41 protein-coding genes and 1 other annotated feature are annotated in these 44528 nt (G+C 64.1%); of the genes, 26 read left to right on the plus strand and 15 right to left on the minus strand.

Annotated features, from left to right (window positions below; all coding sequences use genetic code 11):
• Positions 1-51: 51 nt before the first annotated feature.
• Positions 52-831, minus strand: coding sequence for a LytR/AlgR family response regulator transcription factor (locus H582_RS0120875; RefSeq protein ID WP_028600093.1), 780 nt, complete (start codon positions 829-831; stop codon positions 52-54).
• A complete protein-coding gene (locus tag H582_RS0120880; RefSeq protein WP_028600094.1) occupies positions 803-2602 on the minus strand; it encodes a sensor histidine kinase in 1800 nt (599 codons plus the stop codon). Before H582_RS0120880 ends, H582_RS0120875 begins: the two co-directional genes overlap by 29 nt.
• A 236-nt stretch (positions 2603-2838) precedes the next feature.
• On the opposite strand from H582_RS0120880, the gene H582_RS28785 reads away from it, so the two are divergent.
• Positions 2839-3105 (plus strand): hypothetical protein, encoded by a 267-nt coding sequence (locus H582_RS28785; RefSeq protein WP_043111681.1) that lies wholly within the window; start codon positions 2839-2841, stop codon positions 3103-3105.
• An 84-nt stretch (positions 3106-3189) separates the two neighbouring features.
• Positions 3190-3468 (plus strand): hypothetical protein, encoded by a 279-nt coding sequence (locus tag H582_RS0120890; RefSeq protein ID WP_127464496.1) that lies wholly within the window; start codon positions 3190-3192, stop codon positions 3466-3468.
• Positions 3469-3613: 145 nt separating this feature from the next.
• Here H582_RS0120890 and H582_RS0120895 read toward each other — a convergent pair whose 3' ends face one another.
• A complete protein-coding gene (locus tag H582_RS0120895) occupies positions 3614-4054 on the minus strand; it encodes a VOC family protein (RefSeq protein WP_028600096.1) in 441 nt (146 codons plus the stop codon).
• 139 nt (positions 4055-4193) lie between these two features.
• Between H582_RS0120895 and H582_RS28790 the strand changes: the two genes are divergently transcribed.
• Together H582_RS28790 and H582_RS32980 are read left to right on the plus strand one after the other, a co-directional pair.
• Positions 4194-4937 carry a copper homeostasis protein CutC gene (locus H582_RS28790; protein WP_052333498.1) on the plus strand — a complete coding sequence of 248 codons (744 nt, stop codon included), beginning with the start codon at positions 4194-4196 and terminating at the stop codon, positions 4935-4937.
• Positions 4938-5194: 257 nt separating this feature from the next.
• The gene (locus H582_RS32980) at positions 5195-8665 is read left to right on the plus strand and encodes an OmpL47-type beta-barrel domain-containing protein (RefSeq protein ID WP_373864123.1); all 3471 of its coding nucleotides are present in this window, start codon (positions 5195-5197) and stop codon (positions 8663-8665) included.
• 698 nt (positions 8666-9363) lie between these two features.
• On the opposite strand, the gene H582_RS28795 is transcribed toward H582_RS32980, so the two are convergent.
• Positions 9364-10320, minus strand: coding sequence for a hypothetical protein (locus H582_RS28795; protein ID WP_052333499.1), 957 nt, complete (start codon positions 10318-10320; stop codon positions 9364-9366).
• A 164-nt stretch (positions 10321-10484) separates the two neighbouring features.
• Here H582_RS28795 and H582_RS28800 point away from each other — a divergent pair, with 164 nt between their 5' ends.
• Both H582_RS28800 and H582_RS0120920 read left to right on the plus strand, forming a co-directional pair.
• Positions 10485-10874, plus strand: coding sequence for an MmcQ/YjbR family DNA-binding protein (locus tag H582_RS28800; protein ID WP_043111682.1), 390 nt, complete (start codon positions 10485-10487; stop codon positions 10872-10874).
• A gap of 103 nt (positions 10875-10977) precedes the next feature.
• Positions 10978-11538, plus strand: coding sequence for a hypothetical protein (locus H582_RS0120920; RefSeq protein WP_028600098.1), 561 nt, complete (start codon positions 10978-10980; stop codon positions 11536-11538).
• 96 nt (positions 11539-11634) lie between these two features.
• Here H582_RS0120920 and H582_RS0120925 read toward each other — a convergent pair whose 3' ends face one another.
• Positions 11635-12036 (minus strand): VOC family protein, encoded by a 402-nt coding sequence (locus H582_RS0120925; RefSeq protein WP_028600099.1) that lies wholly within the window; start codon positions 12034-12036, stop codon positions 11635-11637.
• A gap of 250 nt (positions 12037-12286) precedes the next feature.
• On the opposite strand from H582_RS0120925, the gene H582_RS0120930 reads away from it, so the two are divergent.
• The 9 genes from H582_RS0120930 (at position 12287) to H582_RS0120975 (ending at position 22051) form a co-directional block, all read left to right on the plus strand.
• A complete protein-coding gene (locus tag H582_RS0120930; RefSeq protein ID WP_028600100.1) occupies positions 12287-14212 on the plus strand; it encodes a LytS/YhcK type 5TM receptor domain-containing protein in 1926 nt (641 codons plus the stop codon).
• Positions 14209-15192, plus strand: coding sequence for a LytR/AlgR family response regulator transcription factor (locus tag H582_RS0120935; protein WP_084137490.1), 984 nt, complete (start codon positions 14209-14211; stop codon positions 15190-15192). The genes H582_RS0120930 and H582_RS0120935 overlap by 4 nt, the downstream gene beginning before the upstream one ends.
• A gap of 493 nt (positions 15193-15685) precedes the next feature.
• Positions 15686-16024, plus strand: coding sequence for a DUF485 domain-containing protein (locus H582_RS0120945; protein WP_028600102.1), 339 nt, complete (start codon positions 15686-15688; stop codon positions 16022-16024).
• A complete protein-coding gene (locus H582_RS0120950) occupies positions 16021-17565 on the plus strand; it encodes a solute symporter family protein (protein WP_028600103.1) in 1545 nt (514 codons plus the stop codon). Before H582_RS0120945 ends, H582_RS0120950 begins: the two co-directional genes overlap by 4 nt.
• 89 nt (positions 17566-17654) lie before the next feature.
• On the plus strand, positions 17655-18638 hold the full coding sequence (locus H582_RS30435; protein ID WP_052333500.1) for a C40 family peptidase: 984 nt from the start codon (positions 17655-17657) through the stop codon (positions 18636-18638).
• 180 nt (positions 18639-18818) lie between these two features.
• Entirely contained in the window at positions 18819-19352 is a 534-nt protein-coding gene (locus H582_RS28810; protein ID WP_276203381.1) for a MarR family winged helix-turn-helix transcriptional regulator, read from the plus strand.
• Positions 19353-19466: 114 nt separating this feature from the next.
• A complete protein-coding gene (locus H582_RS0120965; RefSeq protein ID WP_028600104.1) occupies positions 19467-20417 on the plus strand; it encodes a VOC family protein in 951 nt (316 codons plus the stop codon).
• A gap of 8 nt (positions 20418-20425) precedes the next feature.
• A complete protein-coding gene (locus H582_RS0120970; RefSeq protein ID WP_028600105.1) occupies positions 20426-21049 on the plus strand; it encodes an alpha/beta hydrolase in 624 nt (207 codons plus the stop codon).
• A gap of 18 nt (positions 21050-21067) precedes the next feature.
• Positions 21068-22051, plus strand: coding sequence for a ring-cleaving dioxygenase (locus tag H582_RS0120975; protein ID WP_028600106.1), 984 nt, complete (start codon positions 21068-21070; stop codon positions 22049-22051).
• A gap of 76 nt (positions 22052-22127) precedes the next feature.
• On the opposite strand, the gene H582_RS31340 is transcribed toward H582_RS0120975, so the two are convergent.
• The 7 genes from H582_RS31340 to H582_RS0121005 all read right to left on the minus strand — a co-directional run bounded on the left by H582_RS31340 (position 22128) and on the right by H582_RS0121005 (position 28213).
• The gene (locus tag H582_RS31340) at positions 22128-22619 is read right to left on the minus strand and encodes a toxin-antitoxin system TumE family protein (RefSeq protein ID WP_084137491.1); all 492 of its coding nucleotides are present in this window, start codon (positions 22617-22619) and stop codon (positions 22128-22130) included.
• The gene (locus H582_RS0120985; protein ID WP_043111710.1) at positions 22616-23362 is read right to left on the minus strand and encodes a MerR family transcriptional regulator; all 747 of its coding nucleotides are present in this window, start codon (positions 23360-23362) and stop codon (positions 22616-22618) included. The genes H582_RS31340 and H582_RS0120985 overlap by 4 nt, the downstream gene beginning before the upstream one ends.
• A 52-nt stretch (positions 23363-23414) precedes the next feature.
• Positions 23415-23741, minus strand: coding sequence for a hypothetical protein (locus H582_RS32160; protein ID WP_127464497.1), 327 nt, complete (start codon positions 23739-23741; stop codon positions 23415-23417).
• A 154-nt stretch (positions 23742-23895) separates the two neighbouring features.
• Positions 23896-25131 (minus strand): acyltransferase family protein, encoded by a 1236-nt coding sequence (locus H582_RS28815; RefSeq protein WP_052333501.1) that lies wholly within the window; start codon positions 25129-25131, stop codon positions 23896-23898.
• 101 nt (positions 25132-25232) lie between these two features.
• A complete protein-coding gene (locus tag H582_RS32165) occupies positions 25233-25403 on the minus strand; it encodes a hypothetical protein (protein WP_156876716.1) in 171 nt (56 codons plus the stop codon).
• A 44-nt stretch (positions 25404-25447) separates the two neighbouring features.
• Entirely contained in the window at positions 25448-27157 is a 1710-nt protein-coding gene (locus H582_RS28820; protein WP_084137492.1) for a 2-isopropylmalate synthase, read from the minus strand.
• A 207-nt stretch (positions 27158-27364) separates the two neighbouring features.
• Positions 27365-27598: a binding site (T-box leader), on the minus strand.
• A gap of 246 nt (positions 27599-27844) precedes the next feature.
• Positions 27845-28213: a winged helix-turn-helix transcriptional regulator gene (locus H582_RS0121005; protein ID WP_052333502.1), complete on the minus strand. Its 369-nt coding sequence runs from the start codon at positions 28211-28213 to the stop codon at positions 27845-27847.
• Between the two features lie 165 nt (positions 28214-28378).
• Here H582_RS0121005 and H582_RS28825 point away from each other — a divergent pair, with 165 nt between their 5' ends.
• The 3 genes from H582_RS28825 to H582_RS32175 all read left to right on the plus strand — a co-directional run bounded on the left by H582_RS28825 (position 28379) and on the right by H582_RS32175 (position 31318).
• Complete coding sequence (locus H582_RS28825; RefSeq protein WP_228551803.1) at positions 28379-29497, plus strand: zinc-dependent alcohol dehydrogenase family protein; 1119 nt, start codon at positions 28379-28381, stop codon at positions 29495-29497.
• Between the two features lie 240 nt (positions 29498-29737).
• Positions 29738-30733 carry a hypothetical protein gene (locus tag H582_RS32170; RefSeq protein ID WP_127464498.1) on the plus strand — a complete coding sequence of 332 codons (996 nt, stop codon included), beginning with the start codon at positions 29738-29740 and terminating at the stop codon, positions 30731-30733.
• Between the two features lie 60 nt (positions 30734-30793).
• On the plus strand, positions 30794-31318 hold the full coding sequence (locus H582_RS32175) for a hypothetical protein (protein ID WP_127464499.1): 525 nt from the start codon (positions 30794-30796) through the stop codon (positions 31316-31318).
• Between the two features lie 42 nt (positions 31319-31360).
• On the opposite strand, the gene H582_RS28830 is transcribed toward H582_RS32175, so the two are convergent.
• A complete protein-coding gene (locus H582_RS28830; protein WP_052333503.1) occupies positions 31361-32113 on the minus strand; it encodes a FadR/GntR family transcriptional regulator in 753 nt (250 codons plus the stop codon).
• Between the two features lie 136 nt (positions 32114-32249).
• Here H582_RS28830 and H582_RS0121020 point away from each other — a divergent pair, with 136 nt between their 5' ends.
• From H582_RS0121020 to H582_RS0121040, 3 genes are all read left to right on the plus strand, one after another.
• Positions 32250-33665, plus strand: a complete 1416-nt coding sequence (locus H582_RS0121020) for an FAD-linked oxidase C-terminal domain-containing protein (protein ID WP_028600110.1) — start codon at positions 32250-32252, stop codon at positions 33663-33665.
• The gene (locus H582_RS0121025) at positions 33658-35409 is read left to right on the plus strand and encodes a (Fe-S)-binding protein (protein ID WP_228551256.1); all 1752 of its coding nucleotides are present in this window, start codon (positions 33658-33660) and stop codon (positions 35407-35409) included. The genes H582_RS0121020 and H582_RS0121025 overlap by 8 nt, the downstream gene beginning before the upstream one ends.
• A gap of 1136 nt (positions 35410-36545) precedes the next feature.
• Entirely contained in the window at positions 36546-38396 is a 1851-nt protein-coding gene (locus H582_RS0121040) for a proline--tRNA ligase (protein ID WP_028600113.1), read from the plus strand.
• Positions 38397-38480: 84 nt separating this feature from the next.
• Here the strand turns inward: H582_RS0121040 and H582_RS0121045 are convergent, their stop codons facing one another.
• Positions 38481-39449 carry a quinone oxidoreductase family protein gene (locus H582_RS0121045; RefSeq protein WP_028600114.1) on the minus strand — a complete coding sequence of 323 codons (969 nt, stop codon included), beginning with the start codon at positions 39447-39449 and terminating at the stop codon, positions 38481-38483.
• Between the two features lie 103 nt (positions 39450-39552).
• Between H582_RS0121045 and H582_RS0121050 the strand changes: the two genes are divergently transcribed.
• The 3 genes from H582_RS0121050 (at position 39553) to msrA (ending at position 42578) form a co-directional block, all read left to right on the plus strand.
• On the plus strand, positions 39553-39759 hold the full coding sequence (locus tag H582_RS0121050; protein WP_028600115.1) for a hypothetical protein: 207 nt from the start codon (positions 39553-39555) through the stop codon (positions 39757-39759).
• A 149-nt stretch (positions 39760-39908) separates the two neighbouring features.
• Entirely contained in the window at positions 39909-41528 is a 1620-nt protein-coding gene (locus H582_RS0121055) for a gamma-glutamyltransferase family protein (RefSeq protein ID WP_028600116.1), read from the plus strand.
• Between the two features lie 3 nt (positions 41529-41531).
• Positions 41532-42578, plus strand: coding sequence for a peptide-methionine (S)-S-oxide reductase MsrA (msrA, locus tag H582_RS28835; protein ID WP_084137493.1), 1047 nt, complete (start codon positions 41532-41534; stop codon positions 42576-42578).
• 737 nt (positions 42579-43315) lie between these two features.
• Here the strand turns inward: msrA and H582_RS32180 are convergent.
• Entirely contained in the window at positions 43316-43558 is a 243-nt protein-coding gene (locus H582_RS32180; RefSeq protein ID WP_127464601.1) for a hypothetical protein, read from the minus strand.
• 228 nt (positions 43559-43786) lie between these two features.
• Here H582_RS32180 and H582_RS0121070 point away from each other — a divergent pair, with 228 nt between their 5' ends.
• Both H582_RS0121070 and H582_RS0121075 read left to right on the plus strand, forming a co-directional pair.
• On the plus strand, positions 43787-44134 hold the full coding sequence (locus H582_RS0121070; protein WP_228551258.1) for an ArsR/SmtB family transcription factor: 348 nt from the start codon (positions 43787-43789) through the stop codon (positions 44132-44134).
• Between the two features lie 80 nt (positions 44135-44214).
• Positions 44215-44528 (plus strand): oxidoreductase (locus tag H582_RS0121075; protein ID WP_028600118.1); only part of this gene is annotated, 314 nt, incomplete at its 3' end.

The following is a 44528-nucleotide window of genomic DNA, read 5'->3' on the forward strand; positions in this document are numbered from 1 at the left end:
CCCTGCGCCTGCCGCTCCGCCTGCCGCTCCGCCTGCCGCTCCGCGCCCCGCCTACCACCCGAGCCGCTGCTTCAGCTCCTTGAGATGGGTGCGGCTGACCGGGACTTTGTCGCCGGAGCGCAGGATGAGCGTGCAGGTGGAGTGGAACCACGGCTGGATTTCCGCGATCGCGTCCACATGGACGAGGAACGCCCGATGCACGCGCGCGATCGGCGTGCCCTGCAGCTTCTGCTCGAACGCGACGAGCGGCTCGGCGCTGACGTAGGCTTTGCCGTCCGCGAGCGCGATGCGCGTCTTGCCCTCCTCGGAGGCGAGGTAAAGGATGTCGCCGACCGGCAGCAGCATGATGCGCTCGTCGACGGCGACGGCGAGCTTGCCGGTGCGGCTCGGCGCCGAAGCTCCCGGAGCTGCCGAGGCATGCGCCGCTCCGCCGCCGGCTGCGCTGCCGCCGCCCGGCTGCGAAGCCGCTTCGAGCCGCCGCGACAGCTTGTCGATCGTCTGGCGGATGCGCTCCTCGTCGTACGGCTTGAGGATGTAGTCGGCCGCGTCCAGGTCGAACGCCTGGAGCGCATGCTCGTCATAAGCGGTCGCGAACACGATCGCGGGCGGCCGCTCCAGCCGCTGCAGCCGGCGGGCGACGTCGAGTCCGCTCGCCTCCGACAGCTGGATGTCGAGGAAGACGACGTCGGGCGCGGAGTCGGCGATGCCGCGCAGCGCCTCCTCCGCCGTCTCGGCCTCGCCGACGATGTCGACCTTCCGCGTCCGCCGGAGCAGATAGGCCAGCTCGTCGCGCGCGAGCGGCTCATCCTCGACGAGATAGACTTTCAACATAGGGCTCTCCTCCTGTCTGCGCCTGGGAGCGGACCGGCACGGCCAGCACGACGGTCGTGCCCTCGCCGGGGCGGCTGATGATCTCGAACGACGCCTCTCCCTGATAGATTTCCTCGATGCGGGTGCGGATATTATGAAGCGCCGTGCCGGTGCCCGCTGCCGATTCGACCGGCTCGCTGCCGATCGACGAGAGCCGCTCCGGCGCGATGCCGACGCCGTTGTCCTGCGTCTCCAGCCGCATCCGCTCGCCGTCTCGGACGGCGCGGACGGACACGCGGAACGGGCGCTTCCCCTTCAGCGCCGGGCCGAAGGCATGGCGGACGGCGTTCTCCACGAGCGGCTGCAGCGTGAACGGCGGCACGAGCACGGTTTCGAGCTCCGGATCGATGTCCAGCCGCACGTCGTAGCGGCCGGGGAAGCGGGCCTTTTCCAGCGTCAGATACGCCTCGACATGCTCCAGCTCGCTGCGCAGCGGGATGAGCATCTGCCGCGCGCCCTGCAGGTTGCTGCGGAAAAAGACGCCGAGCTGCAGCAGCAGCTTGCGCGCCGTCTCGGGCTCGGTGCGGACGAGCGCGGAGATCGTATTGATCGCGTTGAACAGGAAATGCGGATGCACCTGCGCCTGCAGCGCCTTGACCTCCGCGTCCTTGAGCAGGCGGCTGAGCCGCTCGGCCTCCGCGAGCTCCAGCTGGGTCGAGAACAGGCGGCTGAGCCCTTCGGCCAGCTCCTGCTCGACGAGGTCCATCTGCAGCGGATCGGTGAAATACAGCTTGAGCGTGCCGGCCGTCTGGCCGTGCACGCGCAGCGGCAGCACGATCGCGGCCCGCAGCGGGCAGCCCTCATGCTCGCAGGCGATCGCCTCGCGCGTCTTGGCCTTGAGCAGCGTCCCGTGCTCCAGCACGTTGCGGGTGAGCTGCGTCGACAGGCTCTGCAGCGGGATGTGATGGTCGGAGGCGGCGCCGGCGTGGGCGAGCACCGTCTCGCGGTCGGTGATGGAGATCGCGTCGGCCGTCGTCTCGCGCAGCATGATGGCGGCGACCTCGCGCGAGGAGCGGACGTTCAGCCCCTGGCGGAAATACGGCAGCGTCAGGTCGGCGATATGCAGCGCCTTGTACGTCTGCAGCGCGCTCGTGCGCTCGCCCTCCTGCAGGATCGACTGGATGAACAGCATGAACAGCAGCGTGCCGAAGCCGTTGATGACGATCATCGGCAGCGCGATCACCTCGACGAGCTGCAGCGCCGTATCGAGAGGCCGCGCGAACAGCAGGATCAGTCCCATCTGAATGCACTCCATGACGATGCCGATGACGACGGCCCAGCCGGTCATGCGCTTGCCGGCGCGCCGCAGCCGCGGCCCGAGCAGGCCGGTGACGATGCCGGCGAAGATCGTGGAGAAGCCGCAGGCATAAGCGGTGAAGCCGCCGAGCGACATCCGGTGCAGGCCGGCGACGAGGCCGGCGCCGAGGCCGACGAGCGGCCCCCCGAGCAGGCCGCCGAGCGCGACGCCGAGCACGCGCGTATTGGCGATCGCGCTGTCCGCGTCGACGGCGGTCTGCCACGGCTCGGTGGCGACGAGGCCGCCGCTGATCTTGATGCCGGTATAGTTGCTGACGATGCCGAACACGCCGAAGATGGCGATGAGCAGCAGCTTGTCCTTGAGCCGATGCTCGTGGCGGATGATCTGGCGGAACGACTTCATGCGCGAGAGCAGGAAGACGATGATGAGCAGCAGGCCGACGCGCTCCAGCATGAGCGGCAGCAGATGGACCACGGGCATTCCCTCGCTTTTATGGATCGGGTTCTGCGACTGATTATACCCTAAAAAGCCCAGCCTGCGGCGGGACCCCTCGGGCGAGAAAGCTGGAGTTTCAAGTCATCTTCCATTAAAATGGAATCAGACCAGAAATTGCATGACATCCGCGCCGGCTTGCCGCAGCTTTTGCGGCGGCCGGCCGCCGACTTCCGCCTGGCCGATACGCCGTCCGACTTTGCAAAGGAGGCATTTCCATGGCTTACAATCCGTTTGAGGACAAGTCGCTCCATCTTACCGTGCCGCCGTCCATGCCCGAGGAGCTGAAGGACCGCGAGCCGTTCAATGACGTCATCCGCCACGGCCATATTGTCACCGGCTTCCGCATAAGCCGCTCGCTGCGGCATCTTCCGGCTTGGCTGAATCGGCCGCTGCGCCTGCTGATCGCGGCCCATGTGCTGGTTTTCCTCGGGTCGGTCCTTCACGAATCCGTCGCGCTGGCGTTGGAATTGCTGCCGTTCTGAGCGTTATTTTCTCCGATGCTGCTAATTTCTTGCCCATATGGGTAAAAGAAGGGAATAGGAAATCCGAAGCGGAGGTCGGTGAAGATGAACGAATACCGATTGTTGGACGGAAGCCTGCTCATGACCGACGGCAAGCTGCTGCTGCTCAAGCGCCCCGGCAGGGAGCCGGAGCCGGCAACGGCGGAGGAGGCGCTGCCCGAGCTGCTGGAGCTGCTGGAAGCCCAGCGCGTCAGCAAGGTGGCGCGGCTGCAGATGGAGATCGCCCAGGCGCTGGACGAGTCGATGAAGCTTGGCGCCGAATCGGCGGCCAAGATCGTCATCGACGCCTACCGTCCGGTGCTGGACGAGCGGACGACGCAATAAGCCAAAAAGGACGAAGGCCGGGCTCCTGCTCGGCTTCGTCCTTTTTTTGATATGGAATCAAGTCTATCTGCGCTGGCTGCCGAAAAATCGCTAAAATAGGGGATGAAGACGAGCCCGGGAGGGGAGCGAGCACGGCAAGCCTTGGTTAGGCTTGCTGTTCTTGGCCTTCCGCATAGGCGGCTGCGGCCGCGGCAGGATCGTAGAACATGATCTCGATCAGATGGCCGTCGAGGTCCTCGATGCTGCGGGAGTACATGAATCCCATGTCCTGCGGATCGGCCGCCTCGGCCGCGCCGGCAGAGAGCGCCTTGCCGATCAGCTCGTCTACCTGCTCGCGGCTGTCGGCGGAGAGGGCGAGGATGAGCTCGCTCGTGCGCGCGTCGGCGATGTCCTTGCGGATGAACTTTTTGTAGAACGGGTGGATCAGCAGCATGAGGAACGTGTTCTCGTTGAGGATGACGCAGGCGCCCTCGTCGTTCGTCATCTGCTCGTTGAACTCCAGTCCAAGCGAGCGGTAGAATGCTGTGGAGCGCTCCATGTCCTGCACGGGCAGGTTGATGAAGGTCATTTTCGGCGCGTAAGCCATGTTCGATCTCTCCTTTAATCAGGCGGATTCGGGGATGAGCCTATTGTAGCCCTTCCGCCGAGGGGCCGTTTCTTCTGGATCGCCATGATGGGCAAAAAAAGACGAAAAGCGACGAGTCGCGAAAAGGGAGATGCGCAAAATGAAGCTGGAAATCATCGCGACGAGGCCGGAGGACGCGCTGGCCGCCGAGCGCGGCGGAGCGGACCGGATCGAGCTCGTCAGCGGCATGCTCGAAGGCGGGCTGACGCCGAGCATCGGGCTGGCCGAGGCGGTGGCGGAGCGGGCGTCGATCCCGGTGAACGTCATGATCCGGCCGCATAGCCTGAGCTTCCGCTACGACCGGGAAGAGCTTGCGGTGATGCGCGCGGACATCCGCGCCATCCGGCGCACGCGCGCGGCGGGCATCGTGCTCGGCGCGCTGACGGCCGAGCGGACCGTCGACGCGGCGGCGCTGGAGCTGCTGCTCGGGGAAGCCGAGCATCTGAGCGTGACGTTCCATCGCGCGTTCGACGAGGCGCGCGACCTGGAGGAAGCGCTGGCGGCGCTCGCCCGCTACCCGCAGATCGACCGCATCCTGACGTCGGGCGGCCGCCGGACCGCGCCGGAGGCGGCGCCGGAGCTGCGCCGGCTCGTGCAGGCCGCGGCGGGCACGGGCATCGAGATTCTCGCCGGCAGCGGCATCCGGGCCGTCGGATTGGCGGAGCTCGTCCGCGAGACGGGCATCCGGGAGGTGCATGCGGGATCGTCCGTCCGCGTCGACGGGCATCCGCTGCGGCAGGTTTTGCCGGAGCGGGTGCGCGAGCTGCGGGACATTCTCGGCCGGCTGGAGGCGGAGAGGGCAGCCGCAGGCGGGAGCGGCGGCCAGCCGCCGCTCCGAAGCTGACGCGGCCGCGGCAGAGATCGTGCGCGCGCGGAAAAGGAAGGGCGAAAAGCCCTTCCCCGCCGCTGTCGAAGCGTGACTGGAAGATCAGGACGAATTTCCTGATCTTCTTTTTTTTACAAATTTTCAACCCTCGAGAACCGATGTGCATGCTACGATAGGGCCACAGTCCGCCGGGAAGGCGGCTGATTCGCAGCAGATCTCGGAGGAGGATCCGGATGAAGGACAAGCACCCGTCCCGCAGCTGGGGCAAAAGATGGATGAGCGCGCTGCTCGCGGCAGCCGTCGCGCTGCCTGCGGCGCCGCTCGCCTGGGGAGGCAGCGTCGCCCATGCCGAAGGACCCGCCGACCCGGCGCCGTTCATCAAGGCCAAGGTCGTCAACCACAATGCCGGCAAGAAGATCCTGTTCGACAACGCGCACGGCAATACGGCCGGAGCGGCCGATTGGGTCATCGACGGCGGCTTCTCGGACTTCGGCAACGCGCTCGCGCAGAACGGCTACGATGTGCAGGAGCTGCGCAAGTCCGGCCCGATCGCGCTGGCGGACCTGCAGCCGTACGACGTGTTCGTGACGGCGGAGGCGCAAGTGCCGCTGAAGGCGAGCGAGCAGGCGGCGCTGGCCGCGTACGTGGACGGGGGCGGCAGCGTCTTTTTCATCGGGGACCACTACAACGCCGACCGCAACAAGAACCGCTGGGACGGCAGCGAGGTGTACAACGGCTACCGCCGCGGGGCGTGGAGCAATCCGGCCAAAGGGATGAGCGCCGAGGAAGCCGCGTCCGCCGCGATGCAGGGCGTCGTCAGCTCCGACTGGCTGGCCGAGCAGTTCGGCATCCGCTTCCGCTACAATGCGCTCGGCGACCTGAACGCGAACGTCATCGTGCCTCCGGCGCAGTCCTTCGGCATCACGCAGGGCGTGGGAGCGGTCGCGATGCATGCCGGCTCCACGCTCGCGATCGTCGACCCGGCCAAGGCCAAGGGCATCGTCTACGTGCCGAAGACGAACCAGAAATGGGGCAGCGCCGTCGACCAGGGCGTCTACAACGGCGGCGGCGTCGAGGAAGGCCCGTACGTCGCCGTTTCCAAGAAGGGCGCGGGCAAGGCGGCGTTCATCGGCGACTCCTCGCCGGTCGAGGACGCGACGCCGAAGTACCTGCGGGAGGAGACGGGCGCGCGCAAGACGACGTATGACGGCTTCAAGGAGCAGGACGACGGCCGGCTGCTCGTCAACCTGATCGACTGGCTGTCCGTGGACGAAAGCTACACGAGCTTCGCCCAGGTGGACGGGCTGCAGCTCGACTCGCCGACGCTGCTGCTCGCGATGGAGAATCCGGCCGCGTCGACCGAGCCGCAGGCCGAGCCTTGGGCCGCGCCGAGCGCCGGCTACAAATGGTACGACCCGGCGACGTTCAAGGCCGGCTCCTACGGCTATGTCGGCGGCTCGACGCCAAGCCCGAGCGCTTCGCCGACGGCGTCGCCGAGCGGCACCCCGACGCCGACAAGCTCGCCGACGCCGGCTCCGGGCACGGTCGGCTACGGCTTCGAGGCGCAGGCCGTGCTGCCGAACTCCGGCGCCGAGTTCCCGCTGCGCATCACGGCGAGCGGCCTGACGCCGGGACAGACGGTGTCCGGGTACAGCTTCGGCGTGTACACGACAGCGAACGGCACGCAGATCGCCCAGGTGCAGAATGCCGACGGCAGCTGGCCGAGCGCTTATGCGTACAGCGCGGCGTTCAGCCTGCAGGCGGACAGCGCGGGCTATGCGTCCAAGGAGCTGACCGTGCGGCTGAAGCCCGGCTCCAGCGGCGCGGCCAACATGCGGCTGCGGCTGAACGGCACGAACCTCAAGACCTCCCCGGCGACGCTGGGCGACGTGCCGGCGGAGCCGCTGCCGACGCCGACGCCGACAGCAACGCCGCCGGCCAGCCCGAGCGCGACGCCAACGGCGACGCCGACGCCGAGCGCGACGCCGGAGCCGACGGCAACGCCGACGGCCAGCCCGGGCGCGACGCCGAGCGTCAGCCCAAGCCCGACGCCGGCGCTGTCGATTGCCGCGGCGCGGGCGCTGCCTGCCGGCACGACCGTGACGCTGACCGGGACGGCGCTGCATGAGCCGGGCATCTACGGCGGCGGCGAGTCGTTCTACCTGCAGGACGAGAGCGGCGGCATCTACGTCTTCCAAAGCGCGCCCGGCGTCAAGGCCGGCGACCGCGTGACGCTGACCGGCCGGCTCGCCGTCTACAACACCGAGCTGGAGCTGACCGACCTGAGCGCGCTCAGCGTCGTCGGCGGCGGAGCGCCGCCGGCGGCCGCCGATGCCGCCGGCGTCTCGGACGCCAATCAAGGCATGCTCGTCTCGATCGGCGAGGCGGTCATCTCGAATCTCGCCGATGCGGCTCCGAGCGGATCGTTCGAGTTCGATGCGACGACCGATGCCGGCACCAAGACCCGTATCCGCGTCGACGTCCGCACTGGCCTGAGCCGGAGCGAGTTCGGCTACGGCAACGGCGACCGCGTCGTGCTGCAGGGCATCGCCTCGATCTTCAAGGGAACCTATCAGCTCAAGCCGCGCGGACTGGAGGATATCGCCGCCCCGGCAGACCGCATCGCGCCTACGACCGTGCTGACGCTCTCCAGCGAGCCCAATGCGGCAGGCTGGCATCGCGAGCCGGTCGAATTCTCCCTGGCTGCGACGGATGACCGGGCCGGCGAGCTGGCGACCTTCTACACGCTGAACGGCGGGGAGCCGATCCGCTATGCGGGACCGGCGTCCGTCGAAAGCGAGGGCGAGACGACGATCCGTTACTACTCCGTCGATGCGGCTGGCAACCGCGAGGCGGTCAAAACCGCCGTCGTGCGCCTCGACCGCACCGTGCCGACCGTCCAGCTGACGCAGTCCGGCGCTCCGGTGACGGACGCTGGCTTTACGGACGAGCTGCGCTTCGAGCTCGCCGCCTCCGACGCGATCTCCGGCATCGCGGCGAGCGAGCTGCTGCTGGACGGACTGCCGATCGAGAGCGGCAGCTCGCGGCTCGCGGCCGATCTTGGACTCGGCAGCCACACGATCCGTTATGTCGTGACCGATCTTGCGGGCAACGTCGCGGAGCAGACGACGGCATTCCAGGTGCGGGCGCAAGCGGGCGGCGCGTCCGGAGCTCCGGGCGTGCCGGTGCTGAGCGACGACAGCGGCCACAAGAACGGGCTGCGGGACGGCCAGTATGCCGTGACGATGAATTTGTGGTGGGGCGAGAACGGCTCCATTTTCCGACTCTATGAAAACGGGATGCTCGTCCGCGCCGAGGTGCTGGCGGACCGCACGCCGGCCGCCCAATCGGTCCGCACCGAGTTCAGCGGCAAGAAAAACGGCGTCTACGTCTACACGGCCGAGCTGATCAATCCGCATGGCGTCACGAAAAGCGCGCAGCTCCGCGTCGCCGTGACCGACGCCAATCCGGGCAAGCCGTCCGTGTCGCACAACAACTGGGACGGAGACGGCAGCTACCGCATCTCGGCCAACCTGTGGTGGGGCACGAACGCGACGGAGTACCGGCTGTACGAAAACGGCACGCTCATCGACGTCCAGGCGCTGAGCGCGTCGACGCCGAGCGCGCAAGCCGCGTTCACGGACCTTGCTGGCCGTGCGCCCGGCGTCTACAGCTATCGCGTCGAGCTCGTCAACGCCGCCGGCGTCACGTCGAGCGACACGATCCAGGTCGTCGTCAGCCGCTGACGCTGAAGCTGAAGCGTGGAGACGCGCAGCGCTTGTGGGTCTTCTCCGCGGGGAGCGAAGCCTGAGAGGAGCGAGCTCTGAGCGAAGCAGATCCTAGAGGGCGGATCCTGATAGGCGGATTCCGAGAGAAGCGGATCTTAATGAGCGGAAGGGGCGAACCCTGTGAGGCGCGGCCTTGCGGGAAGCATGACCTCGGGTTGAAATGCGCATCGGTATCCCAGCAGAGCGCCACAGCGAAGGAAGCGGGCTCCTTAACGGCAAAAATGGCGTTAGGAAGCGCCACAGCGAAGGAAGCGAGCTCCTTAACGGCAAAAATGGCGTTAGGACGCGCCGCAACGAAGAAAGCGAGCTCCTAAACGGCAAAAATGGCGTTAGGACGCGCCAGCAGCCGGCGCCGGGGCAGCCCTAAGAGTTCTTGCTCCTTAAAAAAAGCAAAAACCGGCTGTCGCAGCCGGTTTTTGCTTTTTTTAGTTTCTTGAATCTGGAAGGAGGCACAAGTGGGCGGCGCCGCGCAACCCGAATTGATCGGGCTGCAGCCGCTGAACGAGGCCGCGCGAGCTATGCAACCCGATTTAATCGGGCTGCAGCCGCTGAACGAGGCCGCGCGAGCTATGCAACCCGATTTAATCGGGCTGCAGCCGCCAAACGAGGCCGCCCGCGCCGCGCCGCCCGATTCAGTTCGGGCTGTCCTCGCTCCATCAAGCGCCGGTCGGCGCCTGGACGCTCAGCCATTTCTTCACGTCGTCGGTGTAGTTTCCGTCATTGCGCTCGACGACCGTCAGGAAGTTTTTGACCTTCATCAGCATCGGAGTGAAGCTGCTGGAGCTGGCGGCGTCGGCGACGGCCTTCTTGTAGGCGGCCAGCGCCTCGGCGTCGATCTTCTTGGTATCGTAGTCGAACAGCGGCGTATTGTTGCTGCCGTAGAACAGATGCGTCTTGAGCTGCTCGTAGCGCTCGCTCACCGCCTTGTAGCGGTTCGAGCTCCTGTACTGCAGCAGGAACCTCTCCGCGTCGAGATCGCGCTGCAGCAGCTCGCCCCAGCCGATGACGAGACCGGCGTCGCGCAGCGTCGGCTTGCGCACCTCGTCGGCCATCAGCTTGACGTACAGCTGGATGTCGGCGGTGACGCGGCTTTTCCAGTTCTCGTACAGCGGGTAGTTGATCACCGGGAAAAACATGCCCTCCGCCGTCGCGACGGCATAGCCCTGATCGCGAGAATCGGCCAGCAGCTTGCGGACGCTCTCGCCCTTCGCATGCTTCAGCAGCGATGTATACGTGCCGCTGCCGCCCGCCCTCCAGGCGTCGTCGATCGCCTTTTGCACGCCGCTCTGCTCATAGCGATGCTGCAGCTTGCCGAGCGCGGCGTTTTGGGCGTTCTCCAGGCGCAGCGCCATCATCGAGGCGGTCCAGCTGTCGACCTTGGACAGATGGTTGTTCAGGTAGTTGACGGCTCGGGCGAGATTGCCGGAGGCGAGGATCGAGATGTACTCCCGGTAGTGCTGCTGGGACGAGGACGCTTCAGTCACGGCCGTAATGGCCGCATGGCCCGGCGCCGGGGCCGGCTGGCCCTGCAGCGCGAAGGCGGAGCCGGCTCCGCCAGCCGTCAGCGACAGGACGAGCAGCGATGCGGCTGTCGTTTTCAACCTCTTTTTCATGATGATCTCCTCCTGTGTTGGATGGGATGCTGCGGTTGCTCTCTCAGACGGTTCTTACACGAGAAGGTTGCAGGGCAATCACGGACACGGGCCGCGCATCCCTTGACCGGCAAGCGATTAAGTGCGATAACCAGTAGCAGGATCAACCATTCGGGAGGTAAACGATGAACCACGAAAAGCTTCTGCGGATCGGCCTCGGCTACCCCGGCGCGAGCGTGAAAACCCCGTTCGACCCGCATATGCCGGTGCTGTTCGTGAAGGACAAGATGTTCGCCCTGCTCGGCTCCACCGGAGGGGTCGAGAGCGTCAATCTCAAGGTCAGTCCGGACGAGGCGTGGCTGCAGCGGGAGACGTACCCGGACGCGGTGCTGCCGGGCTATCACATGAACAAGCGGCACTGGAACACCGTCGTGCTCGGCGGCGCCGTGCCGGACGACGTCGTGGAGGGCATGCTCCAGGAGAGCTATCTGCTCGTCGTGGCGGGCTTGCCCAAGGCGGTTCGAGCCGAGCTGGCGGCCAGCTTGAAGCGGGCGTTTCCGGATCGCGGCGATTAGGTGGAAGCGGAACGGGTAAGGGAAGGGAAAGGGAAGGGAAAGGAGCTTGCTGCTCAGGCAGGCTTTTTTGCTATTTCACCGACAACGAGGGAGGAGCAATCCCATGACCATGAAAACGAGAAAAGCGGCCGTGCTGCTGCTCGGAGCCTCGATCGCGCTCGCTGCCTGCTCCAATGCGAAGAACGAGCCGAGCCCGTCCCCGACGGCCGCGGCTCCATCGCCGCAAGCGTCGGCGAGCGTGCAGCCGTCGGGGGCGGCGCCGCCCGCCGAGACCGGCGGCGCGGACAATGCCGGCAGCGGGGCCGAGGCCGGAGCCGTCCGCTATTTCGGCGAGTGGAAGGTGACCGGCGACGTGGCCAGCACGCCCGTATCCGCCGGACCGGATGAATCCCTGATCGGCCAGGAGGCGTCCTTCTCCAAGGAATCGGCCCGCTTCGGCGACGCCGAGACGGCGAATCCCGTGTACGAGGAGAAGTCCTTGACCGCCGAGCAGTTCGCTCAGGATTACCGGATGCAGCTGAGCGACCTCGGCATCGAAGGAGAGTCGGCGCAGACAGTCGAGATCAAAGATTTCGCGGGACCGAGCGGCATGTTCTTCATCAAGGACGACTCGACGCTGCTGATGATTCTGGACGGCGTATTCTACGAGCTGAGCCGGGCTTGACCGGCTGAACGGCCCAAAAAGGCTGTCCTCGAAGGTCAACGAGGTTGACCGGGGACAGCCCTTTTTTGATTTTCCGACGAAACGGCGAAGCTCCGGCTACCGGGTCTGCTGCTCCGTCGTAATCATCCAGTTTACGCCGAAGCGGTCCGTCAGCTGGCCGAACAGCGTGCCCCAGAACGCCTGCTCGAGCGGATGGTAGATTTGGCCGTCCTGCGACAAGCGGTCAAAGGCGCTGCGCGCATCCGCGTCGTCCGTGAACTCCAGCGACAGGAACGTATGGCTGCCCGGCTGCGGCGTCAGGATGCCGTCACATAGGAAAAACGTCACGCCGCCGGCGACGATCGTCATGTGGAGCACCTTGTCCGAGGCGTCCGGTCCGGCGCCGGGCATCTGGTCATGCGTCATGACGTTCAGAATTTCGCCGCCGAGCGCTTCGATATAAAATTCCGCCTGCTGACGGGCGTTGACGGACATGAGGTACGGAGTAAGCTTGGCCATGGAGGATTCCAACCTTTCGAAGGGGAGTGTGCTTTCACGTCTAAGCATAACCGAACCAGGGGAGGCGGATTTCTTCCGGATCGCCATCCTGACGGAAGGCGTCCGTTCGGCCGCTCGTCCGGCTCGAGACTCTTTGTGCGCGGAGCCTCATTCCGGCGGAGCGCCGGATCGGGTACAATACAGGCAAGCGATTGTCCATTTTCAACCATGTATGCGCTACCATATGAAAAGAACCGAAAGGACGGACGCGATGGAAGCCTACACGCGCGCGCTCATCGAACGGATGGGCATGCTGCTCATCCTGATGTTCATCATGACCCGGCTGCCGCTGTTCCGCATGCTGCTCGACCGCGCCGTCACACTGCGGACGGGGCTGCTGCACGCCGTCATGTTCGGCCTCATCGGCATCGCCGGCACGCATGCGGGCGTGCTGGCGGGACCGGGCGGCATGGACGCCGCCTTCTGGATCCGCGAGGCGCGGCCGGATCAGCTGCTGGCGCACTCGGCGCTGATCGGCGTCGTGCTTGGGGGGCTGCTCGGCGGAGCGAGCGTCGGGGCCGGAGCGGGCCTCATCGCCGGCGCGTACGCCGCCTCGCTCGACGGCATGGCCGCAGACGCCTACCTCATCTCGACGCCGATCATCGGGCTGCTCGCCGGACTGGTCGCCCGCTTCTTCTATGAAGAGCGGATCATCGCGCCGATCAAGGCGTTTTTTATCGGCGTGTTCGCCCCGATCCTGCAAATGGGCGTCATCCTCATCGCCACGACCGCGTCGCCGGAGTCGATCCGCCTCGTCAACGAGATCGGCATGCCGATGGTCATCTCCAGCAGCCTCGGCATCGCCTTGTTCGTCGCGATGATCCAGGTCGCGCTTGGCGAGCAGGAGCGCGCCGGGGCGGCGGAGACGCAGCGGGCGCTCGCGGTCGCCGGCACGGTGCTGCCGCATCTGGAAGGCCAGCTCACGCCCGACCGGGCGGCCGCCGCGGCCCGCGAGCTCGCGGGCGCGCTCGGAGTCGACGCGGTCGCCGTGGCGGACACGGCCGCCGTGCTGGCGCATTGCGGTCCCGGCGCGGAGCGGTTCCGGCCCGAGCATCCGCTCGCCTCGGCGCCGTGCCGACGCGCGCTGCAAGAGGACCGGGTGCTCGTCGCCGAGCCGACGCGGACGGCGGACGAGCCGCCGCATCCGGCAGGGGGAAGGCTGCGGCAGCGGGCCGCGGCGCTCGCCAGGCGCGGCGTGCTGGAGAGCAAGCAGGGGCCGGGCGCCGTCGTGCTCATCCCGTTCCGGCAGGCCGGCCAGCCGGTCGGCGCGCTGCAGCTGTTCTACCGCAGCCGCCGGCAGGTGCGGCGCATCGAGGAGGAGTTCGCGGCGGGCCTCGCCCGCCTGCTCTCGACGCAGCTGACGCTGTCGCGGGCGGCGGAGCTGGAGGTGCTGACCAAGGACGCCGAGCTGAGGGCGCTGCAGGCGCAGATCCATCCTCATTTTCTGTTCAACACGCTTAATTCCATCGTCACGCTCATCCGCACCGCGCCGGACGACGCGCGGCAGCTGACGCGGCAGCTCGCGCAGTTCATGCGGGCGAGCCTGCGCACGGCGCACTCGCCGCTCATCCCGCTGAGCCAGGAGCTGGAGCATCTCGGCGCGTATCTGGACATCCTGCGCGTGCGCTTCGGCGACCAGATGGAGCTGCGGGGCCTCTCGGGCGACGGGCTGCCCGATGCGTTCATCCCGCCGTCGACGCTGCAGCCGCTCGTGGAGAACTGCATCCGCCACGGGCTGGCGAGCCGGCCGGCCGGCGGAGCGGCTGCCGTCGAAGCGGAGGCGGATGCGGAAGGGATCCTCATTTCCGTGCGGGACAACGGCACCGGCATCCGGGCGGAGCTGCTGCCGCTGCTAGGGGCCGCGCCGCTGGCGACGCTGGAGGCGGTGCCGCAGGCGCCGCTCGGCGCAGCGTCGCAGGCGCCGCTGCAAGCCGGGCCCCGCGCCGCGCTGGACGCGAAGCCTCCGGCCGCAGAGCCGGACGCGGCGGGGGCGAGCAACGGTCTCGGCGTGTACAACGTCAATCAGCGGCTCATCCGGCTCGTTGGAGCGGAGGCCGCGCTCGTATATGAGAATCTGCCCGAGGGCGGGAGCCGCGTGACGTTCCGGCTGCCGCGGGCGAGGAGGGATGCGGATTGAGAGACTTGGAGAAAGGCACGGGGCGATCGCTGACCGTGCTCATTGCCGACGACGAGCGGCTCGCGCGGGAGGAGCTCGTCTACCTGCTGTCGCGGGAGGCCGGCGTCGAGCTGGTCGGCCAGGCGTGCAGCGGGCGCGAGGCGCTGGAGCAGGCCCGCCGCCTGCGGCCGGACGCGCTGTTCCTCGACGTGGAGATGCCGGAGGGCAGCGGCCTGCAGGCGGCTCGGCGGCTGCGGGAGGAGGGCTCCGCGCCGATGATCGTGTTCACGACCGCCTACGACCGCTATGCGGTGGAGGCGTTCGGCGTCGAGGCGGTCGACTACCTGCTCAAGCCGTACGAGGAGGAGCGGCTGCGCGAAGCGCTGGCCCGGCTGCGGCAGCGCAAGGAAGCGGGGACGGAGCCGGCGAGCCGGGAGGGCGGTCCGGCAGGTGGCATGTTGCCGGAGACGGAGGGCGGCGCGGATCGCCCGCTCGCCGAGGCGGCGGCCGTAGCGGACTTGTCCGCCGCCCCGTCTTTGGAGGGCTCGGTCCGGCCGTCCGATCAGCAAGAGGGCGAGGTGGCCTCGGCCGCCGCTTCTCCCGCCGCCGGAGCCGTCCCGAGAATCGATCACGCTGGCATAGATCCAGCCGCCTCCGTCCCGCGCAAGGCACGGCTGCTCGTCGAGGACGGCGGCCGCATGATCGTGCTCGACGCGGCGCTGCTGCTGTACGCCGCCAAGGAGGACAAGTCCACGCGCCTGCGCATGGCCGACGGCTCGGACCATTTCACCCGGCAGACGCTGCAGGAGCTGGAGGAACGGCTCGGCCGCGGATTTTTTCGCCCGCATCGCAGCTATCTCGTCCATCTCGACTATATCAAGGAGATCGAGCCCTGGTTCAACGGTGCGTACAATCTGGTGCTGAAGCATGCCGAGGGAGAGCGGATTCCGGTCTCGCGCGCAGCCGCGAAGGACATGCTGCGGCTGCTGGAAGGAAGCTGAGCGGATGCGTCTGGCGGCGCAGCGCCCCCTGCCTGACCCTAACGATACCAGCAAGCGCTATTTGGCGGTTTGGATGGCTTTTTCGGAGCTATCGATACGGAGGAGCGCTATTTTGTCGAAAAAGCGGCTTTGGGAGCGACTTGGGCAGCAATAAGGCCTGTCCGTATCGTTAGCATTCCATTCGGCGCGAATCGGAAGGAATAAGGGCTGTGAGTATCATTAGCTGGCGGAGCAGGCGAATGGGAACGCCCGACTCGCTCGTCGCGATGGGCGGCGGGGCTGGCGGAGCGCGCCTGGCGCACAGCGTGGCCCTCCCTGCAGGATCATTCTTGACCCTAATGCGGCCAGGACGCTGTGTTCGCTCGCTGGCGAGTCAAGTTTGAATTTCCAACCGTTCGCGCCCCGATTCCGACGTTTCGCGCCGACCCCGTTCCTTCTTCGCCCGACGCTCGCTATAGTTATAGGGAAGCGTTTTCATAAAGGAGGAAGTCCGGTGTCCAAACTGACGTACACGGATGTAGCCCATTCGGATTCGTTCCGCAGGCTGCTTCGCAAGAAGAAACAGTTTCTGCTTCCCATGAGCGTTTTCTTCCTGGCCTTCTACTTCACGCTCCCGCTCCTGACCGCCTTCTCGACCGTGCTCAACGAGCCGGCCGTCGGTCCCGTCTCCTGGGCGTGGCTGCTCGCCAGCGCGCAGTTCATCATGACGTGGGCGCTCTGCATCATCTACACCCGCAGGGCCGCCCGCTTCGATGAGATGGTCGAAGCCATCAAGGCCGAGGTCGCCGAGCGCGGCCAAGCCCCGGACAAGAAAGGACGGAAGACGTCATGAACACCGCGTTCCTGCTGTTCCTGCTGATCGTGCTCGGCACGCTCGTCATCACCTACTACGCCTCCAAAAAAACGAAGACCGCCAATGAATTCTACACCGCCGGAGGCGGACTGACCGGCTGGCAGAACGGGCTCGCGATCGCGGGCGACTACATGTCCGCGGCCTCGTTCCTCGGCATCGCCGGCATGATCGCGCTGTTCGGCTTCGACGGCTTCTTCTACAGCATCGGCTTCCTCGTCGCCTATCTCGTCGTGCTGTACCTGGTCGCCGAGCCGCTGCGCAACCTCGGCCGCTACACAATGGCCGACATGATCGCCGCGCGCTTCAACCAGGCGAAGATCCGCGGCGTCGCCGCGCTCAACTCGATCGTCATCTCGATCTTCTACATGATCGCGCAGCTCGTCGGCGCGGGCGGCCTGATCGCCCTGCTCATCCCGAGCCTCGACTATACGACGAGCGTGCTCATTGTGGGCGTGCTCATGACCGTCTACGTCGTCTTCGGCGGCATGACGGCGACGAGCTGGGTGCAGATCATCAAGTGCGTGCTGCTCATGGCCGGCACGCTCATCATCTCGCTCATCGTATTCGCCAAGTTCGACTTCAACGTCGGCCATATGTTCACCGAGATGAAGACGGCCACCGGCCTCGGTGAGGCGTTCCTCAATCCGGGCAACAAGTTCACGAACGGGCTCGACACGATCTCGCTCAACCTGGCGCTTGTGCTCGGCACCGCCGGCCTGCCGCATATCCTGATCCGCTTCTTCACGGTCAAGGACGCGCCGACCGCGCGCAAGTCCGTCGTCGTCGCGACCTGGATCATCGGCGTCTTCTACGTCATGACGCTGTTCCTCGGCTTCGGCGCAGCCGCCTTCGTCGGCGAGGCCGCGATCGTCGAGGCCAACGCCGCCGGCAACATGGCCGCGCCGCTGCTCGCCAAGGTGCTCGGAGGCGAGTTCCTGTTCGCCTTTGTCTCCGCTGTCGCCTTCGCCACGATCCTCGCGGTCGTCGCGGGACTCGTCCTGTCAGCCGCCTCGGCCTTCTCGCATGACTTCTACAACCATATCCTGCGCAAAGGCAAGGCCAAGGAGAAGGAGCAGGTGCGCATGGCCAAGTACGCCTCCGTCGGCGTCGCCATCGTCTCGATCCTCCTGGCGCTGTTCGCGCAGAAGCTGAACGTCGCCTTCCTCGTCTCGCTGGCGTTCGCCGTCGCGGCAAGCGCGAACCTGCCGGTCATCCTGTTCACCGTGTTCTGGAAGCGGTTCAACACCGCCGGCGCGGTCACCGGCATGCTGACCGGCCTTATCTCGGCCCTGTTCCTCGTCATGATCAGCCCGAACGTCTGGAATCCGGTCGCGGGCAAGGCGATCCTCGTCGGCACGCCGCTCATCGACCTGACCAACCCGGGCATCATCTCGATCCCGCTCGGCTTCCTCGGCGCCTTCCTCGGCACGTACTTCTCGTCCCGGACGGACGAGGCCAAGTTCGACGAGGTGCTCGTCAAGGCCAACACCGGCATCGCGGAGCTGCCGACGTCGAACTGACTGCCGCAGCCGCAGGGAGCGCGCGCATAATTTTCCGCATCCGATCCACCCTAGGAGAGAGCTTACATTGACTCCGGGGAGTGTTGGACATGGCAAAGGAAAAGCGGCCGCAAGCCGCGCGAAGGGCGGCGCTGAAGGCGCTGCTGGCGGCGTCGGCTGCGCTGGCGGCGAGCTGCGGCACGCAGGCGGAGCGGCCGTACGACGAGGCGCGCATGAAGATGCAGCAGGTCTCGCAGCAGCTGGAAGCGGGCACGATCGTCGTCGGAAAGACGCGCGTCACCGGCGTGCCGATGGCGACGGGCGCGGATGGCCAAGTATGGCTGCCGATCGAGCATGCCGCGCGGGCGCTCAACATGCAGGTGCGCGAGCTGCGCGACGGCTACGCGATCGGCGATACCGACGCGGCCTATCGGCTGCGGCTTGGCGACCGCAACGCGATGAGCGGCGGCCGCGTCGTGCAGCTGCCGTCCGCGCCGCAGTCGATCGGCGGCAAGTCGAGCGTGTCGGCGGAATCGCTGACGGCGCTGCTCGAGACGCCGGTGCGCTGGAACGCGCAGTCGCGCGAGCTCCGGTTCACGCCGATCCAGGACAGCGCCAAGAGCAGCACGCAGCGCGGCATCTCGATGCAGATGAGCGAAACGTCGCGGCCGCAGACGATCGGCGGCAGATATGGCACGCTGTCGGCCGCCGATGCGGACAAGCTGCTGTCGCTCGCGCGCCGCTTCCTCGGCACGCCGTACGATTTCGGCAGCGGCACGTACGAGAGCACGAAGCGCTTCGACTGCTCGTCGTTCACCCAGTATGTGTTCGAGAAGGTCGGCGTATCCTTGCCGCGCACGTCGAGGGAGCAGGGACAGCTGGGAAGGAGCGTATCCGAAAGCGATCTTCAGCCGGGCGATCTGCTCTTCTTCTACACGCCGGGCCGCTTCGACAGCAACAAGGTCGTCGGCCATGTCAGCATCTTCGCGGGCAACGGCAAGATGATCCACACCTACGGCGATCCGGGCGTCGTCATCGACGAGTTCAACGACTATTGGAAAGGCCGCTTCCTTTTCGCGAAGCGGGTGCTTTAAGCAGGACCTTGAAAGGAGGGGCTGTCCACGGGCGTCGACGCGACGACCTCGGACGGCTCCTTTTTCCAATTAGCATCGCTGCGCGGAGCAGCCGCGGCTAAGGGTGACAACCGCTGCAATTTCTATTATCTTTAATTTAAGATATTTGAATTAAAGAAGAAACGAAAGTGGGATGCCGTCATGAAGGACGAAATGGATCGGGAGCTGAACGAAACGACAGGGGGAACCGGCGCGCCAGAAGCGACGGGCGCAGACGCGGCGCCTGGCTCAGCGGATGCCGCTGCGGACCGGGAGCTTTCGCTCAAGGTGTTCGTCGTCCTCTCCAAGGCGTACCGCTCCGTGATGGATCCGGCAATTCGCGACATGAAGGGCTACGGCTTGTCGCCTTCCGAGTTCACCGTGCTGGAGGTCCTCTACAATAAAGGACGCATCCCGCTGCAGCAGATCGGCGAGAAGATCCTCGTCACGAGCGGCAGCGTCACCTACAACATCGACAAGCTCGAGAAGAAAGGGCTGCTGCGGCGCATCCCGTCTCCGGATGACCGCCGCGTGACGTTCGCAGAGCTGACGGACGAGGGACGGCAGCTGTTCGATTCGATCTTTCCCTCCCACGCGGAGCATATCCACCGGCTGACCGGCGCGCTCGACACGGAGGAGAAGCGGCAGTTGTCCGAGCTGCTCAAGAAGCTCGGCAAAGGGGCGGAGGCCGGGTAGGAGCGGAAGGGGCGGGCGCAGACGCGCATTCCTGCCCGCCGCGCCGCGCGCATTGCATAATTCGCCGCTTCAGGTCTAATACTTTAACTTTAAGATAATAGGGAGGCATCATTCATGAAGCCTGTGACGAAAGGCATCCACCACATCACCGCGTTCGCGACCGACCCGCAGGGCATCGTCGACTTCTATGCCGGCGTGCTCGGGCTGCGGATGGTCAAAAAGACGATCAACTTCGACGCGCCGGAAGTATACCATCTGTACTTCGGCGACGAGGGCGGCTCGCCGGGCACGATCCTGACGTTCTTCCCGCATCCGGGCTCGCGCAAGGGCCGGATCGGCGGCGGCCAGGTCGGCATCACGACGCTCAGCGTCCCGGTCGGCGCGCTGCCGTACTGGGAGGAGCGGCTGGCCGGCTTCGGCGTCGAGGCGCGGCGGACCGAGCGCTTCGGCGAGACGTTCCTGCAGTTCGCGGACCGCGAAGGCATGCGGCTGGAAATCGTCGAGCGCGAGGAAGGCCCGCTGAATACTTGGGGCTTCGCGGACATTCCGGCGGATCGCGCGATCAAGGGCTTCGGCGGCGCCGTGCTCTACAGCACGGACAGCGCAGGCACCCGGCGCACGCTCGTCGGCACGCTCGGCCTGACGCCGGACGGCGAGCAGGACGGCTACGCCCGCTTCCGCGGCGAAGGCGAGCTCGGCAACGTCATCGACGTGCCGGTCGGAGACATGGACTGGGGCAATGGCGGCGCGGGCACGGTCCACCACATCGCCTGGCGCGCCAAGGATTTCGACGAGCATGAGGAGTGGCGCAAAGCCGCGGCGGCAGCGGGCTTCCAGCCGACTCCGGTCATCGACCGCCAGTATTTCAACGCCGTGTACTTCCGTGAAAGCGGGGGCATCCTGTTCGAGATCGCGACGGATCCTCCCGGCTTCGCGGTCGACGAGCCGGCCGAGGAGATGGGCGCCAAGCTGATGCTGCCGTCCTGGTACGAGCCGCATCGCCAGCAGATCGAGGACGGCTTGCTGCCGATCGAGGTCCGCAAGCTGAAGGAGGGACAACAATGAGCCTGGACATGATCCACGTTTACCAAGAAGGCAAAAACCCGGCGGCTCCGACGCTCGTGCTGCTGCATGGCACGGGCGGCAACGAGCATGATCTGCTCGGCCTCGGCGCGATGATCTCGCCCGATTCGGCGCTGCTGTCCGTTCGGGGCAAGGTGCTCGAGAACGGCATGCCCCGCTTTTTCCGCCGGCTGGCGGAAGGCGTCTTCGACGAGGAGGATCTCGTGCTGCGCACCGGCGAGCTCCATGCGTTCCTGGACGCGGCGGCGGCCGAATACGGCCTCGACCGGAGCAACATGGTCGCCGTCGGCTACTCCAACGGCGCGAACATCGCGGCGAGCCTGATCTTCCATGAGCAGGAGTCGTTCCGCGGCGCGGCGCTGCATCACCCGATGGTGCCACGGCGCGGCCTGCAGCTGCCGGCGCTCGGCGGCATGCCGGTATTCATCGGAGCGGGAGCGAACGACCGCATCTGCCCGCCGCATGAGACGGAGGAGCTGACGGAGCTGCTGCGCGGAGCGGGCGCCGAGGTCGAGGTGCATTGGGAAAACTACGGCCACCAGCTGACGGGCACGGAAGCCCGGGCGGCGGCGGACTGGTTCAAGCGGACGTTCGGCCAGGCGGGACAGAACTGAGCGGAGGAGGCAACGACAATGGCGGCAAACGGACTTAAAGGGATCCACCACGTATCGGCCATGACGGCCCGAGCGGCGAACAACTACGATTTCTACACGCAGGTCATGGGCATGCGGCTCGTCAAGAAGACGGTCAACCAGGACGACACGAGCATGTACCATCTGTTCTACGGCGATGAAAAAGGCAATCCCGGCACGGAGCTGACCTTCTTCGAGCTCCCGATGATGGGGCGCAACCGGGACGGCGTCTCCAGCATCTCGACGACGTCGCTGCGCATCCCGACCGACGCCTCGATCGGCTGGTGGATCGACCGCTTCGACCGGCTCGGCGTCGAGCATGACGAGCCGCAGGAGCGCGACGGGAAGCTGACGCTCGACTTTCGCGATCCGGAAGGGCAGCGCATGCGGCTGGTCTCCGACGAGCGCAACGTCGGCGTACCGGCCGGCGTCGCCTGGGAAGGCGGCCCGGTGCCGCCGGAGCACGGCGTGCTCGGGCTCGGCCCGGTGCGGCTCACGGTGGCGGACGCAGAGCCGACGCTGCGGGTGCTGACGGAGCTGATGGGCTTCCGCCGCAAAAGCGCCTACCCGGCCGACGTGCCGGGACAGCCGGACATCGTCGTCGTCGAGGTCGCCGAGGGCGGCAGCGGCGCCGAGGTGCATGTCGAGGAGCGCCACGACCTCGACCGCGAGCGGCTCGGCCGCGGCGGCGTGCACCATGTCGCGTTCCGCGTCGAGGACGAAGAGGCGCTGCGCGAGTGGGTGGAGCGCATCGGGCAGGCGGGCTTCGGCAACTCGGGCTATGTGGACCGGTATTACTTCCGGTCGCTGTACTTCCGCGAGCCGAACGGCATCCTGTTCGAGCTGGCGACCGACGGTCCCGGCTTCGACACCGACGAGCCGCTGGACAGCCTCGGCGAGGCGCTGGCGCTGCCCCCGTTCCTCGAGCCGAAGCGCGAGGCGATCGAGGCGAGGCTGAAGCCGCTGTCGACGGCGAAGGGCTGAAGAGTCGGGAATGAAAAAGAAGCGTCTTCCGAGGAAGGCGCTTTTTTTGTTGCTGCCTGTCGGGCTGGTTCTACCGTCAACCCGTGTACTCCCTGCCGCTATCTATGTATTCTTTTACAAAGAGCAAAGCGTCTCGCAAAGTTCTGACCGTCCAGTTTTCTCTCCGTTTCCTTCGATCAGCGGGATCATAGTGATGATGATGAGGTTCGGTCTCAGTTCGGTATTCCTCAGGTGTCCCGGGCGCGTCATGCGGCTCGTTTCCCCAGGAAGAGATATGAGTGGCCTGAATGCCGCCTTTAGGCAGGATGCGTTTCCATTGATAGTCATATTTTTCTACGCAGCCCTGATCGTCGTATTTTTCATAAGCCCTCAGTCCGGTAATTCCATGAATGGGATGTTCCTTTAAGGGAAAAACGACTTCGAGCCGTTTACGGTCCATCCTAAAATCGGCATAGATGGACTCTCTGTCCTGAAATCTTTCATACGTTTGAAAAAGATCATGGAACTCTTCAAGAAGCTCCGGAATATCTGCAGGGAATAGGAGCGAGGGAGCATTCGTTTTCCTCACTTGCCCCCTCCTGTGTCTTTTAAAATTTCAGTTATTTCTTCCGTTAGATCCTTCCATCGGTAATAGTCGGTCGGATCATCCATTTCATCTCCGTCATATTCAGCAAAAGCTTCGTGAACCGTTGCCGCCCCATAACGAATTTGGTACTCCGCAATTTCTTTGTAAATTTCTCCCAATCGTTCGGCAGGCTTTTGATGAAGGCGCTTTTTCTTTTGTCCGATCAATTGCATGAGAACGCCATAAACAGGATCCTTCAGCAGCTCCACGGCATGTTTAGGGATTTTATTTTGAGATCCGTTATCCAAACATTCCAGTCCCTGTTTGATGTACTTGTGCAGCGTGACGGTCGATATGCCAAGCGCTTCTGCTGCTTCAGATGGCTTCATCAAGTAGCTTTTCTGGTAGGAGAACTCGATGAAATCGCCGCCCAGTTCGTAATACCAAAGTTCAAAGTCGATCTTCAGTTTGCCGAAATCCATGTCGGAAGCAGGCAGATCCAACTGGTACAGGCGATCCAGCCACTTGAACAATTTATTTTTATGGGTGGAGGAGAATAAATGACTTGTCGAAAACGAAAACGGCTTGATGGAAATGCCAACTAGCTGTTCAGGAAACAACGTGGATAAGCTGGCAAGCAGTTTCGTGAAAACATAATCCGTTTCTTTTTCCAACAGAACTGGATTTTGTTCATGATAGGCCATTTCGATTTGTTCTTGAGCATAATCAAAGACAGCCTTGCTCATATGCATCAGCTCCTTCATCTCCTTCCATTTTACTTCATTTGTTTGTGATTTTTCAATATCCATAATAAACGTTATATGCAAAACGACAACTTAAAATACCTCCAAAAAAATCCCCTCGAATCGAGGCGATCGAGGCGATCGAGGCGATCGAGGCGATCGAGGCGATCGAGGCGAAGCTGAAGCCGCTGCCGACAGCGAAGGGCTGAAGGGTCGGGAATGAAAAAGAAGCGTCTTCCTCGGAAGGCGCTTCGTTTTTAATTGATGCTGATGAAGGAAGGGATGTGAAAAGGTTGAATCCGCTTATTACGGGAGTTTTATTTCGAGCATGCAGTCTTTGAATCGTACTCTGGCAGCTCGTCAGATTCAAGCTTTTGTCCATGATCCTCCAAAAGAGTACAGGAGTTCAAACGACTTTATAAATCAAATTCAAATGCAATAAGCATTGAAGCATATGGAATCCTAGCGGAATAGCCTTTGAATAGTCTTGAACGAGTGGGGAAACTCGCGCTTTAAGGAGTTTTTAACGAAAACGTTCATCCCGACAGGGTAGAGTCGTCCGTTTCCGCTCGGCGGCGCATCGCGGATGGCGCCGTCATCTTCCGCTCTACGCTTCGAGCGAGCTTGATCGCGCCTTGATCGATGTGCTTCATGTAAAAATGCGACAGGATGAACAAGGGCGGCATAGAAGCCGCGAACGTAATCGCATAGGCGATGTTGTAGCCGAAGTGGGCCATCGCCTTGCTGAACATGTACGCGGAAAACGTCGTCAGGACCGTGAAATGGACGAGGTAGAGCGAAAAGGACACTTTTCCTAAATAAGCGAACGGTCTCCAGGCCAATAGAAGCTGCAGCAGCTTCAGCCGCTGCAGGGCAAACAGGATCATGGCCGCGCCTGCGGTGCGAGCGAGCAGTCGGGAATCCAGGTCGAGCTGAATCCACCCATTGAATAAGGCGGTCGTGGCCGCAATCGGCTCGTACATCGTTCCCTTCAGTGGGATGTAAGGCGCTGAACCGAGATAGATTCCTGCGGCCAGCACGAGCAGGGTCGACCTCGTCCGGCGGATCCATCTGCCACGGAGCAGATCGGCCAGCAGCATTCCCCACAGAAAAGCGACGAAGTAAGTCTGGATGAACGCGAGGGACAGCACCACATAGACGATCCATCTCCTTTTCGCCCGTCCAAACAGGGCGATGAAGCCGAAAATGAGGAATGAGCCCAGCAGCTCGTAGCTCATCGTCCACAGGACGGGATTGTAAGGATGGCTTTCAAAGCGGAAAAACGGATCAAAGACCGCTGCTTTAATGACGGTGTAAAGATGCTGGTCCAGAGCATAGTAGTCCTTTTTCATGTCCGTCCCAGTCGCTTCCCATATGTCCTTCAGATGAAAAGCATGCGTCATCAAGCCGAGGTAGACAAGGCCTACGGACGCCGCAGCCGGCACGGCAAGACGGAGGTAACGGCGGACGGCACTGGATTGCAGCGATTGGAGAAAAGCTTCCGGATCAAGCTGTCGCTTGAAAAAGCGCACGCTGAGCACGTATCCGCTGAGCACGAAAAACAAGCATACGGCGAATTGGCCGTTGTAAAACAGGTTGAGCGGAGTCTGTCCGTACCCGACATCCCACTGCGAATGGGCCTGCTGCGGATTGCCGCTGAGCGCAGCGGGATAGAATACCTGCATGTAGTGCGAAATCACGACGGCAAAGGCCGCCAGTCCGCGCAAGCCATCCAAATAGACGAGCTTGTTGTCTAAAGAAACATCGTTCATGGCGTTCGTTGTCCACCCGGAATGTTTTACCTTACCTTAACACCCGTATTATGGATTTTAAACCCAAATGAGGAAATGCTAATGAATCTTTGTGTGAAACTCTACGGCTTCACGCCGCCGAACACGGCGAGATCGAACCACTTGAACCAGCAGTCGGCGTGGGCGAAGCCGATCCTCTGCAGCGTCTCGCCCTGCTCGAACGCCGGCTCCAGCCGGTTGTCGGCTTTGTCCCGCGCCGAACGGAATGCCCCCGCGCACTTCCTGCAAATCATGCTCCGTTACCTGATCCAGCTTCCAGGACGTGTCCGCCATGCCGCTACTCCGCCGCGGAGGCGGATGGCGCCGCTGCCGCCGCGCCCCCGGTCACAGCGGCGCCTGCCGCTTGCTCCGCTGCCGCCTGCCCCGACGTTGAAGCTGCCGCCGCTTGCTCTGAGACTTGCCCCGTTGCCGCTTGCTCCGCGCCCTCGTTCGCCGCCGCTTGCTCCGCCGTCGTCCCGGCCCCCTCGTCCAGCAGCGCCGCGTTGACCGCGTTCAGGAACGCGCCTGCGCTCGCCTTGATGATGTCGGTGTCCATCGCCCGGCCGGAGTAGGAGCGGCCGCCGACCGCGAGCCGGATGTTGACGCGTCCGATCGCTTCCTTGCCGCGCGACAGGCTGCTGATCTTGTAGTCCTTCAGCTCCGCGTCGATGCCGACGAGCTGGCGCAGCACCGTATACAGCGCGTCGATCGGGCCGTCGCCGACGGCACTGCCCTTCACCGCCTCGCCGCCCTTGCGCAGCTGCACGGTCGCGGTCGGGTACAGGTCGTTCGTGATGACCTGGAACGAATCGAGCTCGTACAGCTCCTTGCCGCCGCTGCGGGACGCGCCGGACCGGCTGGAGGCGAGGTAATAGACGTCATGGTCGTACACCTCCTTCTTGGTGTCGGCCAGCTCCAGGAACTGCGCGAAAAGCGCCTCGAACTCAGCCCCGTCCGAGGTGTCGAAGCCCATTTTTTCCACCGCATGCTTGAACGCATGCCGGCCGGAGCGGGCGGTCAGCACGAGCTCCATGCTGTCCGCGCCGACGTCCTCGGGCGACATGATCTCGTACACGTTCTTGTCCTTGAGCAGGCCGTCCTGGTGGATGCCGGAGGAGTGGGCAAAGGCGTTCTCCCCGGTGATCGCCTTGTTGACCTGCACGTCGAGGCCGGTCAGATGGGTGAGCAGGCGCGAGCTGCGGATCAGCTCCTTCGTGTTGATGCTCGTCTGCGCCCGGTAGAAGCTCTCCCGCACCTTCAGCCCCATGACGACCTCCTCCAGCGAGGTGTTGCCGGCGCGCTCGCCGAGTCCGTTGATCGTCACCTCGACCTTGTCGGCGCCGCCGCGGATCGCGCTCAGCGTGTTGGCCGTCGCCAGGCCGAGGTCGTTGTGGCAATGCACGCTCAGCACGACGCGATCGTCGAGGTTTTTGAGCCGCTCGTTGATGCGGCGGATCAGGTCGCCGAACTCCTCCGGCACGGCGAAGCCGACCGTATCCGGCACGTTGATCATCGTCGCGCCGGCCTTCACGACCGCCTCGATCGTCGCCCACAGGTACTCGAATTCCGAGCGCGAGGCGTCCTCGGTCGAATACTGCACGGCAGGCAGCAGCGTCTTGGCGTAGCGCACGGCGTCGACGCCCATCTGCAGCACGGCTTCCTTGGAGCGGCTGAACTTCTTCTCGACATGGATGTTCGACGTGCCGAGCACGATATGGATGAGCGGGTCCTGCGCGAGCTTGATGCTCTCGTAGACGGCGTCGATGTCGCTCTTGACGGCGCGTCCGAGCGCGGTGATCGAGACGGAGTCGCCGACGCTGCGCGCGATCGCCTGCACCGCCTCGAAGTCGCCCTGCGACGAAGCGGGGAAGCCCGCCTCGATGATGTCGACGCCGAGCCGCTTCAGCTGCTGGGCCATCTCGATTTTTTGCGGCATGTTGAGCTTCGCTCCCGGCACCTGTTCTCCGTCGCGCAGCGTCGTATCCAGTACGATGATGTTGCGGTTCATCCTCGTCATCTCCTTAGGGTTCGGTTGGGTGGAAAGGCCGTGTATGTGAAGCGGGGCCGGAAGGACCCGGAATCCTTCCGGCAGCATGCGTCCAAGGCTTCCGTCCTGACGGACGAGCCGGCGCAATTCTCGCGCCTCGCGGCGGTGAGCGGGGGGCTCAGGAGCCCCGCCGATCACCGCCGGAACGCAAAAAGCCCCGCCTCTACGCATAGAGGCGGGGCATAACCCGCGGTACCACTCTAATTCATGCCTGAACGCAGGCATGATCTTGTTCGATGGCCATCACCATCTATCCCTGTAACGGTGGAATTCCGGCTGGCCCTACGTTGTCAGGCAGCAGTTCATAGAGGAGTTCGGACGGAGCGCTCCTGCCGCCTCGCACCACCCGGCGGCTCTCTGAAAGGTCGATTCCATCCTACTGGTTCTAATCATGACTTTTGAAGGTATGAAGCAAAGCTTGAATTAGGGAAGAGTATAGGCCATCGGTTCGAAGGTTGTCAAGCAGGGGGGAAAGAGGCGGCTCCCGCCAGGCGGAGAAGTGCGGAGAAGTGCGGAGAAGTGCGGAGAAGTGCGGAGAAGTGCGGAGAAGTGCGGAGAAGTGCGGAGAAGAGACAGCTCTGGCCTAGGCCGGACCGAGGCGCGGATTTGGCGGAATGCCTCCAGCCAAGCCGCCCGGCTAGGCGGCCGTCAGTCGGCGCGCTCCAAGGTTCGGTCATAGTTGTCCCGGGCCTGCACCACCTCGCCGTGATGAGCCGAAGCCCACCGCTTCAGCTCGCGCAGCGGTCCGATCAGCGACTGGCCGAGCGGCGTCAGCTCGCGATGGACAAGGCCGTCCCTCTCCAGCTGGCGCAGCGTCTGGGTCTGCATTTTTTTGGAGATGCCCTCGATGCGCCGCCCCATCTCGCCGAAGCGCACGGGGCCGTCTTCCAGCGCGTACAGGATCAGCGCGCTCCATTTGCTCGAGACGATGTCCAGGAACTTGGTGTAGTCGCAGCGGTCGGGCGAGATGTCGGGCTTTCGCTTGGCGGCCAGCCCGGATGTTTCGGCATTGCTCATCGATCCAACGCCTCCCAGGTCACATTGGGGTAACCCGTGCACGACAAAGTGCCTTCTACCCCGAGTATAGCCGATCTGCTAGCATGAAGGCCATACCCGAGAACGCAACTCGGGAATAGGAGGCGTTCCGCCGGCGGCTGGACGGAGAGAGGAAGCGTGAGCAGGATGACGATGAAGGCGCTGCAGCTGCAAGGGAAGCTTGGGATGGAGGGAGTGAGCCTGGCGAGCCGGTCGATTCCGGAGCCGGGGCCAGGGGAAGCGCTGGTTCGCATCCGGGCCGTGTCGCTCAATGCGCGGGATGCCGGATTCATCGAGGGGGTATACGGCTGGGATCTGGCGCAGCCGCTCGTGCTCGGCTCCGACGCTGTCGGGGAGATCATGCGGCTCGGACCCGGAACGAGCCGGTTCGCGGTCGGCGAGCGGGTCAGCGGCATCTTTTTCCAGGAGTGGATCTCCGGCGAGGTGACGGTGGAAAGCCGGGCCAGCTCGCTCGGAGGCCCGCTGGACGGAGTGTTCTCGGAATACCGGGTATTCCCGGAGCAATCGCTCGTCGCCGTGCCGGCGTATCTGAGCGATGCCGAGGCGGCCGCTCTCCCGTGCGCGGCGGTGACCGCCAGGCAGGCGATCGTGGAGGAGGGGCGGGTGAAGGCTGGCGATACCGTCGTCGTGCAGGGCACGGGCGGCGTGGCCGTGTTCGCGCTGCAGCTCGCCAAGCTGCAAGGCGCGCGCGTCATCGTGCTGTCGAGCCGCGAGGACAAGCTGCAGCGGGCGCGGGAGCTGGGAGCCGACGAGGGCATCAACTACCGGGAGCACCCGGAGTGGGAACGCGAGGTGCTGCGCCTGACCGGCGGACGCGGAGCGGACCATGTGCTGGACGTCGGCGGCGCGGACACGCTGAACCGTTCGGTGGAGTCGCTGCGCCAAGGCGGACGCATCAGCCTCGTCGGACTGCTGTCGGGCGGCGCGGTCGAGGGCTTCCGCATCGTGCCGGCGATCCAGCACCGGGCGCGCCTGCAAGCGGTCAGCGTCGGCAGCCGGGACATGTTCGAGGCGATGATCCGCGCGCTGGAGCAGCATCGCCTGCGGCCGGCCATCGACCGCGTCTACCCGCTGGAGCGGTATGAGGAGGCTTTCGCGCGGCTCACGGCAGGCGAGCATGTCGGCAAGATCGTGCTGGAGCAGCATCGCCTGCGGCCGCTGCCGTCGACCGCAGCCTCTGAGGCAGACAAGGCTGCGAAAAAAGCAACTAAAAAGCTTCTGCGAAGAAAAATTGCTCTACCTTAAATGGATAGTTTGTGCTAGCCTCCCATTTCATTAGCGAAGACAAAAAAGTTGTCTTAATAAATGTCGAAAAATGTAGGAAAACCGATGATATAGCCTCTAAGTCACAAAGTCTACCGAGACTAACTTACCATTTTAAGAAATATACGTTTACAAGAAAAGGGTTATATTATAATATTTATTTATTCGGTGTTTAAAAATTAAAAACCAGAAATAACATGAATTAAAAATGGAGGTATTTGTTTGAAGAAAAAAACATTAACAATTTCCTTATCACTACTCCTTGCATTAAGTATTAATTTTAGTGGACAGACTGCCAGTGCCAATTCAAAGGGTTTTAAATATCAGCTTACTCCTGAGAATAAAATTGAATGGTCCAAATTAAAAACGAAAAGAGAGATGGTTGAGGCCTCTAAAATTTCAAGCACAGAGTTAAATAATATGTCAACTGAAGACCTTATTAAAGCTGTACTAGACTATCCTTTACTTGATTCTACAATTTATCTTTTTAATTCATATGAGCAAGGTCTAAAAGTTTTGGAAAATGAATCTAGTGCTTTTAAGGCTCTACTCGAAAGAAATGATGCTGGTGAAAAACTTTTAGAAGCACTTAATAAAAACTTGGAATTAAAACAAGGGGAATCATTGGATCAATTATCAATAGCAATTCTTTTGAGTGATAAAACTATATGGGGTAAGGTCAGTAATAAACTTGATGCTCAAGAAAAAATGGATAAGTATCTTAGTTCTGAATCAGATGCATCTACTAGGGTAGCGTATACATCAGCAACAGTTCAAACTCCTAAAGGATCTATTGTTCCTGTTATAATAAGAGGTGAGGAGCTAACACTTATTCAAAAATCTGATTTGAATCAATCGGTACAACAGCAATATCCAAATGCTACCTATAGTTCTACATCAACAACTAATTTTAACTGTCACTCTTATGCATGGTACTCTAATAGTACTGGAAATACGTATTGGATGAATGACCCCAGTAAATATATGTCAGATGGAAGTTATTCAAGTTTCTCAAACTTAATTAATGCAGGTATAAACACTAGGGTCTTTTATAATAATGGTGACCACTCTGGAATTGTGTATGAAGCAGCTGGGCCAATAGCAAGTGCTACTTCGTTAAAAATAATTTCAAAATGGGGACAAGGCCCTGTAATGAAACATACAGCAGGATATTCTCCTTATGACTCTAGTACTTTAACAATTTGGAAAAAGAATTAATTTATAAAGCTCAGTATATTTATACTGAGCTTTATAAATTTGTGGAGGTTGTATTAGTATATGATTAGGAAAATGATTATAACTCTTTTATTGTTTGGTATTTCTATAGTTACTTATGGATGTGAAGAGAAAACCTTGGACAGTCAAGTTAAAGGTACTATTGTTATAAAAAACAATGAAAATATATTAAGATATTTATCTAGTAATACAAAGAGTTTTGATTATGAAAATATATATTCTTTAAAGGAATTAATGAAACAGGATAAAGAGAATATACCTTATATTAAAATAGGAGAGATGATTACAATTGAATTTAAAGAAGAGAACCCTGATTCGCTCATTTTATTTGATGATATTCTAAATCAAGACGGGACATTAAAATATAGAGGGTCCCAAAAAACCATCGAATTACAGAAAAAAGGCGAATTATATAGGATTCCAATATTGGAACATTTCGCAACAAACTTAAGCTCAAATATAAGCGATTATAACCAAGGTTCTACGTTTAGAGGATTTAGAGTAATTGGAAAATGGGGGGGAGAACAAAGAGAGATTGCTTTTGTTATTAGAACAGATCCCAAATAAGGATGCTAAAATAGACAAAGCAGGCGGTAACCTGCTTTGTCTTTAATTGATTTTATTGTTTTTGTTCATAGTCTCTAGGTTTAACTTTCCCCCGGCGATCGCCTCCTGCAGCGCGGCGAGCACGCCGTCGAGATGGGCGGTCAGCCGCCGCTCGGCGAGCGAGGCGTCACCGCGCTCGATCGCGTCCAGGATGCCCGCGTGCTCTTCAAGCAGCCGCTCGGCCGTGCCCGGCTCGCGGTAGAAGCGCAGCTCCCGCGTCTGCCGGATCGTCGCCTCGAAGCGGTCCGCGAGCGACTCCATCATGCCGGCGAGCAGCGGGTTGCCGGCCGCGCCGGCGATCGCCATGTGGAACGCGGTGTCCGCGCGCTCCCCGGCCGCCGTGTCGCCGAGCTCCAGCGCCTGGCGCATCTGCGCGAACGCCTCGCGCAGCCGCGCCAGCTCCGGCTCGCCGCGGCGCAAGGCGGCAAGCCGCACCGCGCCGGCCTCGAGCGCGCGCCGCACCTCGAGCAGCTCGGCGAGCGAGCCGGCGCTCTCGAACAGCATGTCCGCGCCGTGGCGGGGGTCGCTCGGCAGCACCGCCTTGACGAACGTGCCGCCGCCATGGCGCACGTCGAGCCAGCCGGTCGCCTTGAGCGCGCTCGTCGCCTCGCGGATCGTGGAGCGGCCGACGCCGTACTGCTCGGCCAGCTCGACGACCGACGGCAGACGCTGCCCCGGCTGCCAGGCGCCGCTCTGGATCTGCTCCAGCATATGGCCCGCGACGAGCTCGTGGTTTTTGGCGGATGTGATCTTCATGCAGCCTCGCCCTCCGAATTCCTCAGAGCGTTTTTGCAAACGCTCCCTAGTCAATGCCAGCATTATAGCATATAATGAGCGACATAAGTCATCTGATGACCTGATGAATAGATCGGGTTGCATAGGAGGAGCGAACATGCTGGAACAATCGCTGCTGGAGCGGCTGCAGGCCATCGTCGGGGAGAAGCATGCGCGTGACGACATGGAGGCGCGTGTCGCCCATTCGTACGACGGGACGCCGATGCTGCAGAGCCTGCCGGACGGGGTCGTGTACCCGGAGACGACGGAGCAGGTGTCGGAGATCATGAAGCTGCTGACGAAGCATCGGGTGCCAGTCGTGACGCGCGGCTCGGGCTCGAACCTGTGCGGGGGGACGGTGCCGTTGCAGGGCGGCGTCGTGCTGGTCATGCATCGCATGAACCGCATCCTCGAGGTCGATCTGGACAATCTGACGGCGACGGTGCAGCCGGGACTCATCACGCAGACGTTCACCGACCATGTCGAGTCGCTCGGGCTGTTCTATCCGCCGGATCCGAGCAGCATGAAGATCTCGACGATCGGGGGCAACATCAGCGAGAACTCCGGCGGCCTGCGCGGGCTGAAGTACGGCACGACCAAGGACTATGTGCTCGGGCTCGAAGCGGTGCTGGCGAGCGGCGAGATCATCCGCACCGGCGGCAAGCTGGTGAAGGACGTCGCCGGCTACGACCTGACCAAGCTGCTCGTCGGCTCGGAGGGGACGCTGGCGATCGTGACGGAAGCGACGCTGAAGCTCGTGCCGCCGCCGGCGGCGAAAAAGACGATGCTCGCGATGTACCGCGACCTGCAGGGTGCGGCCCGCACCGTCTCGCGCATCATCGAGAGCCGGATCATTCCGGCCACGCTGGAAATTCTCGACAACCCGACGATCCGGGTCGTCGACGATTTCGCCAAGCTCGGGCTGCCGCGCGACATGGAGGCGATCCTGCTCATCGAGCAGGACGGCGAGCCGGAGGTCGTCGAGCGCGACATGGAGGCGATCCGCGCGGTCTGCCTCGCCGAGCGGGCCGACCGCGTCGAGGTCGCCGAGACGCGCGAGCACGCGGAGCGCCTGATCGCGGCGCGGCGCAGCGCCTTCACGGCGCTCGCCCGCCTGCGGCCGACGACGATCCTCGAGGATGCGACCGTGCCGCGCTCGCGCATCGCGGACATGGTGCGGCGCATCGGCGAGATCGCGGCCAAGCATGGGGTGAACATCGCGACGTTCGGCCATGCCGGCGACGGCAACCTGCATCCGACGGCGACGACCGACGCGCGCGACGCGGAGGAGGTGCACCGGGTCGAGGAGGCGTTTGCGGAAATTTTTGAAGCGGCGATCTCGATGGGCGGCACGATCACCGGCGAGCACGGCGTCGGCGTCGTGAAGGCGCCGTACCTGGAGTGGAAGGTCGGCGAGAGCGGCATGGCGGTGATGGAGGCCATCAAGGCCGCGTTCGACCCGCTTGGCCTGCTCAACCCCGGCAAGATGTTCGCCAAGGACCGGCGCAAAAGGGTGGTGATCCAGCATGGCTGACCGCATGAGCCTGAAGGAGCGGCTGAAGCCGCGGCGGGCGGCGGCGCTCTCGCTCGGCCTGGGATGGACGTCCGCGCCGGCCGGGCTGGCCGCGCTCGCGCAGGAGCTGCCGGCCGAGCGCCGGCCTTCGGCGTCGGCCTGGATGGCGTCGGCAGGGGGCTCGGCAGCGGACGCCGGCGGCGTCCTGCACGCGGCGCTGCCGGGCACCGGCACGGCGGCGGGCGCTTCGACGGAAGCGGCACCGCACGGCTTGCCAGGCGCGACTCATCCCGGTTCCGGACCGTCGCACGGCTCCGGCTCCGGCTTCGGCAAGCCGCAGATCGAGCATGCCAATCCGCTGGCCCGCACGCTGCTCGCCAAGCTGGATTACGACCAGCTGACGAACTGCATGCGCTGCGGCTTTTGCCTGCCGGCTTGCCCGACGTTCCGCGAGACCGGCATCGAGCCGGAGTCGCCGCGCGGCCGGATCGCGCTCATGAAGGCCGTCGCCGACGGCCTGATGGACCCGGACGAGAGCTTCCGCGCGCAGATGAACCACTGTCTCGGCTGCCGCGCCTGCGAGCCGGCCTGCCCGGCGGACGTGAAGTACGGCCAGCTGATCGAGCAGGCGCGCGACGCGCTGGAGGACCACTCCGACCATAATGTTCCTGTCAAAGGCGTCCGCGCGGCGCTGTTCCGCGGCGTCTTTCCGAAGCGAGGCAGCCTGCGGGCGCTCGGCGGCGCGCTCGCCCTGTACCAGAAGTCGGGGCTGCGCCGCGTCGCGCGCGGCGCCGGCATCATGAAGCTGTTCCCCGCGCCGATCCGCGAGATGGAGGAGATCCTGCCGGATGCCTCTTCACGCGGGGTGATCGAGCGGATCGGCACGTACTTGCCGGCCCAAGGCGAATCGCTCGGGCGGGTGGCGCTGTTCCGCGGCTGCATCATGGATGTGCTGTTCGCCGGCACGAACGTGAATACGGCGGAGCTGCTGGCACAGGCGGGCTATGACGTCGTCATCCCGCGCGAGCAGGCCTGCTGCGGAGCGCTCCATGCGCACAGCGGCGAGCTGGATCAGGCGCGCGGGCTCGCCCGACGCAATTTGGAGGCGTTCCGCGACGGCGGCATCGAGTGGATCGTCTCCAATGCGGGCGGCTGCGGGGCGCAGCTCGTCGAGTACGGGCATCTGCTGCAGGACGATCCGGATTATGCGGAGCTGGCGCAGGCTTTCGCGGCACGCGTCGTCGACGTCAGCCGGCTGCTCGTCGCCAGCGGCCGCCTGCCGCTGGAAGGTGCGCTGCAGGCGGCAGGCGAGGCCGCCGCTGCGGCGTGGTCGAACTCGGCCTGCGGCGGCGGATGCTCTTCCGCCCTCGGCACGGACCCGGCTGCCGCTGGCGAGACGCGCCCGCCGGTGCGGGTCACGTACCAGGATTCCTGCCATTTGCGCAACGGCATGAAAGGCTCGTCCGAGCCTCGCCAGCTCATCCGCCAGACCGGCGGCGTCGAGTTCGTGGAGATGCGGGAGTCCGACCGCTGCTGCGGCTCGGCGGGCATCTACAACGTGCTGCAGCCGGAGATGGCCGGGCAGCTGCTGGAGCACAAGATGGAGCATGCCGGCGCGACCGGCGCGAGCTACCTGTTGACGAGCAACCCCGGCTGCCTGCTGCAGATGAAGCTCGGCGTGCACAAGCACGGCGATCCGGCGACGATGAAGGTCATGCATGTGGTCGACTTCCTGCATGAGCGGGTCGCGGCCGGAAAGAGCTGAGACGCTGGCTGAAGCGAAAAGAAGCCCGATCCGGTTTCCTGGATCGGGTTCTTTGCCGTCTCTGCGGCTGGTTGATCCCATTAAAAGTAAATGTTATTTACAAATGGCAATTAGAGGAGGTAGAATCTGGATGGCTGCAGGAATGGAGGACGCGAGCTCGCTTCCTTGTATGCCTTGAAGCCTTCGCTGGACGGTGGCGGGAGCGAGCTGCCGGCTTCATTCTGGACGGCCTTCTCTGCGAAGGCGGACGAGCTGCTCGGTCAGGTCCGCCGGGGCGAGCTTGAAGTCGGGCCGTTCCTGGATCGGCTGCAATTTTGGGCAAGGGAGAACGTGAGCGTCCATCGGACCTAGCGACAGGCCAGATGCCAGGCTGAGCCAGCCGCCCCTTGACGCCCTCGGGCTTCATGGAGTATCGTAATGCCTAATCAATCCAGCAACAGCGACGACCAAGGCCACCCCGCTCCACCATTCGCCCGCCCAGAAAGGAAGCTCCCGGCTGAGAGGCTTCCCGTGCGAAGGATCGGATTCCCACCTTGCGAGCTGCAGCCCGTCCTGCCCTGTCCCATGGCGGCGGCGAGCTGCCGGCAGCGGCCGTTATCCGCAAGAGGGCTGGCGCTGCCGATGAGGCGGCCGACAGCTGAACCAGGGTGGTACCGCGACGCATTCGTCCCTAGACGAGTGCGTCGCTTTTTGTTTTTTTAAGCATCCGATCGTCCGGCTAGGCAATGTGTCGCTCCGTCCGCACTGGCAGCGCCAGGGAGTCTAAAGTGCCTTGGTTCGCGTCAATCCGGCGCACCGGCTCGACGAGGGAGTCGAGAGTACCTTGGTTCGCGAAGATCCGGCGCATCGGCTCGATGAGGGAGTCGAGAGTGCCTTGGTTCACGGAGATCCGGCGCACCGGCTCAATAAGGGAGTCGAGAGTGCCTTGGCGTGATGAGACATTGGTTAGTCCGACGATCAGTGCCGTGCTAGCGGGTCGAGCGAGGGATAAGAACGGACCTCGTTTCCAGAATAAAGCGAGAGCGTCTTGGCCCCGCGCAGGAGGTTCGAATCGACGGCTCGGACGAATTCCTTCGATGTCTGGCTGCCCATGCATTGCATTTTTATCCATCCCATCCCATAGGAGTGTGAATCCCATGCGTCAAAGCCGAATGCTGCTCCCGACTCTGCGCGAAGCCCCCGGCGACGCGGAAGCGTCCAGCCATGCGCTCATGCAGCGCGCCGGCATGATCCGCCAGCTCGCCGCCGGCGTCTACTCGTACCTGCCGCTCGGGCGGCGCGTGCTGGGCAAGATCGAGCGGATCATCCGCGAGGAAATGGACCGCGCCGGCGCTCAGGAAACGCTGCTGCCCGCGCTGCAGCCGGCCGAGCTGTGGCGGCAGTCCGGCCGCTACGATGTGTACGGCCCCGAGCTGATGCGGCTGTGCGACCGTCACGACCGCGAGTTCGCGCTCGGGCCGACCCACGAGGAGGTCGTGACCGCCCTCGTCGGAGCGGAAGTGTCCAGCTACCGCAAGCTGCCGCTCGCGCTGTACCAGATCCAGACGAAGTTCCGCGACGAGCGCCGCCCCCGCTACGGCCTGCTGCGCGGACGGGAGTTCCTGATGAAGGATGCGTATTCCTTCGACGCGGACCGCGAAGGGCTGGACCGCGCCTACGGCGCGATGCTCGCGGCATACCACCGGATCTTCAGCCGGCTCGGCCTGCGCTACCGCGCCGTCGAGGCGGATGCCGGAGCGATCGGCGGCGACGGGGGCACGCATGAGTTCATGGCGCTGGCGGACATCGGCGAGGATACGATCGTCTCCTGCAGCCGCTGCGAGTACGCCGCCAACCTGGAAAAGGCCGAGGCGCGGCCGGCCGCCCCCACCGCCGCTTCCTCCCTGACAAAGGGCCTCCCGGCTGCCGCGGCCGCCCCGTCCCACGGAGCGGAGCCCTCGACGCCCGCCGCAGACGACTTCTCCGCAACGGACCCGCCATCTGCCGCGGCCGCTCCCATCGCCGCCGCCGCGGCGCCGGAGCGCGCAGCGACGCCGGATGCCCGGACGATCGCGGAAGTATCCGCTTATCTGGACGTGCCGCCGGCCGGCATCCTCAAGACGCTGCTGTTCGTCGTCGGCGGCACGCCCGTCGCCGTCGTCGTTCGCGGAGACCATGAGATCAACGAGCTCAAGGTGCTGCAGCGGCTGCGGGAGGATGGGCTCGCTCGCGAGGAGGACGCGCTCGAGCTGGCGGATGCCGAGACGGTGCTGCGCGCGACCGGCGCCAAGCCGGGCTTCGCCGGGCCGGTCGGCCTCGACGTGCCGCTGCTCGTCGATCGGGACGTGGCCGCGCTCGCTTCGGCGGTCGCCGGAGCTGGCGAGGAAGGCTTCCATCTGCTTGGAGTCGTCCCGGGACGGGACTTTCCGCTGGAGCGGACGGGCTCTTTCCGCAACGCGGCCGAGGGCGACGGCTGCCCCCGCTGCGAGGAAGGCCGCCTGACGCTCAGCCGGGGCATCGAGCTCGGCCATGTGTTCAAGCTCGGCACGAAGTACAGCGAGAAGCTCGGCGCGCTCTACCTGGACAAGGCGGGCAAGGAGCGGCCGATCGTCATGGGCTGCTACGGCATCGGCGTCTCGCGCGCGCTCGCCGCTGCGGCGGAGCAGTCGCAGGACGGGCATGGCCTCGTTTGGCCGGATGCGCTCGCTCCTTTTCATGTACATGTGATGGCGGTGTCCGCGAAGGACGAGGCTCAGCAGGCGCTCGCCGAGCGCCTCTACGATCAGCTCTCCGCCGCCGGCGTGGAGACGCTGCTGGACGACCGGGACGAGCGCCCCGGCGTGAAGTTCAAGGACGCCGATCTGATCGGCATCCCCGTGCGCCTCGTCGTCGGCCGCGATGCCGTGAACGGCGCAGTCGAATACGTCGAGAGAAGCGGCCTCGGCAAGGAGGCCGTGTCCGCCGAGGAGGCGGTCCGGCGCGTGCTTGAGCGCTTCCGGCCGAGCTGAGCGTTGCTCCAAAGCCCATCCGCCATGCGGCGAATGGGCTTTTTAAATGCAGGCGGGCATCAACGATGCAGCTGTGCCGGCGGTTCAGGGAATCAGCACGATCTTCCCGCTGTGCAGCCGGCTTTCGAGCAGGCGGTGGGCTTCGGCGCCGTCTTTCAAAGGAAACCGGCGGATGTCCGCCAGCCGCAGCCGCCCGTCGCGGATCCACTGGAACAGCTCGCCCGAGCGGGCGACGCGCTCCTCCGCCGTCGTGACGTGGTTCCACAGGTCGCCGCCGGTCAGCGTCTTGGACGTGTCCATGAGCATGCGCGGATCGACAGGCTCCGGATCTCCTCCGGCCATGCCGTAAAAGACGACCGTTCCCCGCGTCCGCACCGCGGCGAAGCTGCTCGGGAGCGTCGAGCCGACGGAGTCGTAGGCGACCGACACGCCTTGGCCGTCCCGGCTCCACCGGCGCGCCTCGCCGGCCCAGTCCGGGCCGTACAGCAGCGCTTCGTCCGCGCCTGCCCGCAGGGCGGCCTCGCGCTTGGCCGCGGAGGACGTCAGGCCGAGCACGCGCGCGCCTTTGGCCGCCGCCATCTGCACGAGCAGCTGGCCGACGCCGCCGGCAGCGGCATGGACGAGCACGTCGTCGCCGGCCGAGACCGCATAGCTGTCCTGCACGAGATAGTGGGCGGTCAGCCCTTGCAGCAGCAAGGCCGCCGCCTGCTCGCAGGAGATGTCGTCCGGGAGCGGAATGATCCGGTCGACCGGCGCCTTGACCAGCTCGGCGTTGGCGTGGGGGACATCGGCGAACGCGACGCGATCGCCCGGCCGCAGCGCGCCGGCACCTTTTCCCGTCTGCTCGATGACTCCCGCTCCCTCGTAGCCGAGGATGTAGGGCGGCTGTCCGGCCAGATGGTAGTTGCCGCTGCGGCGATAGATGTCCGCGAAGTTCAGGCCGATCGCCTCCAAGCGGACGAGCACCTCTCCCTCCCCGATGACAGGATCGGCCAGCTCCTCGTATCGGAGCGTCTCCGGTCCTCCGAAGGCGTGAAAAACCAATGCTTTCATTCGTCGTCTCCCCTTCCTATGCGAATCTATATCCTTGGGCTGCGCGTTCTCTCCTTGTAGTATAGTGGACGCTGGCATTCGATGCGAAGGAGGCGAAGGCACCATGGGGGAACATGCCGGACTAGGGCTCGTCGCGGCGCTATTGGCCGCCGTAGGGGCGGCGATGCTGCTCGCCGCCCGCAAAGGCTCGCGCCCGAACAGCCGCTACGCAGCGGCCGTCGGCGCGGGATTGATCCTGTGCGCGCTGCTGCTGCTGGCAGCCAGCGGCTGGGCGGACGCGGACGAGGCGGCGCATCGGATCGGACATTAAAGCAGCGGCGGGCTGATGGGAGGGCGTTGGGAGGACGGTGGGAGGACGGTGGAAGGACGTAGGGAGACGGTGCGGCGCGCGCCTGCGGGCCGCGGGTGGTATACTTGAGGAAGAATTTTCCCTTCCAAGGAGGCTTACCGAACGTGTCCATGACCTTTGATCCGCTCCATCATCCGCATCCTTCCTATCGTCAGCCAGCCTACGCCCGCAGAGGCATGGTCGCGACCTCGCAGCCGCTCGCGGCGCAGGCCGGGCTCGACATCCTGCGCCAAGGCGGCAACGCGATCGACGCCGCCGTCGCGGCCGCGGCCGCGCTGACGGTCGTCGAGCCCTGCTCCAACGGCATCGGCGGCGACGCCTTCGCGCTCGTCTGGACGGGCGACCGCCTGCACGGCCTCAGCGGCAACGGCCCGGCGCCGGCGTCGATCTCGATCGACGCGCTGCGGGAGCGCGGCCATGAAGCGATGCCCCGCCTCGGCGCCATCCCGGTGACGGTGCCGGGCGCGCCGGCCGCCTGGGCCGAGCTGAGCTCCCGCTTCGGGCGGCTCGGGCTGGACGAGCTGCTGGAGCCGGCGGCGAGCTATGCGGAGCAAGGCTTTCCGGTCTCGCCGGTCGCGGCTTATTATTGGGACCGGGCTTTTCAGTCCTACGGCAAGCAGCTGTCCACCGAGAACGTCGCCGCCTGGATGGAGACCTTCGCTCCGCATGGCCGCGCGCCGCGGGCCGGCGAGCTGTGGGCTTCGCCGGCGCATGCCGAGACGCTCCGCTCGATCGGACGCAGCGGGGCGCGCAGCTTTTACGAGGGCGAGCTGGCCGAGCGGATCCACGCCTGCATCTGGGAGCGCGGCGGCTTCCTGACCGCGGCCGATCTGGCCGCCTATGCGCCGGAGTGGGTCGACCCGATCCATGTCCGCTACCGCGACTTCGAGGTGTGGGAGATTCCGCCGAGCGGCCAGGGGCTGGTCGCGCTGCAGGCGCTGTCGATTCTGGACGGCTTCGAGTTCCGGCCGGAGGAAAGGCTTGGGGCGGAAGCGATCCATCGGCAGCTCGAAGCGACGAAGCTTGCTTTTGCCGACGGACTGAAGCATCTGACCGATCCGCGCCATATGAAGGTCGCGCCCGAGCAGCTGCTCTCTCCGGAATATGCGGCGCTCCGACGCGGCCTGATCGGGCCGCAGGCGATGATGCCGGAGCCCGGCCGTCCAGGCGGCAGCGGCACGGTCTATCTGGCGACGGCAGACAACGAGGGCAACATGGTGTCGTTCATCCAGAGCAACTACATGGGCTTCGGCTCGGGCATCGTCGTGCCGGGCACCGGCATCGCGCTGCAGAACCGCGGCGCGGACTTCTCGCTCGATCCGTCCCATGCGAACGCGCTGCTGGCGGGCAAAAAGACGTACCACACGATCATCCCCGGCTTCCTCACGCGCGGCGGCGGCCAGCCGGTCGGTCCGTTCGGCGTGATGGGCGGGTATATGCAGCCGCAGGGCCATGTGCAGGCGGTCATGAACCTGGTCGACTACAACCTGCATCCGCAGGCGGCGCTCGACGCGCCGCGCTGGCAATGGCACGAGGGGCTCAGCGTCTCGGTCGAGCCGCATTTCCCGGCGGACGTCGCGGAGGCGCTGGAGCGGATGGGCCATGCCGTGCGGCGGGAAGACGGCTTCGGCTCGTTCGGTCGCGGACAGATCATCCTGCGCGATCCGGCGACGGGCGTGCTGTGCGGCGGCACCGACTTCCGCACGGACGGCATCGTCGCGGGCTTCTAGCCGATGCGGCGGCTAGTCGGCCGCTGGCTGCGGCGTCGCGGGGCAGCGCCGGACGGGAGCGATGCCGATGCTGTCGACGGCAGGGAGCCTGCTGTCGGCGTCGCGGTTTTTGCCGGGGGCTGCTTCTGGTGCATGGTCGAGCCGTTCGAGCGGCTGCCGGGCATCCTGTCGGTCACGTCGGGCTACACGGGCGGCTGGACGGACGACCCGACGTACGAGCGGGTGGCGTCGGAGACGACCGGCCACGCGGAAGCGGTGCGGATCGAGTTCGATCCGCGCCTTTTTCCGTATGAGCGGCTGCTCGACCTGTTCTGGCGGCAGATTGATCCGACGGATGCGGGAGGCCAGTTCCAGGATCGAGGCGCTTCGTATCGGACGGCGATCTTCGTCCAGGACGAGCGGCAGCGCGAGCTGGCGGAGGCTTCGCGGCGGGCGCTGGAGCGGAGCGGGCGCTTCAAGGGACGGATCGCCACGGAGATCGTGGCGGCAGGCCCGTTCTACCCGGCAGAGGACGAGCATCAGCAGTATCATCGGCGGCGCTTCGGCCATTACCGGCTGTATCGCCAGGCCTCGGGGAGGGATGCTTTCCTGCGCCGCCACTGGAAGCGGGAGCGGGACCGCAAGCGGCTGGAAAGCCTGCTGACGGCGGAGCAAAGGCTGACCGCGCTGGAGCGCCGGCCCGAGCCGGCTTATGCCAATGCGTACTGGAGCCAGCCGGAGCAAGGCATCTACGTCGACCTGCTGACGGGCGATCCGCTGTTCGGCACGCCGGATCAGTTCGATGCCGGCGACGGATGGCCGGCCTTCCGGCGGCCGCTTCATGACGGCCTGATCGTCTGCGAGGCGGAGCTCGGCTCCGGCCCGCCGCGGACGGCGCTGCTGTCGCGGCTGAGCGGGCTGTTCCTCGGCTATGCGCTGCGGGAGGCGGACGCGACAGGCGGCGGAGGGCATTATCGCGTCTACTCGGCGGCGGTGCGATTCGTGCCCCGCAGCCGGCTGGCGGAGGAAGGCTATGCCGGCCAGCTCGCGCTATGGGAGGAGATGTGTTGACTCGCATGAAGGAGTCAAGAGTGCCTTCATCGGGCGCTTGGGTGCGTGGGGATGAATTAAGGGAGTCGAGAGTGCCTTCATCGGGCGGTTGGGTGCGTGGGGATGAATTAATGGAGTCGAAGTGCCTTCATCGGGCGCTTGGGTGCGTGGGGGTGAATGGAGGGAGTCGAGAGTGCCTTCATGGGGCGGTTGAGTGCGTGGGGATGAATTAAGGGAGTCGAGAGTACCTTCATGGGGCGGTTGAGTGCGTGGGGATGAATGGAGGGAATCGAGAGTGCCTTCATCGGGCGCTTGGGTGCGTGGGAATGAATTAAGGGAGTCGAGAGTGCCTTCATCGGGCGCTTGGGTGCGTGGGGGTGAATGGAGGGAGTCGAGAGTGCCTTCATGGGGCGGTTGGGTGCGTGGGGATGAATGGAGGGAGTCAAGAGTGCCTTCATCGGGCGTGTCAGGCGCGTTGGATGGATTGAAGGAGTCGGAAGTGCCTTCATGAAAGGCAAAGAGGCTGCCCCAGGTCGTTCGAACGACCTGGGACAGCCTCTTTCGTGCGCAGGATGCCGCAGCGCTTCCCGGGAGGAGCCTCAGTCGGCTCCCCCGGGCGTAGCCGCGCTCCGCGAGCGTAGCCGCAGCCCGCAGGGCGCGCCAACAGCCCGCCCGGCGCAGCAACACAGCCCGCCCGGCGCGCCACCAGCCGCCCGGCGCGGCCTATAGGGCCTGCTCCTGCAGCTAGCAGCCCCTGCTCAAGCGAAGCCGAGCTGCTGCTGCTGGACTTCGGCATCCATGGCCGAGACGGCCAGGAAAGCCGCATCGAGCTCGCGCGTCGTCACGAGGCGCAGCACGAACTGGCCGAGCTCCTCGAAGCTCATGCGCCGCAGGCTGGCGATGAACTCATCGGTCAGCACAGTGTCGCCGAGCACCTCCTTCACGACTTCAATGACGGTATGTACCCTTGCTGTATGTTCAAGCTCGTCGATCGTTCTCATAGTCGATATCCTCCCGTAGCGAATGGATTGGAATCGGCGGGCCGGCGCGGACACGGCGGCGGATTCCGAGGGCGATTTTTTCCAAGCTTTGGTCGCCTGCTCGATCTTAGCATGACGGAATGCTCCGGCAGACGAGTCTGAAGGAATTATAATCTCGGTTTCATTTTTCTCATCGACAGGACTTTTGCTATACTGGGAAGACCAGACCTAAGAAACGGAGGCATAGGCATGAGCACGGTACCGATGTCGAACGACGAAAGACTAGGCATCCTCAAGGCGATCTCCAACGAGACGAGGCTGAACATCCTGTGCTGGCTGCGAGATGTAGACGGCCAGTTCCCTCTGTCCCCGGAGCAGGTGCGCTCCGAGTTCCCGGGCGGCGTCTGCGTCGGCAGCATCCAGGACAAGTCCGGATTGACGCAGTCGGTCATCTCTTCGTATCTCGCCTCGATGCAAAAGGCCGGCCTGCTGGAGTCGCGCCGCTTCGGACAGTGGACCTATTACCGGCGCAACGAAGCGGCGATCAAGGCGTTCCTCGCCGATCTAGCCGCGGAGCTGCAGGCAACCAAAGAATAAGGGTTGCTCTTGCGTCCATTGATCTATATATTCATGAATATAGAATTACAAAACAGGATGTCGAGGAGGAATTTTTGACCATGTCTACCGCTACCCATGCCGCGCCGCTGTTCCGTCCGTTCGAGGGCGGCAAGCTGAAGCTCGACAACCGCGTCGTGATGGCGCCGATGACGCGCGGCTTTTCGCCCGGCGGCGTGCCTGGCGCCGACGTCGCCGCTTATTACCGCCGCCGCGCCGAGCACGGCGTAGGGCTGATTATTACCGAAGGCACGGTCATCGACCATCCGGCGGCTGCAGCGGACCGGAACGTGCCGCATTTCTACGGCGCGGAGGCGCTGGAGGGCTGGGCTCGCGTCGTGCGCGAGGTGCATGAGGCCGGAGGCAAGATCATTCC

The organism is Paenibacillus pasadenensis DSM 19293 (genome assembly GCF_000422485.1).
Taxonomy (GTDB): Bacteria; Bacillota; Bacilli; order Paenibacillales; family Paenibacillaceae; genus Paenibacillus_O; species Paenibacillus_O pasadenensis.

Coding starts and splice junctions, on each gene's coding strand:
- H582_RS28785 (WP_043111681.1), top strand. CDS start 2,839: ATGGCTTACAATCCGTTTGAGGACAAGTCGCTCCATCTTACCGTGCCG.
- H582_RS0120985 (WP_043111710.1), bottom strand. CDS start 23,362: ATGAGCAAGGCTGTCTTTGATTATGCTCAAGAACAAATCGAAATGGCC.
- H582_RS0121055 (WP_028600116.1), top strand. CDS start 39,909: ATGACCTTTGATCCGCTCCATCATCCGCATCCTTCCTATCGTCAGCCA.
- H582_RS0120950 (WP_028600103.1), top strand. CDS start 16,021: ATGAACACCGCGTTCCTGCTGTTCCTGCTGATCGTGCTCGGCACGCTC.
- H582_RS28810 (WP_276203381.1), top strand. CDS start 18,819: ATGAAGGACGAAATGGATCGGGAGCTGAACGAAACGACAGGGGGAACC.
- H582_RS0120875 (WP_028600093.1), bottom strand. CDS start 831: ATGTTGAAAGTCTATCTCGTCGAGGATGAGCCGCTCGCGCGCGACGAG.
- H582_RS0121045 (WP_028600114.1), bottom strand. CDS start 39,449: ATGAAAGCATTGGTTTTTCACGCCTTCGGAGGACCGGAGACGCTCCGA.
- H582_RS0120925 (WP_028600099.1), bottom strand. CDS start 12,036: ATGGCCAAGCTTACTCCGTACCTCATGTCCGTCAACGCCCGTCAGCAG.
- H582_RS28825 (WP_228551803.1), top strand. CDS start 28,379: ATGACGATGAAGGCGCTGCAGCTGCAAGGGAAGCTTGGGATGGAGGGA.
- msrA (WP_084137493.1), top strand. CDS start 41,532: ATGCGGCGGCTAGTCGGCCGCTGGCTGCGGCGTCGCGGGGCAGCGCCG.
- H582_RS0121025 (WP_228551256.1), top strand. CDS start 33,658: ATGGCTGACCGCATGAGCCTGAAGGAGCGGCTGAAGCCGCGGCGGGCG.
- H582_RS0121020 (WP_028600110.1), top strand. CDS start 32,250: ATGCTGGAACAATCGCTGCTGGAGCGGCTGCAGGCCATCGTCGGGGAG.
- H582_RS32160 (WP_127464497.1), bottom strand. CDS start 23,741: ATGGACAAAAGCTTGAATCTGACGAGCTGCCAGAGTACGATTCAAAGA.
- H582_RS0120890 (WP_127464496.1), top strand. CDS start 3,190: ATGAACGAATACCGATTGTTGGACGGAAGCCTGCTCATGACCGACGGC.
- H582_RS0121005 (WP_052333502.1), bottom strand. CDS start 28,213: ATGAGCAATGCCGAAACATCCGGGCTGGCCGCCAAGCGAAAGCCCGAC.
- H582_RS32165 (WP_156876716.1), bottom strand. CDS start 25,403: ATGATTTGCAGGAAGTGCGCGGGGGCATTCCGTTCGGCGCGGGACAAA.
- H582_RS0121050 (WP_028600115.1), top strand. CDS start 39,553: ATGGGGGAACATGCCGGACTAGGGCTCGTCGCGGCGCTATTGGCCGCC.
- H582_RS30435 (WP_052333500.1), top strand. CDS start 17,655: ATGGCAAAGGAAAAGCGGCCGCAAGCCGCGCGAAGGGCGGCGCTGAAG.
- H582_RS0120895 (WP_028600096.1), bottom strand. CDS start 4,054: ATGGCTTACGCGCCGAAAATGACCTTCATCAACCTGCCCGTGCAGGAC.
- H582_RS32175 (WP_127464499.1), top strand. CDS start 30,794: ATGATTAGGAAAATGATTATAACTCTTTTATTGTTTGGTATTTCTATA.
- H582_RS32980 (WP_373864123.1), top strand. CDS start 5,195: ATGAGCGCGCTGCTCGCGGCAGCCGTCGCGCTGCCTGCGGCGCCGCTC.
- H582_RS0121040 (WP_028600113.1), top strand. CDS start 36,546: ATGCGTCAAAGCCGAATGCTGCTCCCGACTCTGCGCGAAGCCCCCGGC.
- H582_RS0120965 (WP_028600104.1), top strand. CDS start 19,467: ATGAAGCCTGTGACGAAAGGCATCCACCACATCACCGCGTTCGCGACC.
- H582_RS28795 (WP_052333499.1), bottom strand. CDS start 10,320: ATGAAAAAGAGGTTGAAAACGACAGCCGCATCGCTGCTCGTCCTGTCG.
- H582_RS0120920 (WP_028600098.1), top strand. CDS start 10,978: ATGACCATGAAAACGAGAAAAGCGGCCGTGCTGCTGCTCGGAGCCTCG.
- H582_RS28800 (WP_043111682.1), top strand. CDS start 10,485: ATGAACCACGAAAAGCTTCTGCGGATCGGCCTCGGCTACCCCGGCGCG.
- H582_RS32180 (WP_127464601.1), bottom strand. CDS start 43,558: ATGAGAACGATCGACGAGCTTGAACATACAGCAAGGGTACATACCGTC.
- H582_RS0121070 (WP_228551258.1), top strand. CDS start 43,787: ATGAGCACGGTACCGATGTCGAACGACGAAAGACTAGGCATCCTCAAG.
- H582_RS28830 (WP_052333503.1), bottom strand. CDS start 32,113: ATGAAGATCACATCCGCCAAAAACCACGAGCTCGTCGCGGGCCATATG.
- H582_RS0120970 (WP_028600105.1), top strand. CDS start 20,426: ATGATCCACGTTTACCAAGAAGGCAAAAACCCGGCGGCTCCGACGCTC.
- H582_RS0120975 (WP_028600106.1), top strand. CDS start 21,068: ATGGCGGCAAACGGACTTAAAGGGATCCACCACGTATCGGCCATGACG.
- H582_RS0120930 (WP_028600100.1), top strand. CDS start 12,287: ATGGAAGCCTACACGCGCGCGCTCATCGAACGGATGGGCATGCTGCTC.
- H582_RS28820 (WP_084137492.1), bottom strand. CDS start 27,157: ATGAACCGCAACATCATCGTACTGGATACGACGCTGCGCGACGGAGAA.
- H582_RS28815 (WP_052333501.1), bottom strand. CDS start 25,131: ATGAACGATGTTTCTTTAGACAACAAGCTCGTCTATTTGGATGGCTTG.
- H582_RS28790 (WP_052333498.1), top strand. CDS start 4,194: ATGAAGCTGGAAATCATCGCGACGAGGCCGGAGGACGCGCTGGCCGCC.